This window comes from Streptomyces sp. NPDC102462 (assembly GCF_044765425.1).
Classification (GTDB): Bacteria; Actinomycetota; Actinomycetes; order Streptomycetales; family Streptomycetaceae; genus Streptomyces.
The window spans coordinates 1-50,545 of the sequence record NZ_JBIWKB010000066.1; the positions used below are offsets into that span (position 1 = coordinate 1).

Genomic DNA, 50,545 nt, shown 5'->3' on the forward strand with positions numbered 1-50,545 from the left:
TAACCGGCCTTCTCGATCGCCTTCGCCAGCACCAGGGAAGTACCGATCGCGTCGGTGCCGTGCAGATCGTCGTCCTCGACATGGACCGCCTTGTCGGCACCCATGGACAGCGCCTTGCGCAGCGCGTCCTTGGCGTCCTCCGGACCCACCGTCAACACGGTGACCTCTACGTCGTCGTCGGAGTTCTCGGAGATCTGCAGCGCCTGTTCGACCGCGTACTCGTCCAGTTCGGAGAGCAGACCGTCCACGTCGTCCCGGTCGACGGTCAGGTCATCGGCGAAGTGCCGGTCGCCCGTGGCGTCAGGCACATACTTCACAGTGACAACGATCCTCAAGCTCACGCCGGCTCTCCTACTGCATCGTCTGTTCTGGGCTGCCTCTTGCAGGCAGCATAGGCGCCTGAAGCGGCCGATCCCGGTCGGGGCGTCCGCGCGCTCCCCACCAGATATTACTCGTCAGTACACTCAGTTCGTTCCCACTGAGCAAGCGCTTTGAACTGTGACCTTCGCAACGCAGCGTAACCGGACCCGGACGCCTTCGCCCAAGGAGCGCAGAGAGGTCAGTCCCTGAGCGCGTTGAAGCCGCCCTGGTGGTACAGGAGGGGGCGGCCGGCCCCGGCGGCATCGCCCCGCTCGACCTGCGCGAGCACGATGCGGTGATCGCCGGCGGGCACTCGCCCCACGACCCGGCAGACGAGCCAGGCGAGCACTCCGCCGAGCACCGGCACGCCCTCGGGACCCTCGCGCCAGACGGTGGCCGGGCCGAACCGGTCGGCACCGCTGCGGGCGAAGGTCGCGGCCAGCTCGTGCTGGTGCTCACCGAGTATGTGGACGCCGACGTGGCCGGTCTCGGATATCGCCGGCCAGCTGGAGGCGCCGGTGCCGATACCCGAAGGAGAGCAGCGGGGGCTCGGCCGACACGGAGGTCAGCGAGGTGGCGGTGAAGCCGACCGGACCGAGGGCCCCGCGGGCGGTGATGACCGCGACTCCGGCGGCGTGCTGCCGGAAGGCGGAGCGCAGCAGATCGGGGGAGGCGAGCCGGGCGGTACCGAGGTCGGGCGTGGCCGTCATGGAGTTGTCCTTCTCGGAAAGGGGACGAGCGGGTCGGTGGCTGCTCAACAGCCCGGACAGCGCGCGCTCGCGGTGCGCGCCAGGTCGATGTGCGCGCGCCCGAAGAGAAGGAGTTCCGTGCCCATGCGGTCAGACTGACGATGGATGGTACGCGCAGTCAAGAACGTCCGAGCACATGGGAGACCTCTCACCGTCACCGGCACGGCCGTCACACCGCCTCTCCCAGCGCCGCGATGACATCGGCCCTGCGCGGCTGCCCGGCGGCCCGCCGCACCACACGGCCGTCCGCGTCGAGGACGAGCACGGTGGGGGTCTTGACGATGCCGAGTTCCCGTACGAGGTCCAGCCGGGACTCCGCGTCTATCTCCAGGTGGACCACGCCGGGAACCATGTCGGCCACCTCGCCGAGGACGCGCCGGGTCGCACGGCAGGGCGCGCAGAAGGCGCTGGAGAACTGCACGAGCGTCGCCCGTTCGCCGAACTCGCCGCCCAGCTCGGCCGCCCCGAGCCGCTTCCCCTCGTCCCGTCCGCGCATCCGCACTCTCCCGCTCCGCCGCCTGTGCAGTACTCCGTAGAGGCTCGCCGCCGCGAGCACCGCCGCGCACACCATCACTCCGGTCATCTCTTGGGCAGCGTTCACGAGACTGCAAAGATTCCCGCCTCCCGTACCTGTCCGGACTGCGGAATGCTTGATCCATGGACATCGACGTGAGGGGGCCGCGCTTCGGGGCGGCCCTGACGGCGGCCGTACTGGCCGTCGTGCTGATCACCGGGAGCGCCTGGCTGCTGGCCTGGCAGACGCTGGCGTTCGCGCTGGGTGCGGCGGGCGGGGTGAACAGGTCGCCGTACGGCCTGCTGTTCCGCCGGGCCGTCCGCCCGCGGATCGGGCCGCCGACCGCGTTCGAGGCGCCCGAACCGCCGCGGTTCGCCCAGGCGGTGGGGCTCGTCTTCGCCGGGCTCGGCCTCGTCGGGTACACGCTGGGCCCCAGTTGGCTGGGGCTCCTGGCCACCGGCGCGGCGCTCGCCGCCGCCTTCCTGAACGCGGTGTTCGGCTACTGCCTGGGGTGCGAGCTGTTTCTGCTGCTGCGGCGCATCGGCGTACGCGCGGAGCGCAGGGGGGCGTGAAAAGCCGAGGTGACCGCTCCGCCGACGTGACGAGAATCTCGCCGCGTCGGGGAACCAGGGCTGGCTCCCCGTCCGTTCTTCGGGCACGATCTGCGAGACGCCGTAAACCTACGGCTGCGTAACTTGTCCGCCGGGAGCGCCTATCCCTGGCAGAGCAGGAAGGGTTCGTCCCACCCATGGCAGAGCTGGTCTACCGTCCCGTCATCGGTTTCGCCAAGACGATGTTCAAGGTCTGGGACCTCAAGATCGACTGCAAGGGTTCGGAGAACATCCCGCGCTCGGGCGGCGCCGTGCTGGTGAGCAATCACATCAGCTATCTGGACTTCATCTTCAACGGGCTGGCGGCCCTGCCGCAGAAGCGGCTCGTGCGCTTCATGGCGAAGGAGTCCGTCTTCCGGCACAAGGTCTCCGGGCCGCTGATGCGCGGGATGAAGCACATCCCGGTGGACCGCGGACAGGGCGAGGCGGCGTACGCGCACGCGCTGGACTCGCTGCGGTCCGGCGAGATCGTCGGGGTGTTCCCGGAGGCCACGATCTCGCAGTCCTTCACGCTGAAGAGCTTCAAGTCGGGCGCCGCGCGCCTCGCCCAGGAGGCGGGCGTCCCGCTGGTTCCGATGGCCGTGTGGGGCACCCAGCGGCTGTGGACCAAGGGCCACCCGCGCAACTTCAGGCGCAGCCATCTGCCGGTCACCGTCCGGGTCGGCGAGCGGATCGAGGCGCCCCGCGACCAGTACGCGGGCGCGATCACGCGCCGGCTGCGCGAGCGGGTCCAGGATCTGCTGGAGGCCGCACAGCGCGCCTACCCGGGCCGCCCGAGGAGCGCCGACGACCACTGGTGGCTACCGGCCCACCTGGGCGGCACGGCCCCCACCCAGGAACAACTACGCGCAGCCGAAGCCCACTGACCCCCGGACAGCAGCGCCCCCAAAGGGGCGCTCCGAGCACTCAACGAACGTCCGCCGCCCAGACGCCCCAAAGGGGCGCGGGGAACTGTGCGACCAGCCACAACGACGCCGCACCCAACAGACAACAGACCACGCCCCACCCAGCGGAGCGCAACGCGGAGCGCAACGCGCTCAGCGAGTCGTGTCGAGGGTGATCAAGGCGCCAGGGCTGAACTTCTCCAGGAGTTCGGCGAGTTCGGCGGCGGCCCGCTCGATCGCGGTGACCGGCATCGGGGCCAGGCCCTCCAGCAGGAAGACACCGGAGTCCGTCCGCTCGGTGAGCCGGGTGCGGGGACCCTGGCGCCAGTTCCAGCGGCGGCAGGTCACGCCCGCGTCGTCGCGCCACACCACCTCGCCCGCGTCCGGGTGCTCGACCACCTCTTCACCCCCGGCGACGGTCACGAAGTCCTCCTCGCCCGTGGCGCGCACGAGCCGCATGGCTCCCTCGATGCGCTCGGCGTCCTCGCCGCCCACGGGGATCAGGTGGGCGACGCTGACGGCGTTGTAGAGGTCGACGAGCAGGTTGATCCGGGGCAGGCCGGACTCGGACAGGGCTCTCCTCGCCAGTGCCTCCGCCGAGTTGCGGGTGCGGGAGGGTTTGGCGCCGAACGCCGTGTACACCTCCCGCCAGGCCGCCATGTGCGGGTCCTCGTGCGGGGCGCGCCCGGCCAGGCGGGCGGCGAGCCGGCGGGCCGCGTCGTCGAGCAGCGCCGAGGTCGCCTCGGTGCTGGGCCCGCCGACGAGGTCGTGCGCCTCGATGGCGACGTGGCGGAAACCGGGCGCGAGGGCGCGCACCTCGTCGGACACGGTGAGCGTGAGAGTCATCTGCCTCGCCTCAGAGTGCGGTGGGGAGGGTTTTCCAGAGGTGGTCCCGGTCGGGCGCGGCCTTCAGGGCACGCAACACAGCCGGGTGAGGTTCAGCATACAGGACCGGGTAGTCCAACTCATTGGACTCGGGATCGGGCGTCCAGGCCAGCCGTTCGCCGTCGAGGGAGAACCGGGCGTCGACGCCGGGTTTGTTGCCGCGCGGGTCCTGCCGGTGCCACGCCCCGTTGAACCGGACGGCGACCAGCCCGTGCACCACGTCGAGCTTCTGGTAGCACAGCGCCGTGGGGATGTCCTCGGCCCGCAGCAGCGCGGCCAGCGCGTGCGCCTTCGCGTAGCAGATGCCGGTGCGCAGCGTGAGGACGTCGGAGGCGCGCCAGGTGACCCGCGGATCGCCGGCGTCGTGGGAGTGCGGAATCGTGTCGCGTACGAACTCGAAGGCGGCTCGCGCATAGGCATACGAGTCCGGGACGTCCGCGGCCAGCCGGGCGGCCGTCTCGCGCACCACCGGGTGGTCATGGTCGATGACCTCGTCCGCGGCCAGATAGGCGGACAGGTCGGGCGTGTTCTGGATCAGCTCCATGCCCGCAGAGCATAGGAATGCGATCACCCGTCAGTCAATGACTTTTCAGGTGACCGCATATCTATGCATAGCCTGGCCGCTCTACTGGTGAGCCATCTCCTCCTTGAGCGCGGCCACGAACGCGTCCACGTCCTCCTCGGTGGTGTCGAAGGCGCACATCCAGCGCACGACGCCCTCCGCCTCGTCCCAGAAGTAGAACCGGAACCGCTTCTGCAGCCGCTCGCCCACCTGGTGCGGCAGCCGGGCGAAGACGCCGTTGGCCTGCACCGGATGGCAGATCTCCACCCCGTGCACCGCGCGCACGCCCTCGGCGAGCCGCTGCGCCATCTCGTTGGCGTGCCGCGCGTTGCGCAGCCACAGGTCCTTGGCGAACAGCGCCTCCAACTGCACCGAGACGAAACGCATCTTGGAGGCGAGCTGCATGGACATCTTGCGCACGTGCTTCATGCGGCGCACCGCGTCCTGGTTGATGACGACGACCGCCTCGCCGAACACGGCACCGTTCTTCGTCCCGCCCAGGGAGAGGATGTCGACGCCTGCGGCATTGGTCAGGGTCCGCATGGGCACGTCCAAAGAGGCCGCCGCGTTGGCCAGCCTGGAGCCGTCCAGGTGCACCGTCATGCCGTGCCCGTGGGCGTGCTCGCAGATCGCGCGGATCTCGCCGGGCGTGTAGACGGTGCCCAGCTCCGTGCTCTGGGTGATCGAGACGGCCTGCGGCATCGCCCGGTGCTCGTCCTCCCAGCCGTACGCCTGCCGGTCGATCAGCTCCGGAGTGAGCTTGCCGTCCGGCGTGGGCACGGTGAGCAGCTTCAGTCCCGCCATCCGCTCGGGGGCGCCGCCCTCGTCGACGTTGATGTGCGCGCTCTCGGCGCAGATCACCGCGCCCCAGCGGTCGGTGACCGCCTGGAGCGCGACGACGTTCGCGCCGGTGCCGTTGAAGACCGGGAATGCCTGCGCCGTGGGCCCGAAGTGGCTGCGGACGATCCGCTGAAGGTTCTCGGTGTAGGCGTCCTCGCCGTAGGCGACCTGGTGACCGCCGTTGGCCAGCGCCAGGGCCGCCAGCACCTCGGGATGCGCCCCGGCGTAGTTGTCACTGGCGAAACCGCGGACCTGCGGGTCGTGATGGCGACGGGCGTCGGTCCTCGGCGGGTTCACGGCTTCTCGGTCAGCCACAGACGGTGTCCGTTCACTTCGGCGGCGGGCTTCCGCCAGATCTCGGCGATGGCCTCGGCCAGGTCCCCGACGTCCGTGAAGCCCGCGAACTTCGCGTTGGGGCGTTCGGCGCGCATCGCCTCGTGCACCAGCGCCTTCACCACCAGGATGACAGCCGCCGCCGTCGGCCCTTCGGCGCCCCCGGTCTTGCGGAAGTAGTCGGCCATGGCCAGCGTCCATGCCTCGGCGGCGGCCTTGGCGGCGGAGTAGGCCGCGTTGCCCGCGGTGGGCCTGCTGGCACCGGCGGCGCTGATCAGTACGTACCGGCCGCGCTCGCTGCGCTGCAGCGCCTCGTGGAAGGCGAGCGAGGTGTGCTGCACGGTGCGGATGAGCAGCAGTTCGAGGAAGTCCCAGTCGTCGAGGCTGGTCTTGGTGAAGGTCTCGCTGCCGCGCCAGCCGCCGACGAGGTGCACGAGTCCGTCGACCCGGCCGAAGTCCTTCTCGATGTGGGTGGCCCAGTCGCGGGTGGACTGCAGGTCGAGCAGGTCCACCGTGTCGCCGATGACCCTGGCGCCGCCGGAGGCGTAGCGGGCCGCGTCCACGGCCTCCGAAAGCCGCTCCGGGTCGTTGTCCGCTCCGACGACCGTCGCCCCCGCCTCGGCGAGCCTGCGCAGCGCCGCACGGCCGGCGGGTCCGCCCGCGCCCGCCACCGCGATGACCGCGCCGCTCAGTTCCCCGTTGCCGTTCCCCATCTTCGCCTCCTGAGCCTGCCGGGCCTCTACGGTACGGTCGCTCACGCGGCGACCCGCTCGGCGCCGTCCCCCGTGATGCCCCGGGTCGAGGCGATCACGTTCTTCAGCTTCTTGGACAACGCCTCATAGAACATGCTCAGCGGAAACTCGTCCGGAAGCACGTCGTCCACGAGTTTGCGCGGCGGCAGGGTCAGATCGAGGGCGTCCGGGCCCTTGGCCCACTTGGAGCCCGGGTGCGGGGCGAGGTAGGCGGAGACGAGTTCGTAGCCGGCGAACCAGTGGACGAGCTTGGGGCGGTCGATGCCGTCGCGGTAGAGCTTCTCGATCTCGGCGCACAGCTGGTTGGTGACCTGCGGGGCGCGCTCCCAGTCGATGGAGAGCTTGTTGTCGGTCCAGCGGACGACGTCGTGCTTGTGCAGGTAGGCGAAGAGGAGCTGGCCGCCGAGGCCGTCGTAGTTGCGCACGCGCTCGCCGGTGACCGGGAAGCGGAACATGCGGTCGAAGAGCACCGCGTACTGCACGTCCCGGGCCTGTGCGACGCCGTCGGTCGTGAGCTTCACGGCCTCCTTGAAGGCGGTGAGATCGCAGCGCAGCTCTTCGAGGCCGTACATCCAGAACGGCTGCCGCTGCTTGATCATGAACGGGTCGAACGGCAGGTCGCCGTGGCTGTGGGTGCGGTCGTGCACCATGTCCCACAGCACGAAGGCCTCCTCGCAGCGCTTTTGGTCGTGGACCATCGCGGCGATGTCCGCGGGCAGTTCGAGGCCCAGCAGGTCGACGGCCGCCGCGGTCACGCGGCGGAAGCGTGCGGCCTCCCGGTCGCAGAAGATGCCGCCCCAGGAGAACCGTTCCGGCGCCTCGCGCACGGCGATGGTCTCCGGGAACAGGACGGCCGAGTTGGTGTCGTAGCCCGCGGTGAAGTCCTCGAAGGTGATGCCGCAGAACAGGGGGTTGTCGTAACGGGTGCGCTCCAGTTCGGCCAGCCAGTCGGGCCAGACCATGCGCAGCACGACCGCCTCCAGGTTGCGGTCGGGGTTGCCGTTCTGCGTGTACATCGGGAAGACGACCAGGTGCTGGAGGCCGTCGGCGCGCTGTGCGGCGGGCTGGAAGGCCAGCAGCGAGTCGAGGAAGTCGGGCACCCGGAAGCCGTCGTCGGCCCAGCGGCGCAGGTCCTGGACGAGCGCACGGTGGTAGGCGGCGTCGTGCGGCAGCAGCGGGGACAGCTGCTCGACGGCGCCGATGACGCCGCGCACGGCCGCCGCGGCGTCGGCCGGGTCCGGGGCGCCCTCCGCGTCGAAGTCGATCGACCCGTCCTTGGACTGCCAGGGCCGGATCCGCTCCACGGCATCCTTGAGCACGGGCCACGCCGGGTGCTCGACCACCCTGGGCGCCGCAGAAACCTGCTCCCCCACACCCGCCTGCACAAGAATTTCCGTCATGTCCCATCCTCCACGAAAGAACCTCGCGTATGGACACCGTATGCATGGGCGGTTTCCCCTAGCAAGAGGATCATCGGGAAATTATCCTGCGGCACCTCGTCGTCACCGGCGTTTTTCCTGCTTCGAACCGTGCTGACGCCCGCTTCCGCTTCACGCGGCGGTTCCGCGCACGGGTGCGGAGTCGATGGCGCGGGGGCGCGGTGCGGGGGCGCGGAGGCGTGGTGCAGGGGTCCTGCGGGTCAACCGCGTGGTGGACGCGCCCACGCGAGGGTGACGGCCACCCGGGGGTACGGGCCGGGAACCGCGCCGCCCGTCACCCCGATCCCCCGTGTACGCGCGGGTTCAACGGCAGACCCGGCGGTTAGGCTGCGATTCCGCCCGCGTGGACGACGGCGTCCGTCCGGTCCGCGCGTGTGCCGAGCCGCCGTCGACGGAAAGCGAGTCGAACCTTGAACCTCCTTACCATCGGTCACCGCGGAGTCATGGGTGTCGAGCCCGAGAACACCCTCCGTTCCTTCGTCGCCGCCCAGCAGGCCGGCCTCGACGCCATCGAACTCGATCTGCACCTGAGCAAGGACGGTGCCCTCGTCGTCATGCACGACGCGGAGGTGGACCGCACGACCGACGGCACCGGCCCGATCGCCGAGAAGACCCTCGCCGAGCTGCGCACGCTCGACGCGGGCCGGGGCGAGCGCGTCCCGGTGTTCGAGGAGGTCCTGGACGCCGTGAAGGCGCCCCTGCAGGCCGAGATCAAGGACGTGGCGGCGGCCCGCGCGCTGGCCGACGTGTTGCTCCGGCGGGACCTGGCCCGCCGGGTGGAGGTCTCCTCGTTCCACGACGAGGCGATCACCGAGATCGCACGGCTGGTGCCGGGCGTGCGCACCGCGCTGATCGCCGGCCGTTACGGCACGGACGTCGTGGCCCGCGCCGTCGACGCCGGTGCCGCGACGGTGTGCCTCGACATCCGGCGGCTCACCCTGGAAGTCGTGGAACACGCCCGCAGGGCGGACCTCAGGATCATCGGCTGGGTGGTCAACACCCAGGAACACCTGCGGCTGGTGCGGGCCCTGGAATTGGACGGCGCGACGACGGACTACCCCCAGATCAAGCGCACCGGCCGGTTCACGGCGTGAGCGTCAGCCGAGTTCCTTGACCAGCAGCTCGAACCGCAGGTCGTCGCGGAGCGGGACGCCGAAGCGCTCGTCGCCGTACGGGAACGGCGTCATCCGTCCCGTACGGCGGTAGCCGCGGCGCTCGTACCAGGCGATCAGATCCTCGCGCACGGAGATCACCGTCATGTGCATCTCCGTGACGGCCCAGGTCTCGCGGGCCTGCCGCTCCGCCTCCGCGAGGACCAGTCTGCCAAGGCCCGCTCCCTGCTGTCCGGGGCTGACCGCGAACATCCCGAAGTAGGCGTGGTCGCCGCGGTGTTCGAGCTGGCAGCAGGCGACAGCCCGGCCCTCGCGCCACACCGTCAGCAACCTGCTGTCGGGCGACTTGATCACGTCCAGCACGCCCTCGGGGTCGGTGCGCTGACCCGCCAGGATGTCCGCCTCGGTGGTCCACCCGGCCCGGCTGGCCTCGCCGCGGTACGCCGATTCGATCAGCGCGACCAGTACGTCGACATCGGCGTCGGTGGCGTCGCGGAAGGTGAGTCCGGTGGCGGCGGTGTCCATGGGCAGGGGTCTCCGATCTGGGACGCGGCACGGCTCGCACGAGGGTAACCCCGCCACGAGACCCCGTCGCCGGCCCCCCGTCGTCCGCCCGATGCCGGTCCCCGCGGCGTCAGTCATCGCCGCTGCCTGCGGCCCGGTCGCCGGCACCGTCGCCGCGCCCGCCACGCGTCGCCGGTTCCGCCCGCCACGCCACGCGTCGCCGGTTCCGCCCGCCACGCCACGCGTCGCCGGTTCCGCTCGACGCGCGGGTGGTGTGCGTCGCGTCGCGGGCGGGGAGCCCGCGGCAGGGCCTAGGGTGCGGGCGCATGGTGCATGTACTGAGCAGTCGGACGCTTCTGCGGCCCACCGACCCCGAGCGTTCCCGGGTCTTCTACGGCGAACAGCTGGCGCTCGCCGTCTACCGCGAGTTCGGCACGGGTCCGGAGCGCGGGACGGTCTACTTCCTCGGCGGCGGCTTCCTGGAGGTGTCCGGGCGGTCCGACACCCCGCCCTCCCCGGCGCTGCAGCTGTGGCTCCAGGTCGAGGACGCGGCGGCGGCGCACGCGGAGCTGCGCGCGAAGGGCGTGGAGATCGTCCGCCCGCCGGTGCGGGAGCCGTGGGGCCTGATCGAGACGTGGATCGCCGACCCGGACGGCGTCCCCATCGTCCTGGTCCAGGTACCCGCGGACCACCCCCTGCGGTACCGACCGGGGATCTGAGCAGGCCCAGTGAGGTCCGCTGCGGTCAAAGCGCCCCGCAGGGGCGCGGGGAACTGCGCGACCAGCCACAACGGAGCCGCAGACGACCGACGGCACATCGCGGCATTCCCAGCGGAGCGAGCCGCGGTGACCGGGTGTTCAGGCGCGCAGGGCGCCCATGCGGCCCTCCAGACGGCTCAGCAACTCGGCGAGCAGTCCGGCCAGTTCGCCCTGCCCCTCGGGCGCGAGGACGGACAGGACGGCCGTCTCGTAGGCGAGTTGTTCCGGCAGGATGCCGTCGACCAGGGCCCGTCCGGAGTCGGTGAGGCGGACATGGGCGACGCGGCGGTCACGGGTGTCGCCGCGCCGCTCGACCAGGCCGCGTTCGGTCAGCTGCTTGAGGCGTTTGGTGACGGCGGCGCCCGAGGAGAAGGTCTCCCGGGCCAGCTCGCTCGGGGTCAGCTCGTGCCCGGTGCGGCGCAACGCGCCGAGCAGGTCGAACTCGGGGCGGCTGAGGCCGGCCCGGCGCAGGGGCGCGTCCTCGGCCTGCTGGAGCAGGGCGGCGCAGCGGTTGATGCGGCCGATCACCTCCATGGGTCCGGTGTCCAGGTCGGGATGGACGGTCCGCCACTGCCGGACGACCGCGGCGACCGTGTCGCCGCCGGCCGCGTTGCTGCCGCCCGCCGTGTCGTACCCGGCCGCGGGTCGTCCGTTGGTCGCCGTCATGACCGTCCGTCCTCCGTTGTCGCTGTCGTGCCGGTCCGCGGCACCGCGCCCGGCTGCCCGGCCGTCCGCTCGGCGCTCGGGCCGGCCCCGGCGTGCGGCCCCTGGTGCCGTACCGTCGCGGCGAGCGTACGGTGTCCCGACCGCTCGGCGAGCACGACCCGCTCCTGGGGCAGGGCCCGCTGCCACCACTCGCCGGACGCGGCGTCCACCGTGGCCCGCAGGTCGGCGAGGGCGGCGGCGAGCGCGTGCCGGGCGGTCTCCAGGTCGCGGGGCGCGGGCCGTGGCTCGGCGAGCAGCCGCGCGGCGCGTTCCCTGGCCCGCTCGACGGCCGTCAGCGCGTGCTCGACGCGGTCGCCGGCACGGCGGTTGGTGACGACGACGGCCGCCGCGAATCCGACCAGGGCGCCGACGAGGGTGTCAAGGACCCGGTCGGTGATCAGTTCCGCGGAGTCCTGGGTCCGGGCGAACTCGGTGATGAGCAGCGCCATCGGAGTGACGCAGACGCTGCCGAGCCAGTAGTTGCGGCCCATCAGTGCCTCGGCGCCGAAGTTGCAGGCGAGGCAGCACAGCACCAGGGCCAGCGGGTGCAGGTGCGCGACGGGCACGACCGCGGCGAAGACCAGGACACCGACGAGGTTGCCGACGACGCGCTGGACGCCGCGCCGCCAGGTGAGGGCGAGATTGGCCTGGTAGAGGGAGGCCGCGGTGACCAGGGCCCAGTAGGGGCGGCCGACACCGAGGGCGAGGGAGGCGTAGCCGGCGAGGGCGCAGCCGAGGGCGGTGCGGACGGCGAGCGGGACGAGCGGGGCGAGCCTGCGGCGCAGCGGGCGGTGCGGGGCGGCGCTCTCGGCGGCCACGCCGAGCAGTTTCTCTTCGCCCGCCGCCGACAGGCCGGCCCGCGGCACGCGCCCGGTGCCGCGCAGCGCGCGGGCCCAGGCGCGCAGCTGGTCCGGGTCGGCGTCCGCGGGTGCGGCGAGCGCGACCTCGGCGCGGACGACGAGGCCTTCCAGGGCGCGCCGGGTGCGGTCGGCGCGGGCCCCGGTGGACAGCAGCGACTGCCAGGCGCTCCGCACGGCGGCGGCCGCCGCGGCCCTGGCCGCCGTATGACCGTCGCCGGTGCCGCGGGTGGCGGCGTAGCCGGCGGCGGTGTGCAGGGCGTGGGCGGTGGCGCGCCGCTCGGGGCCGTGCGGGCGCAGCAGTCCCGGTGCCATGCCGACCAGCCAGGCCAGGGCGCCCGCGGCAAGCGCCAGGCCGACGTGGCCGGGGACCTGGCCGAGGGTCTGCGGGGCGAACAGCGAGGCGGAGCTGATGAAGGTCGGGATCACGTTCCCCGGGGGGCCGATGCGGGTCGCGTCGCAGAACGTCTTCTGCACCGCGGCCAGCAGCGCGCCGACGGTGACGAGGACCACCGGGTCGGTGGTCAGGGAGGCGGCGACGAGGGCGACCGCGAGGCCGCCGGTCATGCCGAGCACCACCCAGGCCAGGGCCCGGGCGCGGGCGGCGTAGGGGCGGTTGTGGGCGTAGAGCGCGCACAGGGACCCGGCCATCGTGTACATGGCCAGGTCGAGGCGGCCGAGCGCGAGCAGGGTCAGGTTCGGCGGGCCGGCCGCGGCGACCGCGCTGAGCGCGGGCTTGAACCAGATGTCGGACGGCCGGCCGAGGCGCAGCACCCCGGCGAGGGGAAGTCGGGTGGGGGTCGCACTGCTCATCCCACTAACTTAGCATGTGTTTTACTCGTAAATCATATGCGCTTCCGGAGGACCGCCCCGCCTCACCTGCTGTGCTCTGCCGAATGCTCCCCGTGTACGCCTTTGCGCTTGCGTGCGCGCCTCGTGCCGGGGGCATCGCACCCTCGACGGCGCGGCGAGCGCCGGACGGGGACCGGGAACGGGGAGGCGCGTGTGCACGGACCGGCTTCACCGGGCTGGCTGCTGGTCGCGCTGTGCGCGCTCACCGGCGCCTACTGCCTGCTGCGGATGCGCAGCGCCGTGCCGGAACAGCGGCGCTCGGCGGGCGGCGAAGCGCTCATGGGCTTCGGCATGGCGGCGATGGCCGTGCCCGCCACGGTGTTCACCCCTCCCTCCTGGGCGTGGCCCGGGTACGCGGCGGTGTTCGGCGCGGCCGGGCTGCGCGCCCTGTGGGCGGCGCGCGACAGACCGCACCATCTGCACCATGCCGTGGGCGCCGCCGCGATGGTCTACATGGCGGCCGTGATGGCCACCGCCCCCGGCTCCGCCCACCACGCGCACGGCGGCGGGGTCCCCCTGGTGACCGGGCCGCTGCTCCTCTACTTCACCGGCTATGTGCTGCTGTCGGGCGTGCGCCTGGTCCCGGTCGCCGCGGCGGCGGGCGGCGGCCCCGGCTGGGGCGACCGCCCGGAACTGGCGCTGGCCTGCCGGTTGTCGATGGCCATCGGCATGGTGGCGATGCTGCTGACGCTCTGACCCGGAACCCGGAGCGCGCCCCGACGCCGGGGCGGAGACGTTGCCTGCGTCACTTTGCGGCGGCGGACCGTACCCCTGAGCGGCCCGCCGCTCATAGGCTGCTGACCATGATGGTCCCCGCGGCACTGCTGCTGCTCGGCGCGCTGACCGCCGTCGTCGCCCCCCGGCTGCTCGCGCGGGCCGACTGGCCGGACCGGGAACCGGTGGTCGCCCTGTGGGTGTGGCAGTGCGTCGTGGCGGCCGTACTGCTGTGCTGCGTCCTGTCGATGACGCTGAGCGCGGCCGCCGCCTGGCAGGCGGTCCGCGGGCATGTCTTCGCCCCGGCACCGCGCGCCGTCGTCGACGCCTACGCCCTCGGCGCGGCCGGCCCCTGGGCGGCGGCGACCGCGGTGACGCTGGCCTGCGCGGGCCTGTGGAGCGGCGCGATGCTGGTCCGCGAGGTGCTGCGGGCCCGGGCGCGGCGGCGCCGGCGCCGGGCCGAACTCCTCGTGCGCTCCCCGCTGTTGCCCGGCGAGGAACCGGCGGGCGGCCGGCTCGTCGTCCTGGAGGGCGAGCGGCCCGACGCCTGGTGGCTGCCCGGCGCGGCACCGCAACTCGTCGTCACCACGGCCGCGTTGCGCCGTCTGAAGGGGCGGCAACTGGATGCCGTGCTCGCCCACGAGCAGGGTCACGCCACGGCCCGGCACGACTGGCTGCTGCACTGCTCGGACGCGCTCGCGGACGGTTTCCCGCAGGTGCCGGTGTTCGCCGCGTTCCGCGACGAGATGCACCGGCTGGTCGAACTGGCCGCCGACGACATGGCATCGCGTCGCTTCGGCCGGCTCACCACGGCGCTGGCCCTCGTCGAACTCAACGAGGACCGCGGGGTGTTCGGCCCCGGCCCCGCCGCACAGGCCCATGTCCCGCAGCGCGTGCACCGGTTGCTTTCGCCCCCGGACCGGCTCACCGCGATGCGCCGGCTGCGCCTGACCGCCGCGGCGGCGCTGGTGCCGGTGATCCCGGTGCTGGTGACGCTGGTGCCGGGGCTGCGGGCGCTTCGCTGACCCGGTCCGCCCGACCGCGCCCCGCGTCCGCGAAGATCACTCCATGCGCCGAACCTCCACGAAGTCCCCGCCCCGCCTTGCGGACCACCGCGCCGCCGCCCGCACGACCCGCGTCGCCCTCGCCCTGGCGGCCTGCTCCGCGGTGCTGCTCGCCCTGGTCGCGGCCGAGTGGCGCCCGCTGGTCTCGCTGGACGGTGACATCGCCCGCACCACGCACCGCTGGGCGGTCGCGGAGCACGGCCTCACCCGCGTCTCGCGGATCCTCACGGACTGGGTCTGGGACCCGCTGACCATGCGCCTGGTCTGCGCGGCGGCGGCCGGATGGCTGGTGTGGCGCCGCAGGGCCTGGTGGACGGCGCTGTGGCTGGTGCTGGCCTGCGCGCTGGGCACGGCGCTGCAGCAGTCCCTCAAGGCCGCCGTGGGCCGCCCCCGGCCCGTCTGGCCGGACCCCGTCGACTCGGCGCACTACGCGGCCTTCCCGTCCGGGCACGCCATGACCGCCACGGTGGTCTGCGGGCTGCTGCTGTGGCTGCTGCGCCGCCTGGGCGCGGGGCGGATCCTGTGGCGCACGGCCGCCGCCGTGGCCGCGGTCTGTGTGCTCGGCGCCGGGCTGACCCGGGTGTGGCTCGGCGTGCACTGGCCCTCGGACGTGCTGGGCGGCTGGCTGCTCGGCGGGTTGGTTGTAGCGCTCGCGGCCCTTGTGCACACGAGGGGCCTGGAACGGGGCGGCGGAACGGACCCTGCGCACCGGTAAGATCACCGCATGTCTGCCGTGCTGTTCGACTTCTCCGGGACCCTCTTTCGCGTCGAGTCCACCGAGTCGTGGCTGCGGGCCGTCCTCGCCGGGGCGGCCGTGACGCTGACCGAACCGGAGCTGACCGAGACGGCGCGGGCGCTGGAGACGGCCGGTGCGCTGCCGGGCGGCGCGGCCCCGGCGTGGCTGCCCGAGGACCTGGCCGGGGTGTGGGCCGTCCGCGACGAGAGCGCCGAGCTGCACCGGGCGGCCTACACGGGCCTGTCCCGGCGGGTGCCGCTGCCCGATGACGGCCTGCACGACGCGCTGTACGAACGGCACATGTCCCCGGACGCCTGGTCCCCGTACCCGGACACCGCCGAGGTGCTGCGCACGCTCAAGGAGCGCGGTGTCCCCGTCGCCGTGGTCAGCAACATCGGCTGGGACCTGCGTCCGGTGTTCCGCGCACACGGCCTGGACGCCTACGTGGACGCGTACGTCCTGTCGTACGAGCACGGCGTCCAGAAACCGGACCCGCGGCTGTTCTCCGTGGCCTGCGAGGCGCTTGGCACGCAACCGGAAAAGGCGCTGATGGTCGGCGACAGCCGGCCGGCGGACGGCGGCGCAGCGGCGCTGGGCTGCCGGGTGCACTTCGTGGACCATCTGCCGGTGGCCGAGCGGCCGGACGCGCTGCTGCCGGTGCTGGACCTGGTGGGCCGGCCCGGCCGGCCGGTTCAGCCCCGGTAGTCCTCGACCTGGGACGACGGCCGTACCCGCGCCTCGTCGGGGTTCTCGCCGAACTCGGACTTGGCCCGGCGCCGGCGCAGCAGGTCCCAGCACTGGTCGAGTTCGCGCTCCAGTTCGCCGAGCCGCCGCCGCTCCGTGGCACCGTCGATCTCGCCGGACGCGAGCGATTCCCGCAGCTTGCGCTCGTCGTCGACCATCTCGGTGATCCTGGCCAGTATCCGCCGGTCCTGGTCCATCTCCGCCCGCCTCCTCGGCTCGTCGCCCGTGCCCACTGTAGGGACGGGCGGGCGGCTGTGCGAGCCGGCCACCGGAAGGGAGCGGCCCCCTCGTGCGGGAAGCGCCGGACGGTGTGCGCCGCCCGCCGAGGCGATCCCCCGCGTCGCCCCGGACGGACGGCAGCCCAGGACAGGCCCGTACGTCGGCCGGGCCTGCTGCGTTGAGTATAGTTGGCTGGCAGCCAGTCAACGCAGGAGTTACAGCATGTCCCCGCGCAGCGCCTCGGTCAATGAAGAGTTGCGGCGGCGTTCGCGCGAGCGGCTTCTGCAGGCCGCGGTCGAGCTGGTGGGCGAGCACGGGTTCGAGGCGACGACTCTCGGTGCCATCGCGGACCGGGCGGGCTCGGCCCGCGGGCTGGTGTCGTACTACTTCCCCGGCAAGCGCCAGCTCGTGCAGTCCGCCGTGCACCGGTTGATGCACCGCACGCTGGAGGAGGCGCTGGAGCGCGAGCCGCACACCGAGGACGGCCGGGAGCGACTGGCGAGGGCCATCGACGCGATCCTGGGGCTGGCGCACGACCGGCCCGTCCTGATGCGCCAGCACATGGCCGGGCTTTTGCAGGCCGAGGGGTTCGTCCAGTGCCCCGAGCAGCGGCGCCTGTCGGAGCTGCTGAGCGACACCGTGAGCCGGTACGGCTCCCATGACGTCACCGCCGACTACCCCATGCTGCGCGCGCTGCTGATGGGCGCGGTGTACGCGGCGCTGGTGCCGGGCGTGCCGATGCCGGTCCCGGTGCTGCGGGCCGAGTTGTTCGAGCGCTACCGGCTCGACTGGGAGATGGGTGTCCCGCCAAACGCCGCGGCGGCGCCGGACGGCAGGTGTGCCTCGGATCTGTCGCGGTTCTTCGCCACCGGCGACGAACCGGCGGGCCGGCCCGAGGAGTCGGGCCGGCCCGGTCTACCGGATCCGGCTCAGCGGTCGAAGTAGTCCGGCTGCGTCTGGACGTTGAGTTCGTCCAGCCGGATCCGGGCCGCCGGATCCGTGCGCCGGTCGCTGAGCTTCAGGACGTCGAAGCCCTTGGCGATGTCGTTCGAGTAGATGTAGCCGTTGTAGTAGTACGCCGACCAGGAGCCGCCGACCACGAGCTGGTCGGTGGTGAGCGGGCCGCGCTCGAAGTAGCCGATCTCCTTCGGCTTCGAGGAGTTGGTGAAGTCCCAGACGGAGACGCCGCCCTGGTACCAGGCCTGGACCATGATGTCCCTGCCCTTGACCGGGATCAGCGAGCCGTTGTGGGCGACGCAGTTCTCGGTGTCCGCCTGGTGGCGCGGGATCTTGTAGTAGCTGCGGAAGACCAGCTTGCGGTGGTCGCCCTTGCCGACGATGTCGTAGATGCCGTCCGCGCCGCGGTTGGGACCGATGGCCGCGTTGCAGGTGGCCGCGCCGCCGCCGCCCAACTCGTCGGTGAACACCACCTTGTCGGCCTTCTGGTTGAAGGTCGCCGAGTGCCAGAACGCGAAGTTCACGTTGTCCTGGACCCGGTCGATGACCTTCGGGTGCTCCGGGTCCTTGATCGACAGCAGGATGCCGTCGCCCATGCAGGCGCCGGCCGCCAGGTCCTTGGAGGGCAGGACCGTGATGTCGTGGCAGCCGGTGGTCTTGGACACGCCCGGGTTGGTGGGTGCGCCCGGGTTGCCGCCGCCGTCGGGCCCTTCACCCGGGAAGAGCACCGGGAAGTCGATGACCGCCGCCTTCTCCGGGTGGCTGCGCGGCACCTTGATGACGGAGATGCCGTCGTGCGGCGGCTGGCAGTCGGGGTAGGTGGCGCTCGGCGAGTACGAGGAGACGTAGATGTAGACGTTCTTGCGTTCGGGCACCAGCGAGTGGGTGTGCGAGCCGCAGGCGGTCTCGACGGCCGCGACGTACTTCGGGTTCTTCTTGTCGCTGATGTCGAAGACCTTCATGCCCTCCCACGAGGACTTCTCGGTCGCGGGCTGGGTGGTGCTGTTGCAACTGCTGTCGCTGCGCGAGGAGTCGGTGGACAGGAAGAGCAGGTTGCCGGAGACGGAGACGTCGTTCTGCGAGCCCGGACACAGCACCTGGGCGACCGTCTTCGGCGCCTTCGGATTGCTGATGTCGAAGACGCGGAAGCCGTCGTAGTTGCCGGCGAAGGCGTACCTGCCCTGGAAGGCGAGGTCCGAGTTCGTCCCCGGGAGCGCGTCCTTGGGGATGTTGGTCAGGTGCTGGATGTTGGCGGAGTGGACGACCTCGTCCTGGCCGGGTATCTCACCGCTCGCGATGGCGTCGCGCACCTCGGCCCGGGCGCTCGCGGACACATCGTCCCGCGCGGCCGTGCCGTCCCCCGGGTCGGGGGTCGCGACGGCCGGATGGGCCGTCAGCAGCGCCGCGAGGAGCCCCGCGGCCACGGCGGCAACACCCAGGTGTCTGCGCCGCGTTCGGGCTTCGTTCAACAGGTTCACTGTTTCCTCCCTGGTTCCGTTCACGTCGGAACGGGTCACGCACCCTCGAAGTATCGTCTTCATCATGCACAGATCAACAGTGGGCAACGCACTCGTAACGAAGGTTTTTGATCAGTCGGCCGCCGAAGCGTGCTAGGACGTTCATCGGCACTCACCGCGTGCCGGCCAGTCATCACCCACCCCACCTGCCACAGGAGGTCGTCGTGCCCCACCGCCGAGCGTCCCTAGCGTCCCTCGCCGCGGCCTCGCTGGCCGCGCTCACCGTGCTCGGGCTCACCGGCTGCGAATCCGGTTCGGACGCCAAGTCGCCCGCGTCGAGCGGGCCTTCGGTGATCGTGCCGGGTAAACCGGGCGAGCAGAACCGCACCCTGTCCGCCGCGGACGCCGCCGAGCAGCGCGCCGAGGACGACTCCCCCAACTCGGCGGACGTCGACTACGCGCGGATGATGATCCGGCATCACGCCCAGGCCCTGGAGATGACCGAACTCGTCCCGGACCGCGCCGCGTCGTCGAAGGTCAAGCGGCTGGCCGAGCGGATCGCCGCGGCCCAGGGCCCGGAGATCGCCGCCATGCGGGACTGGCTGACGTCGTACGGCAAGGACGAGCGGCCCGAGGGGCACGACCACGCCGCGATGCCGGGGATGGCGAGCGAGGCGCAGCTGAAGAAGCTGCGCGCGGCACGCGGCGCGGCGTTCGACGAGTTGTTCCTGACGCTGATGATCACCCATCACGAGGGCGCGCTCACCATGGCGACCGACGTCAAGGCGCAGGGCAACAACATCCGCATCGAGGAGATGGCCGACGACGTGGTCGCCCAGCAGACCAGCGAGATCGCCCGCATGCGAGACATGAGCTGAGGCCGCCGAACGCCTCCGGCGCGCCGACCGGTCCGACGCCATGCGTGCGAGGTGGGCCCGATACACAGGTCGGTGCCCCACATGACGCGGGGCCGGCGCGGGGCCGCGTCACGCGTCAGGTCGGATCGACGCCCCGCGTGACGCGGGACCGGCCCACGCTCAGCCTGGGCGGGCCCCGGCCGGCAGGCCGGCATGGGGCCCGCCGGTAGTCGGGTCGGCTCGGCCTTGTCCGGTAGGCCGTGGTCAGCGGCGTGCGTGGCGTGGGGGGAGGAGGCCCGCGTCGCGGGCCTGCGCGATCAGGACGAGCGACTTGCGGCGCCCGTACCCGGTCGCGGACATCACCGCGAGGACGGGGTCCGCGCCCTCCTCCTGGGCGGCCTGGTAGGCGCGCGCGACCTGCCGGCGTCCCTCGTCGCCGCGCGGCCAGGCCGGGCGGGCCCGGGCCGCCGCCCCGCCCTCGCCGCCCGGCTCCGCGCCGAGGCCGCACGCCCGCAGCAGCGGCTCCTCGATCCAGTCGGCCAGCACCGTCAGGTCGTCCGGGGACAGCGCGGGCCTGGCACGGACGTCCTCGAAGAAGACGCATCCCTCGCAGACCACGGCGAGCACGTCGATCCGGGCGCCGTCGGCGAACGCCAGCCGCACGGTGAACCACGACGCGGCGCTCCCGTCCTCCCGTACCTCCCACGCGGGCCCCACCGACACCGTGCCGTCCGCCGGGCAACGGTCGGAAAGATCAAGAAAGGATGCTTCAAGCACACACGCAAAGTAACCGCATGATCACATCCCGGCGGCAACAGACACGCACGCCCGTCACCCCGGCGGACCCTGTCAGCGGGCCCTGGGCGGTGCGATGCTGGAGCCACCAGCGCCCCTGCGCCTGTCGGGGTTAGGAGTCCGCCGTGTTGCGTGTCGCCGTCGTCGGTTCCGGGCCGAGCGGGTGCTACACCGCCCAGAGCCTGGTCCAGCAGGATCCCGACGTGCTCGTGGACGTCCTGGACCGGCTGCCGTGCCCGTACGGGCTGGTGCGCTACGGCGTGGCCCCGGACCACGAGAAGATCAAGTCGCTGCAGCAGAACCTGCGGGCGGTCCTGGAGGAGGACCGGGTGCGGTTCCTGGGCGGTGTCCGGGTCGGCGGCCCCGGCGGGCCGGACGTGGCGCGGCTGCGCGGGCTGTACCACGCGGTCGTGTACTGCGTGGGCGCCGCCGCCGACCGGCACCTCGGCATTCCGGGCGAGAACCTGCCCGGCAGCTGGTCGGCCACCGAGTTCGTGGCCTGGTACAGCGCGCACCCGGACGCCGCCGACGCCGGCTTCCTGCGGGACGCCCGGTCGGCCGTGGTCATCGGCGTCGGCAATGTCGCGGTGGACGTCACGCGGATGCTGGTCCGCGCCGCGGCGGAGCTGAGCCCGACCGACATGCCGCAGGACGCGCTGACCGCGCTGGCGGCGAGCCGGGTGTCCGAGGTCGTGATGGCCGGCAGACGCGGGCCCTCGCAGGCGCGTTTCACCACGAAGGAGCTGCGCGAGCTGGGCGGGCTGCCCGGCACCGATGTCGGCGTGGACCCCGCCGAGCTGGCCATGGACCCGGCGTACGCGGACCCGTCCGGGCTGCCCGCCCCGCGGCGCCGCAATCTGGAGGTGCTGCGCGACTGGGCGGCGCGGGAGCCCGGCGGCGCGCCGCGCCGGATCGCGCTGCGCTTCTTCCTGCGCCCGGTGGAACTGCTCGGCGACGGCGGGCGGGTGGCCGCGGTCCGCTTCGAGCGTACGGCGCCGGACGGCCGTGGCGGGGTGACGGGGACCGGCCGGTTCGAGACCGTCGAGGCCCAGTTGGTGCTGCGGTCGGTCGGCTATCGCGGGGTGCCGCTCGCGGGGCTGCCGTTCGACGCGGCCGACGGCACGGTGCCCAACGAGCGGGGCCGCGTGCTGCGCGACGGCGTGGCGAGTCCCGGTGAGTACGTGGCGGGGTGGATCAAGCGCGGCCCGACGGGTGTCATCGGCACCAACCGTCCGTGCGCCAAGGAGACGGTCGCCGCCCTGCTCGCGGACGCGCCCGCGCTGCTGTGCCGGGAGGTGCCGGGTGATCCCGCGCGGGCGCTGCGGGCCGAGGGGATCGAGCCGGTCGAATGGGCTGGCTGGCGGGCGATCGAGCGGGCCGAGGCGGCACTGGGGGCGCGGCTCGGCCGACGCGTGGTCAAGCTGGCCGACTGGGACTCGCTCCTGGCGGCGGCCCGCACGGCGGCCCCTTAGCCGCCGAACGTCCATGACCGGGTGTTCCCCGGCTGGTTCCGGACGGTGACGGACGGAGCCGGACCGAACCGCACGGAACAGCCTGCCCGCGACGGCCGGTTCAGCCGTCGGCGCCGAGCCGGGCGGCCTGCCGGGCTGCGGCGGCGAGAAGGCTGTCGAGCAGCCCCGGGAAGAGATCGTCCAGGTCGACCGTGCGCAGGCCGTTCATCTTGGCCGTGCCCCGGTAGACCTGCCGGATCACCCCCGACTCGCGCAGCACCCGGAAGTGGTGTGTGGTGGTCGACTTGGTGACCGGCAGGTCGAACTGCGAACAGGACATCTCATCGCCCTCGGCGGCGAGTTCGCGCACGATCTGCAGCCGCAGCGGATCGGAGAGCGCGTGCAGCACACCCTCCAGACGGATCTCGTCACGCCCGGGGTGCTCCAGCTCGCGGCTGGTCACGGAGGTACTGGTCACGGCGGCTCACCTTCGTCGTCGATCCCTCATTGTACGAGAGTCATCGTAGTTTGACATTCCCCGTACTACGACGTCTATCGTACGAAGGACGACCGACCTCGTGACGACGATTGGAGTCCGCCGTGAGTGCCCTCTTCGAGCCCATCACCCTGCGCGAAACGACCATGGCCAACCGGGTCTGGATGGCGCCGATGTGCCAGTACTCCGCCGAGCCGGAGGGCCCCGCGCAGGGCGCGCCGGGTGACTGGCACTTCGCGCACTACGCGGCGCGGGCGACCGGCGGCACCGGCCTGATCCTCACCGAGGCCACCGCGGTCTCGCCCGAGGGCCGGATCTCGCCGTACGACGTCGGCATCTGGAACGACACCCAGGTGGCCGCGTTCCGCCGGATCACACGCTTCCTCGTGGGCCAGGGCACGGTGCCCGGGATCCAGCTCGCGCACGGCGGCCGGAAGTCCTCGACCGACCGGCCGTGGAAGGGCGGCGCACCCGTCGGACCCGAGGCGCACGGCTGGCAGCCGATCGGTCCGAGCCCGGTCCCCTTCGGCGCCGGCCATCCGGTGCCCCATGAGCTGACGGTCGATCAGATCGCCGAGGTCGTGGACCAGTTCGTGGCGGCGGCCGGGCGCGCGCTCGCCGCGGGCTTCGAGGTCGCCGAGATCCACGGCGCACACGGCTACCTGATCAACGAGTTCCTTTCGCCGCACTCGAACCACCGCACCGACGCGTACGGCGGCTCGTACGCGAACCGGACCCGCTTCGCCCTCGAAGTCGTCGACGCGGTGCGCGCGGTGTGGCCGGACGACAAGCCGCTGTTCTTCCGCATCTCCGCGACGGACTGGCTGGAGGACGGCGGCTGGACCGCGGACGACACGGTCCGCTTCGCCGGCGAGCTGCACGCCCACGGCGTCGATCTGCTCGACGTGTCCACCGGCGGCAACGCGTCCGGCGTCCGCATCCCCACCGGCCCCGGTTACCAGGTGCCCTTCGCCGCGCGCGTGAAGGCCGAGACGCCGCTGCCGGTGGCCGCGGTCGGCCTGATCACCGACGCCGAGCAGGCGGCGAAGATCGTCGCCAACGACGAGGCGGACGCGGTGCTGCTGGGCCGCGAACTGCTGCGCAACCCGTCCTGGGCGCGGCACGCCGCGCGGCAGCTGGGCGCCGCGGTGCGGGTGCCGGACCAGTACCACCGTTCGGTCTGAGCACGGCGGCGCGTCCCACGCCGGCCCGCCTCGTTCGCGCGGGCCGAGCGTGACCGCTCCCCGACGTGCCGCTCGGCCCGCACCCGGCGCCCGGGTCGCGGGCCGCAGGTCGGTCACGACTTTCATGGGAGCGCTCCCGTGTGACCGCCGACATGGCCGGAAGGATTTCGCGCGAGGCGTTGACTAGAAAGCGCTTGCACCCTACGGTCCGTTCAGCAGTGTGACCGTGCGGTGGCGACATTGGCCCCATACGGTCACCCGCCCGCAAAGAGCGTTCCATATGATGCACGCCGTTCACATATACGGCTTGCCGGCCATACTCCCCCACCCGGAAGAAGGCATACGGGACATGACCTTACGAGCACGGTCACGCGCGACCACCGGGCGCGCCCTGACGGGCGGTCTCGCCGCCCTCGGTCTTTCGCTTGGCATGATCATGACTGACGGCACGGCGGCGAGCGCGGCCACCTGGCCGACGCCCAGCGGCAGCCAGGGCGTCTCCGCCACCATCTCGGTCTCCGGCACCAAGGACTACGGGATGCTGCGCCTGTACGGCACCGGGGACCTGGGCACCGGCGGTCAGAACGAGGACCAGGACCCCATCCTCGAACTGGCACCCGGAACCGTCCTGAAGAACGTCGTCATCGGCTCCCCCGCCGCGGACGGCATCCACTGCCTGGGCAGCTGCACGCTGCAGAACGTCTGGTGGGAGGACGTCGGCGAGGACGCGGCCACGTTCCTCGGCTCCTCGTCGTCCAACGTGTACACGGTCTCCGGCGGCGGCGCGAAGGAGGCGAGCGACAAGGTGTTCCAGTTCAACGGCGCCGGCACGCTGAACGTCTCGGGCTTCGCGGTGCAGAACTTCGGCACCTTCGTCCGCTCCTGCGGCAACTGCCGGACCCAGTACAAGCGGACGATCAGCATCGACTCCGTCGAGGCGACCTACAAGGGGAGCCGGCTCGTCGGCATCAACACCAACTACGGCGACAGCGCGACCCTGAAGCGGATCACCATCGTCGGGGACTCCAGCAAGAAGATCATCCCCTGCCAGAAGTACATCGGGAACAACACCGGCAAGGAACCGACCACGAACGGCTCCGGCGCCGACGGCACCTACTGCAAGTACGCGTCGTCCGACATCACCTACAGGTGAGCCCGCCGGACCGGGAGAGAGCGCCGGGGGCCGTCACCGCGGGTGGCGGCCCCCGGCGCCGTCCAGGCCGCTCACCGCTCCGGTCAGTTCCTGCTGGAAGTCCGCGTACGCGGTGCGCAGCGCGGTGCCCGGCCAGTCGGCGGGCAGCAGGGCGGGCGGCAGCACGGGGTCGGTGAGGAGGTGGCGTACGACCGCGGCGTAGCCGGTGAGGCGGTCGGCGGGACGGTCCGCGCGGGCCACATGGGCGAGCAGGGCGCGGCCGGTGGCGGCCCAGGCGTCCAGCGGCCACAGGAGGGCGACCAGCTCGCGCGGCGGGCGCCGAGGTCGGGCGGTGTAGTGCTGGGCCACCCGCTCCAGGTCGTCCGGCGGCGGGCGGTCGAGGTTCGCCGGCCGCAGCCATACGCCCTCGCGGAGTTCCGCCAGCCGCAGGGCGGTCAACCGGGCGCGCAGGTCGGCGCGTTCGGCGGGGCCGCGGCCGGTCGCCCTGATCACCACCATCTCCCAGTCGCCGTCCCACGCGTGCGTGCCGGGACGCAGCGCGTCGTCCTGACGGCGCTGACGGGCCAGCAGCCGGTCGCTGAGGCCGTAGACGGTGTCCGTGCGCCGCAGGTCGCCGGCGCTCACCATCCGGCTGAGCGCCGCCCGCAGGGTGGAGCCGCCGACCCCGAAGGGCTCGACCAGCCGCACGAGGTCCTTGACCGGCAGCCGCGGCGGATGGGCGCCGAGCAGCAGGCTCAGTACCACCGACCGGGCGGACAGCGGCCTCAGGTCCGGCTCGCCGGGCTGCACCGGCGTGTTCATCCGCATGGGCACGTACTGTACGGGCCACTTCCTGTTGCAACATTGCTACAGCCGCAGACCAAGTGCAACATGGACCGTATGGTCTCGACACCCGCTCCCGCGCAGCCGCCGCACGCCACTCATGACGTCACCAACCAGGCGCCTCCGTCGGCCCCGTACGACGCGTCCGCGGACCCGGCCCTGCTGGAGGGCCTGCGCCGGGAGGGTGCGGGCTGGGCCGAGGAGGAGGTCCGGCGCCTCGGCCGGCGGGCCGGCAGCGCCGAGGCGCAGGAGTGGGGCGAACTGGCCAACCGGCACGAGCCCCTGCTGCGCACCCACGACCGGTACGGCAACCGGATCGACGAGGTCGAGTTCCACCCCGCCTGGCACCATCTGATGCGGGTCGCGGTCGGCGCGGGCCTCGCGGGCGCGCCCTGGGCCGACGCCCGGCCCGGAGCGCACGTCGCCCGCACGGCCGGCGGACTGGTGTGGGGGCACACGGAGGCCGGACACGGCTGCCCGACGTCGATGACGTACGCGGCCGTCCCCGCGCTGCGCGCCCAGCCGGACCTCGCCAAGGTGTACGAACCGCTGCTGACCGGCCGGGAGTACGACCCGGTGCTGCGGGTGCCCACCGAGAAGCCCGGCCTGCTGGCCGGGATGGGCATGACCGAGAAGCAGGGCGGCTCCGACGTCCGGACCAACACCACCGCGGCCACCCCCACCGCCGAGCCCGGCGTGTACACGCTGCGCGGGCACAAGTGGTTCACGTCGGCGCCGATGTGCGACGTCTTCCTGGTGCTGGCCCAGGCCCCGGGCGGTCTGTCCTGCTTCCTGGTGCCGCGCGTGCTGCCGGACGGCAGCCGCAACACATTCCGCATCCAGCGGCTGAAGGACAAGCTGGGCAACCGCTCCAACGCCTCCTCCGAGCCGGAGTTCGACGCGACCGTGGCCTGGCTGGTCGGCCCGGAGGGCCGGGGCGTCAAGACGATCATCGAGATGGTCAACTGCACCCGCCTGGACTGCGTGATGTCGTCGGCCACCCTGATGCGCAAGACCCTCGTCGAGGCGGGGCACCATGCGCGCCATCGCAGCGCGTTCGGTGCGCGGCTGCTCGACCAGCCGCTGATGCGCAACGTCCTCGCCGATCTCGCGCTGGAGTCGGAGGCGGCCACGACGCTCACGCTGCGGCTGGCCGGTGCGGCGGACCGCGCGGTGCGCGGGGACGAAGGGGAGCGGGCGCTCCGGCGGATCGCGACCGCCGTCGGCAAGTACTGGGTCACCAAGCGGGGCCCTGCCTTCACGGCGGAGGCCCTGGAGTGCCTGGGCGGCAACGGCTATGTGGAGGAGTCGGGCATGCCGCGGCACTACCGGGAGGCACCGCTGCTGTCGATCTGGGAGGGCTCGGGGAACGTCAACGCGCTGGACGTGCTGCGGGCACTCGGCCGGGAGCCGGGCGCGGCGGACGCCCTGTTCGCCGAGCTGGCCCTGGCGCGCGGGGCGGACGCCCGGCTGGACGCGGCCGTCGCCCGGCTCAAGGACCGGCTGGCCGAGACCGACCAGGTGGGGGCGCGCCGGCTGGTCGAGGCGATGGCCCTGGCGCTCCAGGCGTCCCTGCTGGTCCGGCACGCCCCGGCCGCGATCGCCGACGCCTTCTGCGCGTCCCGGCTGGGCGGGGACTGGGGGCATGCGTTCGGCACACTGCCCGCCGGGGCCGCCCTGAACACCATCCTGGACCGCGCGCTGCCCGACGGAGCCTGACCACGCGGCGCCTGGGCCCACCGCCCCGTCCGGCGGCCCGGCCCCGAGAGACCCGTCGCGCTCGGGGGCCGGGCCGCGGACCTCCACGCAGGGCCTCCTCGCTCGGCCGAAGACCGTGGGCGGCGCGTGCGGGGACCGGCCCGTCGCCCGGGGTCACTGGCCGGAAACCGCCTCGGATGTTCCTACGGACAGCCGACGGCACCGCCCTGACGTGCGGTGATTGTGGGGTTAGGGTGGCTGTCAGTGGTGGGGTGCACACTGGCCGGTGTCTGAGGACCAGCTGTGCGACGACACCCCGGAGGTGATCGGCATGACCGAGGTACTGCTCGCCGTGGGCACCCGCAAGGGCCTGTTCATCGGGCGACGGCGGGAGAACGCCTGGGAGTTCGACGAGAGCCCCTACTTCAACGCGCAGGCGATCTACTCGGTCGCCATCGACACCCGCGGCGGCAGCCCACGCCTGCTCGCCGGCGGCGACAGCTCCCACTGGGGCCCGTCCGTCTTCCACTCCGACGACCTCGGCCGCAGTTGGACCGAACCCGCCAGGCCCGCCGTCAGGTTCCCCAAGGACACCGGGGCTTCGCTGGAGCGGGTGTGGCAACTGCACCCCGCGGCGGCGGAAGGGGACGTGGTGTACGCGGGCACGGAACCGGCTGCGCTGTACCGCTCCGAGGACCGCGGCGAGAGCTTCGAACTGGTCCGGCCCCTGTGGGAGCACCCCACCCGGAGCCGGTGGGTGCCGGGCGGCGGCGGTGAGGGACTGCACACCGTCGTCACCGACCAGCGCGATCCGAAGGCGGTGACCGTGGCGGTCTCCACGGCCGGTGTGTTCCGCACCACGGACGGCTGTGCGAGCTGGGCCCCGTCCAACTCCGGTGTGTCCGCGGTGTTCCTGCCGGATCCGGACCCGGAGTTCGGGCAGTGCGTCCACAAGATCACGCAGGACGCGGGCAGCCCGGACCGGCTGTATCTGCAGAACCACTGGGGTGTGTACCGCAGCGACGACTCCGGCGCGCACTGGACGGACATCGGCGAGGGGCTGCCGTCCACCTTCGGCTTCGCGGTGGCGGCCCACCCGCACCGCGCAGGCACCGCGTACGTCTTCCCGATCAACGCCGACGCCGACCGGGTGCCCGCCGACCGCCGCTGCCGGGTCTTCCGCACGGCGGACGCGGGCGGGAGCTGGGAGCCGCTGACGGCCGGCCTGCCGTCGGAGGACCACTACGGGACGGTGCTGCGGGACGCGCTGTGCACCGACGGCGGCGACCCGGCGGGCGTGTACTTCGGCAACCGCAACGGCGAGGTGTTCGCGTCGGCCGACGACGGCGACAGCTGGCACCAGCTGGCGTCCCATCTGCCGGACGTGCTCTGTGTACGGGCCGCGGTCCTCGCCTGAGGCCGCGGCCGAAGAAGGGTGAGCGGGAAAGGGCGCGCCCGCGGTCTCCCGGGCGCGCCCCGCCGCTGCGCGGCTGTGCTGTGGGTGCGTCAACTCAGCGGTTGCACCCGGAGGTTGCGGAACCGCACGGTGTTCCCGTGGTCCTGCAGACGGATCGCACCGGCCGACGGCCCCTCCGGCGCACCGGCGCCGGTCGGCCCGTCGATCGCGACGTCGTCATGGACCTTCTGGCCGTTCCACACGACCGTCACCCGCGCGTCCGCGGTCTTACGGCCGCTGTCGTCGAACCGTGCCGCGCGGAACGTGATGTCGTAGGTCTGCCAGGTCTCCGGGGCCGTCGCCGCGTTCACATCGGGGGCCTTCTTCAGGTAGATCGCCCCGGCTTCGTTGGTGTCGAGCGTGGTGTCACCGTACGAGTCGAGGATCTGCAGCTCGTAGCGGTCCTGAAGGTAGACGCCGCTGTTGCCGCGGTTCTGGCCGGTGACATCGTCCGGCAGCAACGGAACCCGGAACTCCACATGCAGCTTGAAGTCCTGGTAGGCCTCCTTCGTGCGGATGTCGCCGCAGCACACCTCCATCGACTGCTCGGCGGCGAGCGGCCACTCCACGCGCCGCCCGTCCGTGTGCTGCCACTGCGCCTGGGAGGCGGTGGTGCCGTCGAAGAGGGTGACCGCGGCGCCGTGCGGACGCACGGTGATCAGGTCGAGGTTGACATGACCGGTGTCTCCGGCGTCGAAGCGGTACGCGAGGGTGTTGTGGCCCGCGCGCAGGCTGACCCGTTCGGTCCGGGTCGACCAGGCGTCCCAGGTGCCCGTGGAGGGAAGCTCTGTCTGGCGTAGCTTCTGGCCATTGGCGTACAGGGAGAGGGTCTTGGTGCCCTGGAACGGGTTGGGGCCGTTCGAGTAGCGCAGGTTCACGTCGTACTCGCCGGCCTTGGGGACCGTCACGTCGAACGTGGTGGCGACCTTGCCCTCGGTGCCGTAGCGGTCGACGAAGCCGCTGCCCGAGTACCCGGGGTGGTCGGTGTTGATGCCGGCCGTGCCGGTCAGGCGCGCCTCCTCGGCCTCGTACAGCGTGGCGGGCGGCGGCTGCTTGCCCGGCAGCGCGTTGAGCGTGTACCAGGCCTCCGTGCTCCACAGCGTCTCGCCGGACGCGGAAGCGAAGGGGCGCGGCGAGCGCACGTGCACGACGTGGCCGGGCCTCAGCCCGTCGAGGCGCAGCCGGACCGTGCGCCCGTCGGCGGCGAGCGCCGCCGAGCGGACGGTGAGCCGCTCCTCGGCGATCTTCGGCCCGCCGTAGTCGGATGTCGGGGTGTAGCGCCACTGCTCGGCCTGGTAGCGGGAGGCCAGCTTCTCGGCGGTGGCCTCGGACACCGGCTGGGTGTACTCCAGGTCGAAGCCGCCGGGCACGGCCCGCATCTCCTTGATGTCGAAGGCGTTGCCGCCGTTCGGCGTCAGTTTCTGCAGGCCGAACTTCAGCTTGCCTTCCTGACCCCAGTTGCCGTCGGCGCCCAGGCCGCCCGCGTAGATCGCACCGTCGGGGCCAAGGGTGATCCGGTTGACGCCGGCTTCGAGCCCCTGCGTGTAGCGGAACACGGCTCCCTGGTACTGACCCTTCACCTTCTCCAGATAGCCGCGCTGGAGCCCGCCGTAGGTGACGTCGCCGAAGAGCATCTGCCCGGCGAACCGGCCCTTGGTCAAGTACAGCGGAGTGCTGGGCGAGTTGGCGATCTCGTTCTGCGGCAGCCACAGCACCGGCTGGGTGACGGGACGGTCGTCGAACGGGCCCGACGGCTCGGTGAAGTGGTTGAAGAAGCGGTCCTGCTTGATCTGGACGAGCTTGCTGGCCGGCAGCCAGCCCCCCTGGTTGTCGGTGGTGAAGATGCCGCCGCCCGGACCCCAGCCGATCCCGTTGGGCGTGCGCAGACCGCCCGCGATCGGATGGATCTTCCCTGTCTTCTTGCTGATCCGGTACGTGGTGCCGCGGCCCGGGGCCGGCTGCGGGGTGGTGGTCGCGCCGCCGTAGTTGATGGCGACGGACAGGTTCACATAGAAGTAGCCGTCGCGGTAGAGCAGCCCGAAGGCGAACTCGTGGAAGTTCCCGCCGTAGGGCCAGGTGGCCACGGTGCGGTACCTGTCGGTCACCCAGTCGTGGTCGGTGTCGACGAGCTGGGTCAGCTCGTGCTTCTGCGACACATACAGGGAGCCGTCGACGTACTTGATGCCCATCGGCTCGCGCAGCCCGCTCGCGACCTTCTTGACGGTCACCTTGTCGCGGCTGGTCTTCCCGGTGACATGGTCGAGCAGGTACACCTCGCCCGCCTGGTTCTGCGAGCCGCCCCACGTGCTGAGCGCGAGCCGGCCGTCGGGCAGCCAGTCCATGCCGGTGACCTGCGGCTCGAACCCGTCCGGGCGCAGGTCGGTGAGGGTGAGGTCGGGGCGCACGTCGGTGAGCGGCAGTCCGTCACCGGGGCTGTCCGCGCCCGACTCGCACTCCTTGCGGCCCGGCGCGGTGACCCGTACCACCCCGGCGTCGGTGGTCAGCGACTCGCGCGGCACCACGGTGAAGTCGGTGGCGCCCGGCGGCTTCCAGGCGAGCGTGAGCTGCTGCCCGCCGGTGCGCTCGAAGTAGTCGATGCGGAACGGGTGGGAGCCCGCGGTGAGTTCGGCGGCCCCGTCCTTGGGTTCGGCGGCGTGCAGCCCGTCGTGGTCGATGACCTCACGGTCGTCGATGGTGAGCCGTGACCCGTCGTCGCTGGTGAGACGGAAGGTGTACGTCCCGTCGGCGGGGATGACGAGGTAACCGGAGGCCTGCGCCGAGAAGTTGTCGGCGAATCCGCCGAAGTCGTCGGTCGAGGACCAGTCCACGGTCGGCATCAGCTTGTCGTGGTTGGGTGTCTGGCCCGGCTTGAGCGTGCAGAGCTTGGTGAGCGGTACCTGGGTGTCGAAGACGCGCAGGGTGACACCGGGTTCCTGGGGCGGGATGTCGGCGGGTGCGGCAGCGGACGGGGGCGCGGCCGCTATCCCGCCTGCGAGGAAGCCGCCGATGAGCAAAGTGGTGAGCTGTCTTCGGGCGCGGCGGAACGGATGTGGATGCATCGGTCCTCCAGGACGGGACCGGAGGCCGCCGGATCGCACTCCGGTCTAGCTGTACGGAAACGCGGGTGCTGATGCCGAAGAGTCGGTACGCCTACGGTTGGGCCGTCACGTTAGGGGACTTCTGCCGAGTGCGTCCATACTTTGTCATCAGTGAGTTCAAAGTCCGGCCACCGGAGCGCAGTTGGACACCTTCGGGACGCGGTCGCGGAAAGTGGCCGCGGCGCTGCCGGGGTCGTGGCGTGGTGATCTGCGGGCACGTCGAGCGGCAGTCGGTGGTGCGGGCCGTCTCGCCGCACAGCTCACGGCGGGTCTGGGTGTCCAGACCCGCACGGGCTTCGTGAACGTGGGATGCGCAGGGTGGCGAAGTCGGCGCCCTGGGAGACGCGGGCGCAACGGGGGTGGGGACTACGGCAGTCGCCAGTCCACCGGCTGCACACCCTGCCCGGCCAGCAGGTCGTTGGCCCGGCTGAACGGACGGGAGCCGAAGAAGCCACGGTCCGCCGACATCGGAGACGGATGCGCGGACTCGATCGCCGGCAGGTTCCCCAGCAGCGGCCGCAGATTACGCGCGTCACGGCCCCACAGGATCGACACCAGTGGCTTGCCCCGCCCGGCCAGCGCGCGGATGGCCTGCTCGGTGACCTCCTCCCAGCCCTTGCCCCGGTGCGCGCCCGGACTGCGCGGGGCCGTGGTGAGCGCCCTGTTGAGCAGCAGCACGCCCTGCCGCGTCCACGGCGTCAGGTCGCCGTTGGACGGCCTGGGCAGCCCGAGGTCGGAGTGCATCTCCCGGAAGATGTTCTCCAGACTGCCCGGCAGCGAACGCACCTCCGGCGCCACCGCGAAGCTCAACCCGATCGCCATACCGGGCGTGGGGTAAGGGTCCTGACCCACGATCAGGACGCGGACGTCGTCGAAGGGCTGCTGGAAAGCCCGCAGGACGTTCGCCCCGGACGGAAGATACGTCCGGCCCGCCGCGATCTCGGCCCGCAGGAAGTCCCCCATCGCGGCGATCCGTTCGGCCACCGGCTCAAGCGCCTTGGCCCATCCGGCTTCCACAAGTTCATGCAAAGGTCGTGCTGCCACGGCGCGTCACTCTACTCGTACGCAGCGGGGCCGAGCACAGGCAGGGAGCCTCCGCAGACGGGCCGTCGCGCAGGCGCTACTCTTCCTCCTCGTCACTCTTCCTCCTCAACGAGGTCTGCGAGCCGGTCGAGCCGAGCACGCAGCCGGTCACCTGGTAGAAGGGCAGTTTGCTCCACGCCGCGGCCATGTGATCCGTACGCGACTCATCAGACAAAACGGGACGGATACCGCTCACCTGCACCCTCCCCGAACAGGGGAGCCCAGGAAGCCAGTAACATGCGGCGCCATGAGCTCCCCCACTGGGCCCGCGTCCGGCCTGCCAGTACGAATGCCGCGCCCCCGCCAGCCCGGACGGCACCGCCGCCCCGAACCGCTGGTGGCTCCCGAGGGCGCGCCCGCGCTCGTCCTCGCGGTGCCGGGCACGCCCAGTGCCGTCACACGCGGCCTCGCCGAGGACGTCGTGAGCATCGCCCGCTCCGAGCTGCCCGGCCTGGACGCCCGGATCGGGTACGTGGACGGGGACGACGCGGAGTTCCTGACGCTGCAGTCCGTGCTGACGCAGGCCGCCGAGGAGCGCACCGCCCGCTACGAGCAGGCCGTCGCCGCCGGCGCCGAGGTCAAGGAGCCCGACGGCCCGGTGGCCGTCGTCGTGCCGCTGCTGGCCGGCCCGGACAGCGCGCTGCTGCGCCAGGTCCGCCAGGCCGTGATGGAGAGCAAGGTCGCCGCCGACCTGACCGATGTGCTCGGCCCGCACCCGCTGCTCGCCGAGGCGCTGCACGTGCGCCTGTCCGAGGCGGGTCTGGCCCGCGCCGACCGCGCGCGCCTGTTCACCGTGGCGACCGCCGCGGACGGCATCATCCTGGCCTCCGTGGGCGGTGACGAGGCCGTGCAGGCGGCCGGCATCACCGGCATGCTGCTCGCCGCGCGCCTCGCCGTGCCGGTGATCGCGGCGGCCCTGGACCAGGACGGCTCGATCGCGTCCGTCGCCGAGCAGTTGCGTTCCTCCGGTTCGCAGCAGCTGGCGCTGGCTCCGTACCTGATCGGCCCCGAGATCGACCCGGATCTGCTGGCGGCCGCCGCCACCGAGGCGGACTGCCCGGCCGCGGAGGCGCTGGGCGCGTACCCGACGATCGGCAAGCTCGCCCTGGCCCGCTACACGACGGCGCTCGGCATCACTCCGCAGCAGCCGCAGAGCACCCCGGCCCGCTGAGCCGGATCCGCACGGCGCCCGTACGCTTCGGGGCCCGCTCCGCAAGGGAAGCGGGCCCCGCGCCGTACCGGACGGCGGGCGCGCGCCGGGCACGGGCGGTCCGGGCCGGACGCGGCGCGTGTCAGCCGAAGACCACGCAGGAGGCCGCGGGCACGTCCACCGAGCCGTCGTAGCGGGGCAGTCCGGTGTCCTTGTCGACCGCGAACCAGGTGATGTTGCCGGAGCGTTCGTTGGCGGCGTACAGGAACCCCGCGTTCTCGGCCAGCGCGCGCGGCCAGTGGCCGCCGCAGGGCACCGTGCCGGTCAGCCGCAGCCCCGCGCCCTCGACGGCGAACACGGACAGGACGTCCTCGCCGCGGGTCGCGGTCCACACGAACCGGCCGTCCGGCGAGGCGACGATCCCCGACGGGTAGGCGTCGCCGGCCGGCGCGCCCGGCAGGACCGGCGTCTCGGTCAACGGCCGCAGCAAGCCCGCCTCGGCGTCCCAGCGGCACACCGTGACGGTCGGGGTCAGCTCGTTGACGACGTAGGCGAACGTCCCGTCCGGGTGGAAGGCGAGGTGGCGGGGGCCGCAGCCGGGGCGGAGGGCGATCTCGCGGTGCAGCACGGGCACCCCGCCGTCCAGGGTGCACACCCGCACCGAGTCCGTGCCGAGGTCGACGCTGACGGCCCAGCGGCCGCTGGGGTCCGGCTGCACCTGATGCGCGTGCGGGCCGCGCTGGCGCCGCTCGTGCGGGCCCGCGCCGATGTGCTGCAGCACGCCGGAGCGGGCGCCGGCCAGTGCGCCGTCGGTGCGTACCGGGACGGCGGTGACGCTGCCCGAGCCGTAGTTGGCGGTGAGCACGTGCCCGGCGTGCAGGCTGAGGTGGGTGGGTCCGCTGCCGCCGACCGGCACCGGCGGTCCGGCCAGGGTCGGTTTGTCGTCCTTGACCCGGTACGCGGCCACCGCGCCGTCGGCCGTCTCGCTGACCGCGTACAGGGTGTCCCCGTCGGGGGACAGGGCCAGGTACGAGGGGTCGGGGACGCCGTCGACGCTGCCGAGCACGGCGAGTGCGCCGGTGTCCGGGTGGACGGCGGCCGTCACCAACCCGGGTCCGCCCGCCGCCGTGAACGACCCGATGAAGGCCCTGTGCCGCCTGTTGCCGTATGCCACGGCTGTCCCCTCTCGTGCGTGTCGCGTCCGCGGGTGACGGTAGCAGTTGATCTTTGCGGTCTAGACCAAGTGGAGGTGGGGGTGTGAGCCGTTGGGGTTTCGGTGTGGGGGGCTGTGCGGGTGGGTTGGGGCTGGGCGCGCAGTTCCCCGCGCCCCTGGGTGGGCTGCGTCTGGCGCTTGACCACAGAAGAGCGGCAGGACTGTAGGGGCCTTGCGCCGTTGGGGGTTCGGTTGCGGGGCGGCTGTGCGGGTGGGATGGGGCTGAGCGCGCAGTTCCCCGGGCCCCTGGGTGGGCTGCGTCTGGGCGCGTGGCTACAGAAGAGCGGTGGGACAGTAAGGCCCTTGCGCCGTTGGGGGTTCGGTTGCGGGGGCAGTGCGGGTGGGATGGGGCTGAGCGCGCAGTTCCCCGGGCCCCTGGGTGGGCTGTGCCGGAGTGGTTCGGTACTCGGACGGCGTAGTTCGGCTGGGTGGCCGGGGGAGGCGGGTCGGGGCCCAGTTCTCGGTGGTGTGAGGGGGTGCGGTGGTCCGCCGAGGCGGCGGTTCGGCGGGCGCCTTGCCGGGCCCGTTCCTACCGTGGTCGCAGGACAGCACAGGAAGGCGCCCCTATGGCCACCCACCCGTTCCCCCCGTACCGGCAGCCCGGGCTGTCCCACCGCGCCTGGCGTCCCGGCGCCTGCGGATCCCCATGACAACCGTCCAGGCGCGGGAGACCGAGCCCGTCGCGGACGAGCGGCGCTGGAAGGCGCTCGCGGTCTGTCTGACGGCGGGCTTCATGACCCTGCTCGACACGTCGATCGTGAACGTCGCCCTGCCCTCGATGGAACGCGGGCTGCGGGCCGCCCAGGCCGACCTGTCCTTGGTGGTCTCCGGCTACGCCCTCACATACGGCCTGTTCCTCGTGCCCGCCGGACGGCTCGGTGATCTGCGGGGCCGCCGGCAGACGTTCCTCATCGGCGTCGGATTGTTCACGCTGGCCTCGGCGGCCTGCGGGCTGGCCCCGACGGGCACCTTGCTGGTGGTGTTCCGGTTGCTTCAGGGGGTCGCGGGCGGTCTGATCGCACCGCAGGCGACGGGGCTGATCCAGCAGATGTTCCAGGGCGCCGAACGGGCCCGCGCCTTCGCCGCGTTCGGCAGTGTCGTCGCCATCTCGACGGCGGTCGGACCACTCGCCGGCGGCCTGCTGATCGAGGTGTCCGGCAGCTGGCGCTGGGTGTTCTACGTCAACCTGCCGATCGGTCTCGCGGTGTTCGCGGCGGCGCTGCGGCTGCTGCCGAGGACCGTGCCGCGCGGCAACGCCGGTGAGGGTTTCGACGTACCGGGCGTGCTGCTGCTCGGCACCGGCGCGCTCGCGCTGATGCTGCCGCTGGTGCAGGAACAGGCGTGGCCCGGCCGGGGCAAATGGGCCCTGGTACCCGTGGCGGTGCTGCTGCTCATGGCGTTCTGGGCGTGGGAGCGGCGGCAGGGCGGGCTCGGCCGGGGCCCGCTCCTGGACCTCCGGTTGTTCGCGCTGCGGTCGTTCTCGCTGGGCGCGCTGCTGAGCCTCGTCTACTTCGCCGGGTTCACCTCGGTGTTCTTCGTCTACAACCTGTTCCTGCAGAACAGCCTGGGCTACAGCGCGCTGGCCGCCGGGATGGCCGCGATGCCGTTCGCGGTCGGTTCCGCGGTGGCGGCGCTGGTCGGCGGCCGGCTGGTGGTCCGCCATGACCGCAGGCTGGTGGTGTTCGGGCTGGCCGCGGTGGCGGTGGGGCTGGTGGGCACCATCGCGGCGGTGCAGCGGGTGCCGGGCCCGGGTGTCGGGTGGGCGGCGGCGCTGCCGCTGCTCGTCGCCGGGGTCGGCTCCGGTCTGACCGTCTCCCCCAACACCACACTGACGCTCGCGCAGGTGCCGGTGCGGCGGGCCGGGGCGGCCGGCGGGGTGCTGCAGACCGGGCAGCGGATCGGGGCGGCGGCCGGGATCGCCGCCGTGGGTGCGGTGTACTTCGCGCACCTCGCCAACCACGGGCGCGCCGTGGACGCGCTGCGGCTGGGCTTCGCGGCCTCGCTGGTGTTCGTGCTGGCGGCGCTGGTACTGGCCGTCGCGGACCTGCGCCACCTGGCACCGGACGCCTGACCGACCACCACCCGCCAAGACCCGAGGACGGCCTGGCCCCGCCCGCCACCGCCCGCTCCCGTCGCTCCGTCGCTACGAGCGGCGGCGGGGGCGGCCCCGCCTGGACACCTTGGGCGCGGCGGAACCGGACTGGCAGGGGCCCGCCGTGGGCCGCTGCCGGGCGGCGGCCCACGGCGGGCGGCAGGGGCCCGCCGTGGGCCGCTGCCGGGCGGCGGCCCCTCGGGGCGTCTCCCCCTCGGCCAGGGCCGCCCGGGGCTCGCCCACACCCGACCACCGACCAGCCACCGCCCGCTCCGTCGCTACGAGCGGCGGCGGGGGCGGCCCCGTTTGGTTCCGCTGGCCCCGGCTGAGCGGGGCTGGCGGGGGCGGCCTGACGTGGGCTGCTGCCGGGCGGTGGGCTCGGCGCGTTTCCGCTTCGGTGGGGGCTGTTCGGGCTGGAGGGTGCCCCGGCCGCGGGTGCTGTTGACGGTGCGTCCCCGCACGATCCCGATCAGGTCCTCGACCAGGTCGGTGGTGGCGGCCTCGGGCCAGCACAGGGCGACGGACGACTGCGGGGCGTCGACGACCGTGCGGTAGGTCAGGTCCCTGCGGTGGTGCAGCCGGGCCAGTGACTGGGGCACGACGAGGAGGCCCACACCGGCCGCGACGAGTTCCACGGCGTCGGCGGTGGTGGCGGGCCGCTCGAAGGCCGGCTCGCCGGGCGGTGCGTCCCAGCCGAGTACGTCGTCGAGGGGGTGGCAGACGACCTCGTCGGCGAGGTCCGCGAGGGTCACCTCGTCCGCGGCGGTGATCAGATGGTCCTTGGGGACCACCACGACCGTCGCCTCGGTGTACAGCGGGATCGCGCTGAAGAACGCCCGGTCGACCGGCAGCCGGACGAGCCCCGCGTCGGCCGTGCCGGCCCGCAGCACGTCGGCCGCCTCGGCGGCCGGTACCTGGACGAGGGCGAGCGGTGTGCCGGGCAGGCGCTCGTGCCAGATCCGCGCCCACTTGGCGGGCGTGGCCCCGGGGACGTACGCGAGCCGGAACGGCGGTGTCTCCTGCGGGGCTGTCACCGGGCCAAGACTACCGGCCGCGGCCGGAGCCCCCGTACCCGGCCGATACCCTGGGCCTCATGAAGTCGCAGCAGAGCCCCCAGACGATGAAGCCCGCGACCGCGGCGAAGAAGCTGGGTGTGTACCTCCCCGCCACCCCCGCAGCGTTCCAGGAGGGTGTCGTCACGCGCGCCGAACTCGACCGGCTCCAGGCCGAGCCGCCCGAGTGGCTGCGCGAGCTGCGACGCGACGGCCCGCACCCGCGTCCGGTGGTCGCCGCGAAGCTGGGCGTGTCCATCGCGGGCCTCGCCCGCGGCGGGGTGACCGAAGCGCTCACCACCGAACAGATCGAGTCGCTGAAGCAGGAGCGGCCCGAGTGGCTGGAGCGGGAGCGCGCCACCCAGGCCGAGGTCCGCAAGGAGGCGGCACGCCTCAAGGAACTGCGCAAGGAGCAGGCGGGGCGGGGCTGACCGCCCCGCTCGGAGTGGCCGCACCCCTCGGCGACGAGCCGGCGGCCCATCGCGGTGATCACCGCCGCCTTCTGCCCGACGTGGAAGAAGCCGCTGCCCGGGAAGGGGGCGTACGACGGCTTCGGCGCCGGCTTCGGCCTGTGCGGCTCACCGGGGCCCTTCCCGCCCCCCCGCCCTTTCCGGCCAGCCGGACGGCGATGCTCCCGCGCGATGGCGTCCTTATGCGCCTCCGGCCACGGGTCCTTGCCGTCGCCGAGGTCGACGCACTCGAAGCCGTAGAAGTGCCGGTTGCCGTCGGTGTCGGCCCAGAGGGGTATCGGAGGGATGTGTTCCGGATCGGCGCGGCGGCCGGCCGCGCGACACGGACGACGGCGGCCGGGCGCACCGCATCAGTTCCCCCGCCAACGCCCGGACGGTCGGTCGTCCGGCGCAAGCAGCACTGCTTGTGACTCCTGATGCCCGGGTGAAGGGCGCGCCCCGGCACTCGCACACGTCACGTTGCGGTCCTGGCCGTCGGCACCGGGGACACGCAGGGCGGGGCGGACGTCCGCGGGATACGGGGACTCGCCGGGTGCGGGCCGCCGCTCCCCCGTCTCGGCGGCCCGCACGCAACGACCACGTCCGCGGACGTGATGTTGCACGGTTGAAGTCTCGGTCAGCGCGCGGCCCACGGGTATGGGTAAAACTACGTAGAGGCTGCGCAGTAGCACCCGGTGAGAGGAACACGTGGCACGATCACCCAAGGCGGCCTACGAGCGCATCGCGTCCGTGGCCGTGGCGGCGCTGCACGAACGCGACCCCGGACGTCTGTGGCCGCTGCTCGCCGACGCCCTGCCGGGCCTGTGCGGCGGCGATGCGGTGATCTTCAAGCTGGACGACTGGAGCGCGGGCAGCGGAACGGTCGGCCTGGCAGGCGACACCGCCGCGGAGTTCGCCCGGCTCGGCGCCGCGGACCTCGCGCTGCTCAGGACGGGACGGCCGTTCGCCTCCCACTACCTGACCGGAACCGGCCGGGAGCCGGTCACCGCACGGCGGTTGGCGGGCCCGGCCTGGCCGGCGAGCGCGACGGCCCGGCTGCTCGGCCGGACCCTGGACGCGGAGCATGCCCTGGCGGTGCCGCTGCCGCAGGCGACCACCCCGATCACCGGGTGCATCGTCTACCGCTCCGGTGCGGACTTCACCGACGACGACATCCTGCTCGCCCGGCGCGCACAGCCGCTGCTGGCCGCCGTGGACCGGCAGCGGCAGCTCCTGGAGCAGTGGCGGCGGCTGCTGCCCGGCGCCGTATCCCCCGACGAGCGGGCGGCGGACTGTGCGCTGACGCCGCGCGAGACGACCGTGCTGCTGCTCCTCGCCGACGCCCTGACGGCCGCGGCGATCGGCCGCCGCCTCGGCATCTCCGACCGTACGGTGCACAAGCACATCGAGAAGATCTACCGCAAGCTCGGCACCCGCGACCGGGTCGGCACCGTGCTCCGCGCCCAGCAGCTGGGGCTGCTCCCGCGGACCGGGGCCACCGGGGGCGGCACGCCTGCGGGCGAGCGCCGCCCCGCGTGACGGCGGCGCGGGCGCCGGCCGCCGGCCCGGTCGCCGAGCCGGCCCACGGGTCACGGCCCGCGCGGGGCCGTCAGCCGTGGTCGGCGCAGCAGGGCGTGGGGTTGGGCACCTCGAAGGGTGCGAGGGTCCCGCCGGCCGCCGGGACGAGGGCGAGGGTCAGCAGGCCGTCGCGCCACTCGGGTCGCACATGGTCCCGGGTGAGCACCGGGGTCCCGGGGTCGGGCCCGCCGGCGAAGGGTGCGCCGACCACGACGACCCGTTCGACGGCGGTCATGGCCAGCAGTTCCGCCAGGACGACGGTGCCGGTGAGCCGGTCGGCGCCGGGATAGAGCACGGCCCGCCCGCCGCTGCGCCGGGCGTGTTCCGCGGCGCCCGGTGCCGCCGTGCGGGCCGATCCGGCCGAGCCGTGCGTCAGGTCGCCGAGCACGGCGCCCAGGCCCGGGTCCGGGTCGGCGCGTTCGGTCAGGCGCTGCCATGCCTCCCGGGCCGCCGCGGCGTCCGGCAGCGCGAACGAGACCGTCGTCCCGCGGCGTTCGGCGCTGCGGATCAGATGGGTGCAGGCGACGGTGCCGTCCGGGAGCTGGAGGCGGTCCGTGAGGCGGTGCACGAGATGGTCGGCCTCGCGCAGGCTCGCCGTGCCGGCGTCCACCCCGATGACGGAGTGGACGCCGGATACGGGGTGGGGTGCCGTCATGCGGGCAGGACCCACATCGGGTTGGAGTAGAACCACAGGTCCTTCCACGGGTCGGCGTCGCCGACGACGTCCATGGCCGGGCCTGCCGGGTCCACGGCGGCGCCGTTCAGACCGACGGCGGAGCGGTTGCCGTCGGTGCCGCGCAGCCGCACGTACAGCGGCTTGTCCACCCGGCCGAGGGAGTAGGTCAGCCGGACGGAACCGGTCGACTTGTTCACCTCGAAGGACTTCACGACCTTGGTGTCCGGGGTGGCGAAGGCGTCCTTGTCCGCGACCCGGCCCGTGACGGCGCCCTGGATGACGTCCACGCGGGCCAGCTTCGGCACGAACTGGGACCAGTTGGGGCCGTTGGCCAGGCTGATCTCGATGACCAGGTCGACCTGGCTGCCGCGGCGCACGACCAGCGAGCCGCCGAGCGTGACCGCCCTGGACCCGGAGCGCACCTGGGCGTTCAGGCCGCTGATCAGTCCGCCGTGGTCGACCCAGACCCGGCCGGCCCGGATGCCGTCCATGACCGCCTGGTACGAGAACGACGAGGCGCCGACGTGCGTACGGGAGTACTGGCCCGGCCAGTAGTCGCCGTCCGTCAGGTTCAGCCCGCCGCCGTAGACGGGGTCCTCGTAGCGGCCGTTGGCGTTGAAGTCGCTGTTCGGGCCGCGCACGGCGGAGTCGGCGTAGACGTTGTGGGAGTCGGAGTTGGCGGTGATCCACCACGGCTTGCCCTCGGCGAGCAGGCTGTCCCACAGGCCGCCGACGGTGGCGGTCATCCAGTCGAAGCCGCCCCAGGTGCGGTAGCTCTCCAGCGGGTAGCCGGGGAACGAGTCGGCGCCCGGGCTGCCGTCGTAGTAGCCACGGCCGCCGCCCGGACCGTTCGGGGCGGGCAGGCCGGCGGCCTGGTGGCCGGGGGCGCCCTCCATGCCGACGGCGATCGTGGGCTGGGCGTCGCGCCAGCCGCGGATCTCGTGCGGGGAGTCGATGCCCTTGCGGGCCGGGTGGTTGGCCAGGAAGAGGGCGTCCTTGACCTTGCGGTGGCGCACCTGGTCGGCGAGGAAGTTGAGGCCGGCGATGGCCAGCGCCTCGTTGGCCGGGGTGTTGCCGGTGGCCTTCTTCACGGAGCCGTCGAAGGAGTTCTCGAACTCCTTCAGCACGGCGACCTCGTTCTTGCCCGGGTGGACGAAGACGGTGCCGTGCTCGGCGGCCGGGATGTTCCACTCCAGGCCCTGGAAGACGAGGGTGTCGCCGATCGTGTCGCGGGCGGCGACGATGTCGGGGTTGACCTTCTCCACACCGATCTTGGCGTGCGTCTCGCTGCCGTGGTCGGTGATCACCATCCAGTCGAGACCGTGCGCGTTGGCCTGGCGGACGTGGTCGATGACGCGGTACTTGGCGTCGGAGCTGTGCTGGGTGTGGATGTGGTGGTCACCGGCGAGCCACAGGTAGCCCTTCGAACGCGAGCGGTCCGACGAGGCCGTCGCGGCCGTCGCGGCCGGTGACGCGGCCGCCTGGCCGGCGCCGGCGAGTACGCTGCCGGCCGCCAGGCCCGCGCCCAGCAGGCCGGTGCGGCGGAGCATGGAGCGCCGCGACAACTGACTGGGCGTCAATTCGGCGTCGGGGACCGACATGTCGAGGGCGGGCGGCAGGGACGTGGGCTCGTCGCTGCCGTGGTGGTGATGGTGGTGGTGACCCTGGTCATGTCTGTGGCCGTGGCCCATTTTCAACTCCCGCTGGCAACAGGGATGTACACGCTTGGGACGTGCGGAGTCTGCAAAGCCCTGATGAACGGCGGGGAGCGGGATGGCGGTGTGGCCAAGAAGGCCGGATGTGCAACGGGCATCGAGGCCCACCGGGAGCTGCGCGGCCACCTCCCACGGCGCCGCGAACGAACGGCCCCGTGGCCCTCCCCCACTCGATTCCGGCCACCGAGCCGCCCCGGCCCTCATCCCGCCACCGCAGCCAACCCCGACCATTCCGCCGGCCCACGAGCAGGTGGCACACCGACCACGCCACCCCCGCCCCACCGGCCCGGCCCGACGATCAACCCTGCGGGCAACGCACCGACCCCCACGCCCGCCCACCGCGTCCGGCGAGAGCCGGGAACGGCGAAACCCGACGCCGACGCCGCCCCCACCGGAGGGCTCCGGCCGCCCCGGCACGACAGGCCGCCGTAGCCGTCCCGCGGCACAGGGAGTCGCGCACCAGTCACGCGACCGGCCGCCCCAGGCGACACACCACGTGCCGTCTCCCGCTGACGCCCGCTGCCCCGCGCCGGAATCCGCCGGCCCTTTGGACCCCGTGCCCGGAAGCCGGTCGGGGCGCCCCGACCGGCTTCCGGGGCCGAACCGGGCGGAGCCTATGGCATCGATGCCCGGAGGCGGGCGCTGGCCATGCGCATGTGTTCGGCCATCGCCCGGTCCGCGGCCTCCGGGTCGCGGGCGCGGATGGCCTCGAGGACCGCGTCGTGCTCGCAGAGCGTGCCGCTGACGGTGCCCTCGATGTCGCTGACCCGCTCCATCCACACCTGGAGCAGCGCGCGGATGCTGTGCAGGATGTCGCTCAGCACGGAGTTGCGGGCGATGCGCGCGCACTCCAGATGGAAGGCGATGTCCGCCTCGATGAACGCCCCCACGTCACCCCCGGCGTCCCGCATCCGCCGCAGATGCTCCTCCAGGACCGCGACGTCCTTGTCGGTGGCGCGCTCGGCGGCCAGCCGGGCGGAGACGCCCTCCATGTAGGTGCGCACCTCGACGAGGTCCTGGGTGCGGCGCTGCCCGAGCATCAGCCCCCAGTTGATCGCGCGGGGCAGGAACTCGGAGGTGCCCTCGCGGACGTAGGAGCCCGACCCGGGGCGGATCTCGATGATGCCGAGCACGTCCAGCGCGGACAGCGCCCCGCGCACGCTGGAGCGCGCCACACCCAGCGCCTCGGCCAGCTGGCGTTCGGCGGGCAGCCGGGTGCCGGGCCGGATGTCACCCGCGGACAGATGGTCGAGGAGCCGCTTGGCGACCTCGCTGACGGAGGACTCCCGCACCACGGGGCGCAGGAGCTGGGCCAGATCGGGCGCGGCGGCGGGGGGTTGCTGATCAGGCTGACTGGTCACGGTCACCAGTCAACCAGATGCCGTCGGCACGCGGCTGACCAGCCAGTTCATCGCCCCGGGACCAGCCTGTGTCAAGAGGTGGGAAGTCAGGACATCTGTGAGTCTCGGCACACTGGTAAATTGGTGACCAATTTGCATCGGAGGCTTAGCGTGAGGGTGAACCGGCCGGGCGTGGCTGACGCGTACCGCCGGTGTGACCCACCCCGGACGGAGTTGTCCGGGCGAGCCGAGGAGTCGACATGGGTGCCGACGCGCCATCCACGGCAGTCGAGAGAACTGCCATCAAGAAGATCTCAGTCCGCCTCGTGCCCTTCGTGGCACTGATGTTCTTCGTGAACTACCTGGACCGCACGGCCGTCTCGTTCGCGGAACCGAACGGGATGGGGGAAGACCTCGCCCTGACCGCCGCGCAGTTCGGCCTGGCGTCCGGGATCTTCTTCATCGGCTACATCGTGCTCGAAGTCCCCAGCAACATGGCCCTGCACCGCTTCGGCGCCCGCCGCTGGCTGGCCCGGATCATGGTGACCTGGGGCATCGTGTCCCTGCTGTTCACCTGGGTGAACAGCAGCGGCCAGCTCTACACCCTGCGCTTTCTGCTCGGTGTCGCCGAGGCCGGCTTCTTCCCGGGCGCCATCCTCTTCCTCAGCCAGTGGGTGCCCGCACGCCACCGCACCAAGATCCTCGGCCTGTTCTATCTGGCCCAGCCGCTGACCACGGTCTTCGGCGCCCCGCTCGCCGGCTGGCTGATCGGCCGGCACGGACTGTTCGGCCTCGAGGGCTGGCGCGTGATGTTCCTGTTCGTCTCGCTGCCCGCCATCGTGCTGGGCGTCATCGCCTGGTTCTACCTGATCGACCGGCCCGCCGACGCCAAGTGGCTCACGCCGGCCGAACGCGACTGGCTGACGAAGGAACTCGCCGCGGAGAACGCCCACAAGGCCGGTCACGAGGACCAGCACGCCAAGAGCGACCTCAAGGCCGCCTTCGCCAACGGCCGCGTCTGGGTCCTCGCCCTGGTCTACTTCGGCTTCGTCTACGGCCTGTACGCCCTCGCGTTCTTCCTGCCGACGATCATCAACGGCTTCCAGGAGCAGTACGACACCACGTTCAGCGTGATGGACAAGGCCTGGATCACCGCCATCCCCTATCTGCCCGCGGCGGTCGTGCTGTTCTTCTGGACCCGGCACGCCACCCGCCACGGCACCCGCACCTGGCACGTGGCGGGGCCGGCCGTCGTCGGCGGCGTCTCCATCCCGCTCGCCCTCTACATGGGCTCCCCGACCGCCACGGTCGCCGTGATCACCGTCACCGCCTGTGCGATCTTCGCCGCCCTGCCCGTCTTCTGGTCCGTGCCCTCGCGCTTCCTGACCGGGGCGGCGGCAGCGGCCGGCATCGCCCTCATCAACACCGCCGGGAACGTCGCCGGGTTCGCGGCCAGCTACATCACCGGGTGGCTCAAGGACTGGAGCGGCGACTACTACGTACCGCTCTACCTCGTCGGCTTCTTCATGCTGCTGTCCGCCGTCCTGATGATCTGGCTCGCCACCCGCAATCGCACCGCCGCACCGGCCCCCGGCCCCGAGCAGCAGCCCCTGGAGGCCCTTCGATGACCCGCCTGATCAATGACCCCGCGGCCTTCGCCGACGAGGCCCTGGAAGGCTTCGCCGCCGCCCACCGGCGCTGGGTGCGCCCCGTCACCGGTGGTGTCGTGCGGGCGAGCGGGACCCCGGCCGGGCAGGTCGCGGTGGTCATCGGCGGCGGCTCCGGCCACTACCCGGCCTTCTCCGGCCTGGTCGGCCGGGGCCTGGCCCACGGCGCGGCGGTCGGCAACGTGTTCGCGTCGCCCTCCGCGCAGCAGATCCGCTCCGTGGCCCGGGCCGCGCACGCGGGCGCCGGGGTGCTGCTGATGTACGGCAACTACGCGGGCGACGTCCTGCACTTCGGGCAGGCCGCCGAGCGGCTTGCCGCCGAAGGCGTCGAGGCGCGTACGTTCGCCGTCACCGACGACATCTCCAGTGCGGCCGCCCAGGAGTCGGCCAAGCGGCGCGGCATCGCCGGCGACCTGCCCGTCTTCAAGGCGGCCTCGGCCGCCGCCGAGCAGGGTCTGCCGCTCGCGGAGGTGCTGGCGGTCGCCGAGCACGCCAATGCCCGCACCCGCTCCTTCGGCATCGCCTTCTCCGGCTGCACGCTGCCCGGCGCCGACCACCCGCTGTTCACCGTGCCCGAGGGCCGGATGGCCGTGGGCCTCGGCATCCACGGGGAGCCCGGCATCGGCGAGGAGCCCCTGCCCACGGCCGACGACGCGGCCCGGCTGCTGGTCACCCGGCTGCTGGCCGAGCTGCCCGGCGACGTCGCGGCCCCGGCCGGCCGGCGCGCCGCGGTGATCCTCAACGGGCTGGGTTCGGTCAAGTACGAGGAGCTGTTCGTCGTCTACCGCAAGGTCGCCGAACTGCTCGGCGACGCGGGTGTGGAGATCGTCGACCCCGAGGTCGGGGAACTCGTCACCAGCTTCGACATGGCGGGCGTCTCGCTCACCCTGACCTGGCTCGACGACCGGCTCGCACCGCTGTGGCGGGCCCCGGCCGACACCCCGGCCTACCGCAAGGGCGCGTTCGCCGCCCCGGAGGCCGCACCGGACCCCGAGGCGGCGGCGACCGGGGCGGCGGCCGACGAGACGGCCGACGAAAGCCTGCCCGAGGCATCCGAGGACTCCCGGCGGGCCGCGGGCACCGTCCTGGCCGCGCTGACCGCGATCGCCGACACCGTCGACACACACGTCGAGGAGCTGGGCCGGATCGACGCGGTGGCCGGCGACGGCGACCACGGCATCGGCATGCAGCGCGGCGCCACCGCCGCCCGGCAGGCCGCCGCCACCGCGTACGGGCTCGGTGCGGGCGCCGGCACCGTCCTCACCCGCGCCGCGGACGCCTGGGCCGACAAGGCGGGCGGCACCTCGGGCGCCCTGTGGGGCACCATCCTGCGCTGCCTCGGCACGGCGCTCGGCGACCTGGCGGCGCCGGACGCGGACCGGGTGGCCGCGGGGGTCGCCGAGGCGTCCGCCGCCGTGCGCCGGCTGGGCGGCGCCGAGGTCGGGGACAAGACGATGGTCGACGTCCTGGTCCCGTTCGCCGACACGCTGACCGCCGCCACCGCGTCCGGTCTCGCCCTGACCGCGGCCTGGGACCGGGCCGCCGGCGCCGCGCAGTCGGCCGCCGCCGCCACCGCCGAACTGCTGCCCCGCAAGGGCCGGGCCCGGCCGCACGCCGAGAAGTCCCTCGGCACCCCGGACGCGGGCGCGCACTCCCTCGCCCTCATCACCCGCGCCGTCCACGGCGCCCTGCTCAGCCACCCCACCAACCAGCACTGAGGAAAGCCGAGATGACCGACAAGCTCCGTATCGTCGTCGGATCCGACGACGCCGGCTACCAGTACAAGCAGACCCTCAAGCGGGACCTGCAGGGCAGCCCCCTGGTCGCCGAGGTCACCGACGTCGGCGTCGACGCCGACGGGCACACCGCCTACCCGAAGGTCGCCATCGCCGCCGCCGAGATGGTCGCGCGCGGCGACGCCGACCGTGCGCTGCTGGTGTGCGGGACCGGACTCGGCGTCGCCATCGCCGCCAACAAGGTCAAGGGCATCCGGGCGGTCACCGCGCACGACTCGTTCTCCGTCGAGCGCGCGGTCCTGTCCAACAACGCGCAGATCCTCACCTTCGGCCAGCGGGTCATCGGCCTGGAACTCGCCCGGCGGCTGGCCGCCGAATGGCTCACCTACCGGTTCGACGAGACCTCGCCGTCCGCCGCCAAGGTCCAGCTCATGAGCGACTACGAGAACGACGAGGCAGCCGCCTGATGCCTGCCGCCGCACCACCGCCCGTGCTGCTGGGGGTGAGCCTGAAGATGTACTTCGGGCACCAGCAGACCCTCAACTGGGCGCGCCGGATCTCGGCCCTGGCCGAGCGGCACCCGGCCCTCACCTCCGGCGCCGCCCGCCTGTTCGTCCTGCCGTCGTTCCCGGCGATCGTCCCCGCGGCGGGCATCCTCGCCCCGTACGGCATCACCTACGGTGCGCAGGACATCGCCACCGAGGACCGCGGACCGTACACCGGCGAGGTCGGCGGCCCGGCCCTGAAGGAGATCGGCTGCCGCTACGCCGAGGTGGGCCACGCCGAGCGCCGCCGGCTGTACGGCGAGGGCGACACGGTCGTCGCCGCGAAGACCGCCGCCGCCCTGCGCAACGGGCTCACCCCCGTCCTGTGCGTGGGCGAACGCGACCGGGCCCGCCCCGGCGAGGCGGCCGAGCGCACCGTGGCCGAGGCCGAGCGTCTGCTCCAGGGCCTGGACGGCACCGTGGTCCTCGCCTACGAACCACAGTGGGCCATCGGCGCGCCCGAACCGGCCTCCGTCGAGCACATCTCGACGGTGTGCACGGCCCTGCGCGACTGGCTCGACTCCCGTCCGCAGCACGCCGGTTCGAGCGTCATCTACGGCGGCAGCGCCGGACCGGGCCTGCTCACCCGGCTCGCGGGCGGCGTCGGAGGACTGTTCCTCGGCCGCTTCGCCCACGACCCGGCCAACGTGGAGGCCGTCCTCGACGAGATCCGGCCCCCGGCCGCCACGGCGGTGGCCTGATGGCCCACGGCATCAGCACCTACGCCTACTTCTGGCGCATCTCCGAGCGTGCCCCCGAGCCGCTGTCGCTCACCGACATGCTGCGCGACACCGCCGAACTGGGCGGCCGGGTCTTCCAGATCTGCGACTACCCGCCCATCGAGTCCTACGACACGGCCCGGCTCGCCGACGTCCGCGCCACCGCACAGGACCTCGGCCTGCGCCTGGAACTCGGCACCCGCGGCATCCGCCCGGAACGCCTGGACACCTATCTGCGTCTGGCCCGGGAACTGGACGTCACCCTGGTCCGCTCGATGCTCAACTCGGCCGGCCACCGGCCCGGCACCGCCGAGGCGGTCGCTCTGCTGGAAGAGGCCGTACCCCGGTACGCGGACGCGGGCGTGACCCTCGGCCTGGAGACCTACGAGCAGGTGGCCACCGACGATCTGCTGGCTGTCGTACGCGGGGTCGGCAGCCCGCACCTCGGCGTGGTGCTCGACCCGGGCAACAGCGTCGCCCGGCTGGAGCGCCCCGCCGACGTCGTGGCCGCCACCGCGCCCTACGTGGTGAACATCCACGTCAAGGACTTCGCCTTCACCCGCCGCGACGGCTGGGTCGGATTCACCTACGCCGGCTGCCCGTTGGGCGAGGGTCTGCTCGACTACGACGGCATGATCGCCGCCGTACGGCCCGCGGAGCGCGGCATCAACCAGATCGTGGAGCACTGGCTCCCGTGGCAGGACGAGGGCTTCGAGGCCACCGCCCGGCTCGAACACCAGTGGACGCAGCACAGCATCAACACCCTTCTGAGGAGCGAGTAATGGCCACCGAGATCCAGACCCGGGCCGACGTCGTGACCGTCGCCGTCATCGGGGCCGCCGGCAAGATGGGCCAGCGCGTCTCCAACAACCTGGTCAAGAGTGACTTCCGGGTGCTCTTCAGCGAGGCCTCGCCCAAGGGCCAGGAGCTGATCCGCGGCCTGGGCCGGGAGCTGACCGAGTCCGCCGACGCCGCCGCGGCGGCCGACGTGATCATCCTCGCCGTCCCCGACGTCGTCCTCGGCAAGGTCTCCGAGGAACTGGTGCCGCTGATGAAGCCGGGCACCGTGGTGCTCACCCTCGACCCGGCCGCCGCCTACGCGGGCCTGCTGTTCGCCCGCGACGACATCCACTACGCCTGCGCCCACCCCTGCCACCCGTCGGTGTTCCTGGAGCGCACCACCAAGGAGGAGTGGCAGGACACCTTCGGCGGCATCGCCGCCCCGCAGGAGGTCGTCGCCGCGTACGAGGGCGGGGACGAGGCCAGGCAGAAGCTGGCCGAGTCCGTGATCCGCGTGATGTACGCGCCGGTGGTGGACGTGCACTGGGTCACCGTCAAGCAGCTGGCCGTGCTGGAGCCCACGCTGGTGGAGACCATCGCCTGCATGGTCGGCGCCCTGCTGACCGAGGCGCTGCACGAGACGGTGCACACGGTCGGCGTGCCGGAGAAGGCGGCCCGCGCCATGCTCCTCGGGCACACCCAGGTCGCGCTGGCCAACACCCTCAAGGGCTCCAACCCGTTCTCCGACGCCTGCCTGATCGCCATGGACTACGGCCGCGAGTCCATCGTGCGCGACGACTGGAAGAAGGTCTTCGAGGACGAGGAACTGGACAAGGTCATCACGCGCATGCTGAAGATCAAGGAGATCAGGCGCTGACCCGCGCGATGCACCGAGGCCCGTGCCGCGCCCCGCTGTGGGGGGCGGCACGGGCCTCGGTCTGACCCGCCCCCGTCACCCCGTCCCGTCGTCCGCACCACCGGCCGTCCCCGTGCGGCCGTCACCAGGAGAGTCATGCCTTCCTCGCCTTCGCCCCTTCACTGGACCGAGTTGGACCAGCGGGCGGTGGACACCGCGCGCGTCCTGGCCGCCGATGCCGTACAGAAGGTCGGCAACGGCCATCCCGGTACCGCG

The 50,545-nt window shown here is 72.7% G+C and carries 49 protein-coding genes and 2 pseudogenes; 26 read left to right on the forward strand and 25 right to left on the reverse strand.

Annotated features, from left to right (window positions below):
- The 3 genes and pseudogenes from ACIRFL_RS36615 to ACIRFL_RS36625 all read right to left on the reverse strand — a co-directional run.
- The coding region (locus ACIRFL_RS36615) for an electron transfer flavoprotein subunit beta/FixA family protein (RefSeq protein WP_404037714.1) at positions 1 to 341 on the reverse strand (341 nt) is incomplete at its 3' end.
- 218 nt (positions 342 to 559) lie between these two features.
- Positions 560 to 1,070, reverse strand: a pseudogene (locus tag ACIRFL_RS36620) (flavin reductase family protein).
- A gap of 208 nt (positions 1,071 to 1,278) precedes the next feature.
- Positions 1,279 to 1,692 carry a TlpA family protein disulfide reductase gene (locus ACIRFL_RS36625; protein ID WP_404037833.1) on the reverse strand — a complete coding sequence of 138 codons (414 nt, stop codon included), beginning with the start codon at positions 1,690 to 1,692 and terminating at the stop codon, positions 1,279 to 1,281.
- Between the two features lie 74 nt (positions 1,693 to 1,766).
- On the opposite strand from ACIRFL_RS36625, the gene ACIRFL_RS36630 reads away from it, so the two are divergent.
- Both ACIRFL_RS36630 and ACIRFL_RS36635 read left to right on the forward strand, forming a co-directional pair.
- Positions 1,767 to 2,195, forward strand: coding sequence for a DUF4395 domain-containing protein (locus ACIRFL_RS36630; RefSeq protein ID WP_404037717.1), 429 nt, complete (start codon positions 1,767 to 1,769; stop codon positions 2,193 to 2,195).
- Between the two features lie 176 nt (positions 2,196 to 2,371).
- Positions 2,372 to 3,100 (forward strand): lysophospholipid acyltransferase family protein, encoded by a 729-nt coding sequence (locus ACIRFL_RS36635; RefSeq protein WP_404037720.1) that lies wholly within the window; start codon positions 2,372 to 2,374, stop codon positions 3,098 to 3,100.
- Between the two features lie 171 nt (positions 3,101 to 3,271).
- Here ACIRFL_RS36635 and ACIRFL_RS36640 read toward each other — a convergent pair whose 3' ends face one another.
- The 5 genes from ACIRFL_RS36640 to ACIRFL_RS36660 form a co-directional block, all read right to left on the reverse strand.
- Positions 3,272 to 3,964 carry a B3/4 domain-containing protein gene (locus ACIRFL_RS36640; RefSeq protein WP_404037723.1) on the reverse strand — a complete coding sequence of 231 codons (693 nt, stop codon included), beginning with the start codon at positions 3,962 to 3,964 and terminating at the stop codon, positions 3,272 to 3,274.
- A gap of 10 nt (positions 3,965 to 3,974) precedes the next feature.
- Positions 3,975 to 4,547: a transglutaminase domain-containing protein gene (locus tag ACIRFL_RS36645; RefSeq protein WP_404037725.1), complete on the reverse strand. Its 573-nt coding sequence runs from the start codon at positions 4,545 to 4,547 to the stop codon at positions 3,975 to 3,977.
- An 81-nt stretch (positions 4,548 to 4,628) separates the two neighbouring features.
- Positions 4,629 to 5,702 carry a threonine aldolase family protein gene (locus ACIRFL_RS36650; protein WP_404037836.1) on the reverse strand — a complete coding sequence of 358 codons (1,074 nt, stop codon included), beginning with the start codon at positions 5,700 to 5,702 and terminating at the stop codon, positions 4,629 to 4,631.
- On the reverse strand, positions 5,699 to 6,451 hold the full coding sequence (locus ACIRFL_RS36655; protein WP_404037839.1) for an SDR family NAD(P)-dependent oxidoreductase: 753 nt from the start codon (positions 6,449 to 6,451) through the stop codon (positions 5,699 to 5,701). Before ACIRFL_RS36655 ends, ACIRFL_RS36650 begins: the two co-directional genes overlap by 4 nt.
- A gap of 41 nt (positions 6,452 to 6,492) precedes the next feature.
- On the reverse strand, positions 6,493 to 7,890 hold the full coding sequence (locus ACIRFL_RS36660; RefSeq protein WP_404037728.1) for a DUF6421 family protein: 1,398 nt from the start codon (positions 7,888 to 7,890) through the stop codon (positions 6,493 to 6,495).
- Between the two features lie 449 nt (positions 7,891 to 8,339).
- Here ACIRFL_RS36660 and ACIRFL_RS36665 point away from each other — a divergent pair, with 449 nt between their 5' ends.
- Positions 8,340 to 9,023: a glycerophosphodiester phosphodiesterase gene (locus ACIRFL_RS36665; RefSeq protein ID WP_404037731.1), complete on the forward strand. Its 684-nt coding sequence runs from the start codon at positions 8,340 to 8,342 to the stop codon at positions 9,021 to 9,023.
- Between the two features lie 3 nt (positions 9,024 to 9,026).
- Here ACIRFL_RS36665 and ACIRFL_RS36670 read toward each other — a convergent pair whose 3' ends face one another.
- Positions 9,027 to 9,566: a GNAT family N-acetyltransferase gene (locus ACIRFL_RS36670; protein WP_404037734.1), complete on the reverse strand. Its 540-nt coding sequence runs from the start codon at positions 9,564 to 9,566 to the stop codon at positions 9,027 to 9,029.
- 305 nt (positions 9,567 to 9,871) lie between these two features.
- Between ACIRFL_RS36670 and ACIRFL_RS36675 the strand changes: the two genes are divergently transcribed.
- Positions 9,872 to 10,264, forward strand: coding sequence for a VOC family protein (locus ACIRFL_RS36675; RefSeq protein ID WP_404037736.1), 393 nt, complete (start codon positions 9,872 to 9,874; stop codon positions 10,262 to 10,264).
- A gap of 138 nt (positions 10,265 to 10,402) precedes the next feature.
- Here the strand turns inward: ACIRFL_RS36675 and ACIRFL_RS36680 are convergent, their stop codons facing one another.
- Both ACIRFL_RS36680 and ACIRFL_RS36685 read right to left on the reverse strand, forming a co-directional pair.
- Positions 10,403 to 10,969, reverse strand: coding sequence for a MarR family winged helix-turn-helix transcriptional regulator (locus tag ACIRFL_RS36680; RefSeq protein WP_404037739.1), 567 nt, complete (start codon positions 10,967 to 10,969; stop codon positions 10,403 to 10,405).
- Entirely contained in the window at positions 10,966 to 12,678 is a 1,713-nt protein-coding gene (locus ACIRFL_RS36685) for an FUSC family protein (RefSeq protein WP_404037742.1), read from the reverse strand. Before ACIRFL_RS36685 ends, ACIRFL_RS36680 begins: the two co-directional genes overlap by 4 nt.
- Before the next feature lie 192 nt (positions 12,679 to 12,870).
- Here ACIRFL_RS36685 and ACIRFL_RS36690 point away from each other — a divergent pair, with 192 nt between their 5' ends.
- The 4 genes from ACIRFL_RS36690 (at position 12,871) to ACIRFL_RS36705 (ending at position 15,936) form a co-directional block, all read left to right on the forward strand.
- On the forward strand, positions 12,871 to 13,413 hold the full coding sequence (locus ACIRFL_RS36690; RefSeq protein WP_404037745.1) for a DUF5134 domain-containing protein: 543 nt from the start codon (positions 12,871 to 12,873) through the stop codon (positions 13,411 to 13,413).
- A gap of 107 nt (positions 13,414 to 13,520) precedes the next feature.
- Positions 13,521 to 14,456 (forward strand): M56 family metallopeptidase, encoded by a 936-nt coding sequence (locus ACIRFL_RS36695; protein ID WP_404037747.1) that lies wholly within the window; start codon positions 13,521 to 13,523, stop codon positions 14,454 to 14,456.
- Positions 14,457 to 14,499: 43 nt separating this feature from the next.
- Positions 14,500 to 15,210 (forward strand): phosphatase PAP2 family protein, encoded by a 711-nt coding sequence (locus ACIRFL_RS36700; protein ID WP_404037750.1) that lies wholly within the window; start codon positions 14,500 to 14,502, stop codon positions 15,208 to 15,210.
- A gap of 9 nt (positions 15,211 to 15,219) precedes the next feature.
- On the forward strand, positions 15,220 to 15,936 hold the full coding sequence (locus ACIRFL_RS36705; protein ID WP_404037752.1) for an HAD family hydrolase: 717 nt from the start codon (positions 15,220 to 15,222) through the stop codon (positions 15,934 to 15,936).
- Here the strand turns inward: ACIRFL_RS36705 and ACIRFL_RS36710 are convergent.
- Positions 15,924 to 16,172 (reverse strand): DUF2630 family protein, encoded by a 249-nt coding sequence (locus tag ACIRFL_RS36710; RefSeq protein ID WP_404037755.1) that lies wholly within the window; start codon positions 16,170 to 16,172, stop codon positions 15,924 to 15,926. The two genes, ACIRFL_RS36705 and ACIRFL_RS36710, sit on opposite strands and share 13 nt — an antisense overlap.
- Before the next feature lie 244 nt (positions 16,173 to 16,416).
- On the opposite strand from ACIRFL_RS36710, the gene ACIRFL_RS36715 reads away from it, so the two are divergent.
- A complete protein-coding gene (locus tag ACIRFL_RS36715) occupies positions 16,417 to 17,139 on the forward strand; it encodes a TetR/AcrR family transcriptional regulator (protein WP_404037758.1) in 723 nt (240 codons plus the stop codon).
- Here the strand turns inward: ACIRFL_RS36715 and ACIRFL_RS36720 are convergent.
- A complete protein-coding gene (locus ACIRFL_RS36720) occupies positions 17,124 to 18,629 on the reverse strand; it encodes an LVIVD repeat-containing protein (RefSeq protein WP_404037761.1) in 1,506 nt (501 codons plus the stop codon). The two genes, ACIRFL_RS36715 and ACIRFL_RS36720, sit on opposite strands and share 16 nt — an antisense overlap.
- Positions 18,630 to 18,832: 203 nt before the next feature.
- Here ACIRFL_RS36720 and ACIRFL_RS36725 point away from each other — a divergent pair, with 203 nt between their 5' ends.
- Positions 18,833 to 19,486, forward strand: coding sequence for a DUF305 domain-containing protein (locus tag ACIRFL_RS36725; protein WP_404037764.1), 654 nt, complete (start codon positions 18,833 to 18,835; stop codon positions 19,484 to 19,486).
- Between the two features lie 243 nt (positions 19,487 to 19,729).
- Here ACIRFL_RS36725 and ACIRFL_RS36730 read toward each other — a convergent pair whose 3' ends face one another.
- Positions 19,730 to 20,188, reverse strand: coding sequence for a DUF6214 family protein (locus tag ACIRFL_RS36730; RefSeq protein WP_404037842.1), 459 nt, complete (start codon positions 20,186 to 20,188; stop codon positions 19,730 to 19,732).
- A gap of 197 nt (positions 20,189 to 20,385) precedes the next feature.
- Between ACIRFL_RS36730 and ACIRFL_RS36735 the strand changes: the two genes are divergently transcribed.
- Positions 20,386 to 21,732, forward strand: a complete 1,347-nt coding sequence (locus tag ACIRFL_RS36735; protein ID WP_404037767.1) for an FAD-dependent oxidoreductase — start codon at positions 20,386 to 20,388, stop codon at positions 21,730 to 21,732.
- Between the two features lie 100 nt (positions 21,733 to 21,832).
- Here ACIRFL_RS36735 and ACIRFL_RS36740 read toward each other — a convergent pair whose 3' ends face one another.
- Positions 21,833 to 22,189: an ArsR/SmtB family transcription factor gene (locus ACIRFL_RS36740; RefSeq protein WP_404037770.1), complete on the reverse strand. Its 357-nt coding sequence runs from the start codon at positions 22,187 to 22,189 to the stop codon at positions 21,833 to 21,835.
- A gap of 122 nt (positions 22,190 to 22,311) precedes the next feature.
- On the opposite strand from ACIRFL_RS36740, the gene ACIRFL_RS36745 reads away from it, so the two are divergent.
- Entirely contained in the window at positions 22,312 to 23,391 is a 1,080-nt protein-coding gene (locus ACIRFL_RS36745) for an NADH:flavin oxidoreductase/NADH oxidase (protein WP_404037773.1), read from the forward strand.
- Between the two features lie 349 nt (positions 23,392 to 23,740).
- The gene (locus tag ACIRFL_RS36750; protein WP_404037776.1) at positions 23,741 to 24,544 is read left to right on the forward strand and encodes a pectate lyase; all 804 of its coding nucleotides are present in this window, start codon (positions 23,741 to 23,743) and stop codon (positions 24,542 to 24,544) included.
- A 33-nt stretch (positions 24,545 to 24,577) separates the two neighbouring features.
- On the opposite strand, the gene ACIRFL_RS36755 is transcribed toward ACIRFL_RS36750, so the two are convergent.
- Positions 24,578 to 25,351 carry a PaaX family transcriptional regulator C-terminal domain-containing protein gene (locus ACIRFL_RS36755; RefSeq protein WP_404037779.1) on the reverse strand — a complete coding sequence of 258 codons (774 nt, stop codon included), beginning with the start codon at positions 25,349 to 25,351 and terminating at the stop codon, positions 24,578 to 24,580.
- Between the two features lie 72 nt (positions 25,352 to 25,423).
- Between ACIRFL_RS36755 and ACIRFL_RS36760 the strand changes: the two genes are divergently transcribed.
- A complete protein-coding gene (locus ACIRFL_RS36760) occupies positions 25,424 to 27,085 on the forward strand; it encodes an acyl-CoA dehydrogenase family protein (RefSeq protein WP_404037782.1) in 1,662 nt (553 codons plus the stop codon).
- 310 nt (positions 27,086 to 27,395) lie between these two features.
- Entirely contained in the window at positions 27,396 to 28,481 is a 1,086-nt protein-coding gene (locus ACIRFL_RS36765) for a WD40/YVTN/BNR-like repeat-containing protein (RefSeq protein WP_404037845.1), read from the forward strand.
- A gap of 89 nt (positions 28,482 to 28,570) precedes the next feature.
- Here the strand turns inward: ACIRFL_RS36765 and ACIRFL_RS36770 are convergent, their stop codons facing one another.
- The 3 genes from ACIRFL_RS36770 to ACIRFL_RS36780 all read right to left on the reverse strand — a co-directional run bounded on the left by ACIRFL_RS36770 (position 28,571) and on the right by ACIRFL_RS36780 (position 32,876).
- Positions 28,571 to 31,579: a family 16 glycoside hydrolase gene (locus ACIRFL_RS36770; protein ID WP_404037785.1), complete on the reverse strand. Its 3,009-nt coding sequence runs from the start codon at positions 31,577 to 31,579 to the stop codon at positions 28,571 to 28,573.
- A 405-nt stretch (positions 31,580 to 31,984) separates the two neighbouring features.
- Positions 31,985 to 32,662, reverse strand: a complete 678-nt coding sequence (locus ACIRFL_RS36775; RefSeq protein WP_404037788.1) for a uracil-DNA glycosylase — start codon at positions 32,660 to 32,662, stop codon at positions 31,985 to 31,987.
- Between the two features lie 76 nt (positions 32,663 to 32,738).
- Positions 32,739 to 32,876, reverse strand: coding sequence for a hypothetical protein (locus tag ACIRFL_RS36780; RefSeq protein ID WP_404037791.1), 138 nt, complete (start codon positions 32,874 to 32,876; stop codon positions 32,739 to 32,741).
- 72 nt (positions 32,877 to 32,948) lie between these two features.
- Here ACIRFL_RS36780 and ACIRFL_RS36785 point away from each other — a divergent pair, with 72 nt between their 5' ends.
- Entirely contained in the window at positions 32,949 to 33,872 is a 924-nt protein-coding gene (locus tag ACIRFL_RS36785) for a sirohydrochlorin chelatase (RefSeq protein ID WP_404037794.1), read from the forward strand.
- 121 nt (positions 33,873 to 33,993) lie between these two features.
- On the opposite strand, the gene ACIRFL_RS36790 is transcribed toward ACIRFL_RS36785, so the two are convergent.
- Positions 33,994 to 35,025 carry a lactonase family protein gene (locus tag ACIRFL_RS36790; RefSeq protein WP_404037797.1) on the reverse strand — a complete coding sequence of 344 codons (1,032 nt, stop codon included), beginning with the start codon at positions 35,023 to 35,025 and terminating at the stop codon, positions 33,994 to 33,996.
- 685 nt (positions 35,026 to 35,710) lie between these two features.
- Between ACIRFL_RS36790 and ACIRFL_RS36795 the strand changes: the two genes are divergently transcribed.
- The gene (locus ACIRFL_RS36795) at positions 35,711 to 37,135 is read left to right on the forward strand and encodes an MFS transporter (protein WP_404037800.1); all 1,425 of its coding nucleotides are present in this window, start codon (positions 35,711 to 35,713) and stop codon (positions 37,133 to 37,135) included.
- A gap of 299 nt (positions 37,136 to 37,434) precedes the next feature.
- Here the strand turns inward: ACIRFL_RS36795 and ACIRFL_RS36800 are convergent, their stop codons facing one another.
- Complete coding sequence (locus tag ACIRFL_RS36800; RefSeq protein WP_404037803.1) at positions 37,435 to 38,190, reverse strand: LysR family substrate-binding domain-containing protein; 756 nt, start codon at positions 38,188 to 38,190, stop codon at positions 37,435 to 37,437.
- Between the two features lie 59 nt (positions 38,191 to 38,249).
- On the opposite strand from ACIRFL_RS36800, the gene ACIRFL_RS36805 reads away from it, so the two are divergent.
- Positions 38,250 to 38,639, forward strand: a complete 390-nt coding sequence (locus tag ACIRFL_RS36805) for a DUF5997 family protein (protein WP_404037806.1) — start codon at positions 38,250 to 38,252, stop codon at positions 38,637 to 38,639.
- Here the strand turns inward: ACIRFL_RS36805 and ACIRFL_RS36810 are convergent.
- Positions 38,633 to 38,944, reverse strand: a pseudogene (locus ACIRFL_RS36810) (N-acetylmuramoyl-L-alanine amidase); the annotation flags it as partial. The gene ACIRFL_RS36805 and the pseudogene ACIRFL_RS36810 overlap by 7 nt on opposite strands.
- 421 nt (positions 38,945 to 39,365) lie before the next feature.
- Between ACIRFL_RS36810 and ACIRFL_RS36815 the strand changes: the two are divergent.
- Positions 39,366 to 40,196 carry a LuxR C-terminal-related transcriptional regulator gene (locus tag ACIRFL_RS36815; RefSeq protein ID WP_404037809.1) on the forward strand — a complete coding sequence of 277 codons (831 nt, stop codon included), beginning with the start codon at positions 39,366 to 39,368 and terminating at the stop codon, positions 40,194 to 40,196.
- 70 nt (positions 40,197 to 40,266) lie between these two features.
- Here the strand turns inward: ACIRFL_RS36815 and ACIRFL_RS36820 are convergent, their stop codons facing one another.
- From ACIRFL_RS36820 to ACIRFL_RS36830, 3 genes are all read right to left on the reverse strand, one after another.
- Positions 40,267 to 40,890: a hypothetical protein gene (locus ACIRFL_RS36820; RefSeq protein WP_404037811.1), complete on the reverse strand. Its 624-nt coding sequence runs from the start codon at positions 40,888 to 40,890 to the stop codon at positions 40,267 to 40,269.
- Entirely contained in the window at positions 40,887 to 42,602 is a 1,716-nt protein-coding gene (locus ACIRFL_RS36825; RefSeq protein ID WP_404037814.1) for a PHP domain-containing protein, read from the reverse strand. Before ACIRFL_RS36825 ends, ACIRFL_RS36820 begins: the two co-directional genes overlap by 4 nt.
- A 638-nt stretch (positions 42,603 to 43,240) precedes the next feature.
- A complete protein-coding gene (locus ACIRFL_RS36830) occupies positions 43,241 to 43,993 on the reverse strand; it encodes a FadR/GntR family transcriptional regulator (RefSeq protein ID WP_404037816.1) in 753 nt (250 codons plus the stop codon).
- A gap of 233 nt (positions 43,994 to 44,226) precedes the next feature.
- Between ACIRFL_RS36830 and ACIRFL_RS36835 the strand changes: the two genes are divergently transcribed.
- From ACIRFL_RS36835 to ACIRFL_RS36865, 7 genes are all read left to right on the forward strand, one after another.
- Positions 44,227 to 45,594 carry an MFS transporter gene (locus ACIRFL_RS36835; protein WP_404037818.1) on the forward strand — a complete coding sequence of 456 codons (1,368 nt, stop codon included), beginning with the start codon at positions 44,227 to 44,229 and terminating at the stop codon, positions 45,592 to 45,594.
- Positions 45,591 to 47,351: a dihydroxyacetone kinase family protein gene (locus ACIRFL_RS36840; protein WP_404037820.1), complete on the forward strand. Its 1,761-nt coding sequence runs from the start codon at positions 45,591 to 45,593 to the stop codon at positions 47,349 to 47,351. The genes ACIRFL_RS36835 and ACIRFL_RS36840 overlap by 4 nt, the downstream gene beginning before the upstream one ends.
- Before the next feature lie 11 nt (positions 47,352 to 47,362).
- Positions 47,363 to 47,836, forward strand: coding sequence for a ribose-5-phosphate isomerase (locus ACIRFL_RS36845; RefSeq protein WP_404037822.1), 474 nt, complete (start codon positions 47,363 to 47,365; stop codon positions 47,834 to 47,836).
- Positions 47,836 to 48,615, forward strand: a complete 780-nt coding sequence (locus ACIRFL_RS36850) for a triose-phosphate isomerase (protein ID WP_404037824.1) — start codon at positions 47,836 to 47,838, stop codon at positions 48,613 to 48,615. The genes ACIRFL_RS36845 and ACIRFL_RS36850 overlap by 1 nt, the downstream gene beginning before the upstream one ends.
- Positions 48,615 to 49,415 (forward strand): sugar phosphate isomerase/epimerase family protein, encoded by an 801-nt coding sequence (locus tag ACIRFL_RS36855; RefSeq protein ID WP_404037827.1) that lies wholly within the window; start codon positions 48,615 to 48,617, stop codon positions 49,413 to 49,415. Before ACIRFL_RS36850 ends, ACIRFL_RS36855 begins: the two co-directional genes overlap by 1 nt.
- The gene (locus ACIRFL_RS36860; RefSeq protein WP_404037830.1) at positions 49,415 to 50,290 is read left to right on the forward strand and encodes a phosphogluconate dehydrogenase C-terminal domain-containing protein; all 876 of its coding nucleotides are present in this window, start codon (positions 49,415 to 49,417) and stop codon (positions 50,288 to 50,290) included. Before ACIRFL_RS36855 ends, ACIRFL_RS36860 begins: the two co-directional genes overlap by 1 nt.
- A gap of 135 nt (positions 50,291 to 50,425) precedes the next feature.
- On the forward strand, positions 50,426 to 50,545 hold a 120-nt coding region (locus ACIRFL_RS36865; RefSeq protein ID WP_404037847.1), incomplete at its 3' end, for a hypothetical protein.

What these genes read in the sequence shown, in the direction of transcription:
- ACIRFL_RS36770 (WP_404037785.1), bottom strand. Translation starts at nt 31,579, where the DNA reads ATGCATCCACATCCGTTCCGCCGCGCCCGAAGACAGCTCACCACTTTG.
- ACIRFL_RS36705 (WP_404037752.1), top strand. Translation starts at nt 15,220, where the DNA reads ATGTCTGCCGTGCTGTTCGACTTCTCCGGGACCCTCTTTCGCGTCGAG.
- ACIRFL_RS36680 (WP_404037739.1), bottom strand. Translation starts at nt 10,969, where the DNA reads ATGACGGCGACCAACGGACGACCCGCGGCCGGGTACGACACGGCGGGC.
- ACIRFL_RS36640 (WP_404037723.1), bottom strand. Translation starts at nt 3,964, where the DNA reads ATGACTCTCACGCTCACCGTGTCCGACGAGGTGCGCGCCCTCGCGCCC.
- ACIRFL_RS36700 (WP_404037750.1), top strand. Translation starts at nt 14,500, where the DNA reads ATGCGCCGAACCTCCACGAAGTCCCCGCCCCGCCTTGCGGACCACCGC.
- ACIRFL_RS36785 (WP_404037794.1), top strand. Translation starts at nt 32,949, where the DNA reads ATGAGCTCCCCCACTGGGCCCGCGTCCGGCCTGCCAGTACGAATGCCG.
- ACIRFL_RS36850 (WP_404037824.1), top strand. Translation starts at nt 47,836, where the DNA reads ATGCCTGCCGCCGCACCACCGCCCGTGCTGCTGGGGGTGAGCCTGAAG.
- ACIRFL_RS36630 (WP_404037717.1), top strand. Translation starts at nt 1,767, where the DNA reads ATGGACATCGACGTGAGGGGGCCGCGCTTCGGGGCGGCCCTGACGGCG.
- ACIRFL_RS36795 (WP_404037800.1), top strand. Translation starts at nt 35,711, where the DNA reads ATGACAACCGTCCAGGCGCGGGAGACCGAGCCCGTCGCGGACGAGCGG.
- ACIRFL_RS36660 (WP_404037728.1), bottom strand. Translation starts at nt 7,890, where the DNA reads ATGACGGAAATTCTTGTGCAGGCGGGTGTGGGGGAGCAGGTTTCTGCG.
- ACIRFL_RS36625 (WP_404037833.1), bottom strand. Translation starts at nt 1,692, where the DNA reads ATGACCGGAGTGATGGTGTGCGCGGCGGTGCTCGCGGCGGCGAGCCTC.
- ACIRFL_RS36765 (WP_404037845.1), top strand. Translation starts at nt 27,396, where the DNA reads ATGACCGAGGTACTGCTCGCCGTGGGCACCCGCAAGGGCCTGTTCATC.
- ACIRFL_RS36655 (WP_404037839.1), bottom strand. Translation starts at nt 6,451, where the DNA reads ATGGGGAACGGCAACGGGGAACTGAGCGGCGCGGTCATCGCGGTGGCG.
- ACIRFL_RS36675 (WP_404037736.1), top strand. Translation starts at nt 9,872, where the DNA reads ATGGTGCATGTACTGAGCAGTCGGACGCTTCTGCGGCCCACCGACCCC.
- ACIRFL_RS36750 (WP_404037776.1), top strand. Translation starts at nt 23,741, where the DNA reads ATGACCTTACGAGCACGGTCACGCGCGACCACCGGGCGCGCCCTGACG.
- ACIRFL_RS36820 (WP_404037811.1), bottom strand. Translation starts at nt 40,890, where the DNA reads ATGACGGCACCCCACCCCGTATCCGGCGTCCACTCCGTCATCGGGGTG.
- ACIRFL_RS36805 (WP_404037806.1), top strand. Translation starts at nt 38,250, where the DNA reads ATGAAGTCGCAGCAGAGCCCCCAGACGATGAAGCCCGCGACCGCGGCG.
- ACIRFL_RS36695 (WP_404037747.1), top strand. Translation starts at nt 13,521, where the DNA reads ATGATGGTCCCCGCGGCACTGCTGCTGCTCGGCGCGCTGACCGCCGTC.
- ACIRFL_RS36845 (WP_404037822.1), top strand. Translation starts at nt 47,363, where the DNA reads ATGACCGACAAGCTCCGTATCGTCGTCGGATCCGACGACGCCGGCTAC.
- ACIRFL_RS36840 (WP_404037820.1), top strand. Translation starts at nt 45,591, where the DNA reads ATGACCCGCCTGATCAATGACCCCGCGGCCTTCGCCGACGAGGCCCTG.
- ACIRFL_RS36645 (WP_404037725.1), bottom strand. Translation starts at nt 4,547, where the DNA reads ATGGAGCTGATCCAGAACACGCCCGACCTGTCCGCCTATCTGGCCGCG.
- ACIRFL_RS36685 (WP_404037742.1), bottom strand. Translation starts at nt 12,678, where the DNA reads ATGAGCAGTGCGACCCCCACCCGACTTCCCCTCGCCGGGGTGCTGCGC.
- ACIRFL_RS36835 (WP_404037818.1), top strand. Translation starts at nt 44,227, where the DNA reads ATGGGTGCCGACGCGCCATCCACGGCAGTCGAGAGAACTGCCATCAAG.
- ACIRFL_RS36825 (WP_404037814.1), bottom strand. Translation starts at nt 42,602, where the DNA reads ATGGGCCACGGCCACAGACATGACCAGGGTCACCACCACCATCACCAC.
- ACIRFL_RS36860 (WP_404037830.1), top strand. Translation starts at nt 49,415, where the DNA reads ATGGCCACCGAGATCCAGACCCGGGCCGACGTCGTGACCGTCGCCGTC.
- ACIRFL_RS36670 (WP_404037734.1), bottom strand. Translation starts at nt 9,566, where the DNA reads ATGGACACCGCCGCCACCGGACTCACCTTCCGCGACGCCACCGACGCC.
- ACIRFL_RS36760 (WP_404037782.1), top strand. Translation starts at nt 25,424, where the DNA reads ATGGTCTCGACACCCGCTCCCGCGCAGCCGCCGCACGCCACTCATGAC.
- ACIRFL_RS36755 (WP_404037779.1), bottom strand. Translation starts at nt 25,351, where the DNA reads ATGCGGATGAACACGCCGGTGCAGCCCGGCGAGCCGGACCTGAGGCCG.
- ACIRFL_RS36635 (WP_404037720.1), top strand. Translation starts at nt 2,372, where the DNA reads ATGGCAGAGCTGGTCTACCGTCCCGTCATCGGTTTCGCCAAGACGATG.
- ACIRFL_RS36715 (WP_404037758.1), top strand. Translation starts at nt 16,417, where the DNA reads ATGTCCCCGCGCAGCGCCTCGGTCAATGAAGAGTTGCGGCGGCGTTCG.
- ACIRFL_RS36855 (WP_404037827.1), top strand. Translation starts at nt 48,615, where the DNA reads ATGGCCCACGGCATCAGCACCTACGCCTACTTCTGGCGCATCTCCGAG.
- ACIRFL_RS36710 (WP_404037755.1), bottom strand. Translation starts at nt 16,172, where the DNA reads ATGGACCAGGACCGGCGGATACTGGCCAGGATCACCGAGATGGTCGAC.